The organism is Niabella hirudinis (genome assembly GCF_051201075.1).
Classification (GTDB): domain Bacteria; phylum Bacteroidota; class Bacteroidia; order Chitinophagales; family Chitinophagaceae; genus Niabella; species Niabella hirudinis.
On sequence record NZ_JBPEHJ010000006.1, the window covers coordinates 288,356 to 346,026 of the forward strand.

The window sequence follows — 57,671 nt, forward strand, 5'->3', positions numbered from 1 at the left end:
CATTACCCAGCCCCCAAACATTTTGTTTTCCTATGCCCTGGAAAAACAGATCCAGATCAAAATTTTTATAATTGCCTCCTAATCTTCCATTAAATATATACCGGGGCCGGGTATTGCCTATTATTTTTAGATCTCCGTGATCGGAAGCAGATCCCCTGCCGCCATCAATTTGCGCATCCCCATTCAAATTTTTGTATTTGATATCACCCGGGCCATATACAAAGTTCCCGGTTTGAAGGTTTTTCTGACTGGCTATGCCCGGAGCATACCCGGTAATTTTTCCATCACCATCCTTCACAAAATCAGCATCTGTAAAATACCGGTCGGTCTCAAAGCCCCATATATCACCATAGGTGGAACCCGAATAATTATTGTTGATCAATTGCGAAGGATTATACCATTTTGTTACCACGGTTTTATTGTCCGAAAAACCAAGCATTCCGTAAAGCGATAAATCATTATTCACCGGCAGATGCCCGTTGATGCTGATCTCATATCCACGGGTGCGCAGGGCTCCGTCATTCCTTTTCGGATTGAGGTCCGGCAGACCGGCGGGCCCGCCCGATGTTCCAAAAGCGCCCGGCAAAACTACTGTTGTAATCATGGCATCGGTAGTGCGCTGGTACCAGTCAAACGTTACCGAAAGGTTGTTGTTCTTAAAGAAACTAAAATCGGTTCCTATGTCGATCGACTGTACTTTTTCCCAAAGCAGGTCTTTAGGCACTGCCCGCGGAGACGAAACCCCCTGTGCCCAGTTGTTGTTGGCCATCCAGTACCCGCTTGTATTGAACATGGAGGGAACAAAGAACTGATTTCCGCCAAATTCCTGGTTTCCAACGGCTCCCCAGGAAGCGCGCACCTTCCAGTCGTTGAGTACGGGCTTCAGCGATTGCATAAACTTTTCTGAACTGATCCGGTAGGCCCCGGACAAACCGGAAAAGAATCCCCAGCGGGTTGCCAGCGGAAACGATGAAGACCCGTCATAACGCCCCATTAGCTCCAGGATATATTTTTCTTTATAATCATAATTCAACCTGCCGAAGAAGCCCGCATAAGCGCGATTGCCATGGCTGCTGCTGGCAAACTGATCGCCTGTTGCCAGGTTTAGCTCTCCTTTGTTAGGATCCAGCAAATTTCTGCGGGAAGCTGAAATGCTAAGGTTCTCAAAATCTTCTGTATTCGCTCCGCCCATTATTTTAAAATGATGATCACCGAATCCCCTCGTATAGGTCAGAAAGGCATTAAATGAATTCTGTCCAACCCTTGAAGCATTGTAGGCGGCCACATTTTGCGAAGCCAAAGAAATATCCGTCAGGGCAGAGCTAAGGTTATTGGGATCTGGAACTGCGGCCCAGTTGTTCAAAACCTTTACGGGCCCACCCACCTGGTGGCTGATCACATTATCCTTTCCTACAACATAGTTCACATTCAACTCCAGGCCTTTTAACAGCTTCATGGTTGTAGTTAACTCCACCCGGGTGTAGTTATCAATCGTAGAAGACGGATGCGCCGCATTAAGGTATCCGGGCACATTGCGGAAGTACTGCCCGTTATAGGTTCCATAGGGCCAGTAAGCGCCCCAGCGGTACATATAATAAAAATAATCCTGGTAGCCATACGGAGCGGTGTATTCAAAATTCCGATACATCGACTTGATGCCCACCGTCCACCATTTCGTAATGTCTACGTTTACCCCGCCAACGAGGTTGTATTTTTTGATATTATCCGGGTTCATTTTAAACATACCGCCCTGGTTATTATAACCTGCCGATACATAATAGGACACCCGGTCGCCGCCACCAGTAATACTGAGTGTCTGGTTAGACTGTGGCATAGTGCGGAACATGATCTTGTTCACATCCCACACTTTGTAGAAATAGAAAATTTTATCAATCACATCAAAGTCCTGGCCTTTGATCATTTCCAAACCGGTGTTGGTGCTTTTATATTTTTGCTCCCAGGTCTGAATTCCGGTCAGCAAGGTTTTGAGCTGCATTCCAAAGGACTCTGGCGATGCGGTACCCGCCCGCTGTGCCGCCGAAATGATTCCGGGAAGCTCTTTAACAGGATTTGCAAACTGGGGCAGGCTGATGGCCTTGGCCCAGGAAAAATTACTATTGAGGCTCACAAAGGGCTTCTGGTTCCGTTTTCCCTCTTTCATCTTGATCAACACCACTCCAAAAGCAGCCCGGGTTCCATAAATAGCCGCGGAAGTAGCATCTTTTAATACCGATATACTGGCAATATCATTTGGGTTAATAATGCTCAGATCCTGGGTTTCGATATTATCCACCAAAATTAATGGCCTTCCCCCGCCGGTTGAATTAATCGACCCGATGCCTCTTATATTAAAATCAGCGGTACTGGTTAAGCCCCCGTTCTTATACATAATATTCAAACCCGGAACGGCGCCTTGCAAGGCCCGCATGGGATCGGCAATAGGGCGGTTGGTAAATGTTTTTTCAACATCTACCGTGGCAACGGCATCCGAAAGGTTGCTTTTCTTCTGGCTGCCATATCCCACTACCACTATATTCTCCAGCTCCCCGGTACTTGTAGCCAATACCACATTTACAATACGGGACGCCCCTACTACAATGTTCTTATCAACAAAACCGATAGCAGAAACAGAAAGACTGTCCCCCGCATCGCCCAACAATTCAAAATGCCCCGTTGAATCCGTAGCAGTTCCCTGTCCTGTTTTTATGGCAATAACAGTAGCGCCGGGTATCGGGGCCCGCCCATCGCTTGTTACTATTCCCGTAACCTTGCCGGATTGACCAAAGGCAATCGCTGACATAAGGTTACAAAACAAAAATGCCAGCAGACGTGAATATTTATTCATTTGAAATTTGTTTTCTTATTTTTTACAAAACCGTTATCCCTGCCTTTACGTAAGGTTGCAGCAACTGATCATCCGGATCCAGCTCCGTAACCAGGTAATCGATCTTTTTAAGTGTGCACACCTGCAAGGCCTCAAAAGAGTTCAGTTTCTCTGCAATTGTTAAACATACCGTTTTAGCGGAAGCCGCAATCATGGCCTTCTTCAATTCCACTACCTCCCAGTCACTGTCGGTAATACCCCGCTTCAGGTCAATGGCATTGGTACCCAAAAAGCACAGATCAGCGTTTACCTCCCCGATCCTTGCAATGGCGCTGGCGCCTACGGTAATTTTGGACTCTTTGTTTACCTTATCCCCCACCACCACCACATTAATGTTGGGATGCGCGATATAGGCATTCAGTGCAGGAATACTTCCGGTTATAAAGGTGGCCCGTAGCTGAGGTGGCAGCCGTTTGGCCATCTCAATGATCGTCGTTCCACCACTCGTAAGCACGTACATATTTTCGCGGAGCAGCCCAATCGCCTTCTGTGCAATGACCGCTTTCTGCGTTTGAGAATATACGGGACTGCTGTTAAAATGCACTTCATTAAACGCCAGCGATAAGGCCCCGCCGTGTACTTTAATCAGCCGGCCGGCCTCCCCAAGCTCCTGCAGATCCCTGCGCACCGTGTCTTCAGATACTTTCATATCTACACAAAGCTTCGCGCTCAATACCTTGTTATGCAAATCCAACCGGTGAAGAATATATGCTTGTCGTTCTTTTTTTAACACAACCGTTAATTTATTCCTAAAGATAAATAAGAAAACAGCAAAAAGTCGCAAAACTTCAAAAAAAAAAGCAAAAAGCAGGAAAAAGCGGCACTGTTGCCACGAAGCCTCAAAGACACAAAAACACACGAAGAAATAAATTGCCTGCCCCTTTTGTGTTTCTTAGTGGCTTAGTGTTTTTGTGGCCTACTCAACCTAAAATTGTCTTATATTTGATAACAAAAGTTGCATAAACAACTATTTTTAATCGCTACTGAGCAAAGGATAAAAAGTGACGGAATTATACGGGGCAAAGGATGGTATCGGGACAAAGCATCTCCAGCAATGCAGCACAAATTTATCCGGAACGCAGTATCATAAAATCAACACTATGCAGGAAGCATATATCGTTGCCGGCTACCGTACTGCCGTAGGTAAAGCCAAAAGGGGCGGGTTCCGTTATTATCGCCCGGACGATCTGGCCATTACGGTGATCAAAGAACTGATGGCTTCGGTGCCGCAGCTGGAGCCCGGCCGGGTAGATGACGTACTGGTAGGCAATGCCGTACCGGAAGCCGAACAGGGGTTGCAGGTAGGGCGCATTATTGCGGCCCGTGCCCTGGGTATTGAAGTTCCCGGTGCCACCATCAACCGGTACTGCGCCTCAGGACTGGAAACCATTGCAATGGCCACCGCCAAGATCCGTACCGGCCAGGCCGACTGTATTATTGCCGGTGGTACAGAAAGCATGAGCATGGTGCCTGCCTCCGGGTGGAAAACCGTTCCCTCCTACTCCATCGCCAGCGATGAACCGGACTACTATCTCAATATGGGTTTAACCGCTGAAGCCGTTTCCAAAGAATTTAACATCAGCCGTGAAGATGCCGATGCCTTCAGCTACCAGTCGCACCGGAAAGCGATACACGCCATACAGAACGGGCACTTTAAAGAAGGCATCCTGCCCATAGAAGTGGAAGAGGTATATATAGACCCAAATGGAAAGCGGCAGGTAAAGAAATTTATGGTAGATACGGATGAGGGTCCCCGCGCCGATACATCGCTGGAAGCCTTGCAAAAATTAAAACCGGTTTTTGCCGCCAACGGGGTGGTTACCGCAGGCAATTCCTCACAAACCAGTGATGGTGCCGCCTTTGTGGTGGTAATGGGCGAAAAGATGATGAACGAATTGCAGCTACAACCCATCGGCCGCCTGGTAGCCAGCGCCGTTGCCGGGGTGCACCCGCGCATTATGGGCATCGGGCCGGTGGCCGCCATACCAAAAGCATTGAGCCGTGCTGGTTTTAAACTGGGCGATATCGACCTCATTGAATTAAATGAAGCTTTTGCAGCACAGTCACTGGCGGTGATCCGGCAAACAGGCCTGAACCCCGATATTGTTAATATTAATGGAGGCGCTATTGCACTGGGGCATCCCCTGGGCTGCACTGGCTGCAAGCTCACTATTCAAATACTCGGTGATCTGAAACGGCTGCACAAAAAGTATGGCATGGTTACCGCTTGTGTGGGCGGCGGGCAAGGCATTGCCGGCATCATTGAACGGCTTTGATTTTTTTTGAGTGCTTTCAAAGATCCGGTAAGCATTTTTTTGGGCCGGACGGCAATGCATCTGGCAGCGATCTTGCGACGCTCCGTTCATTTCTTCTGCAACGCTCATCCCATTCACTATCCACTTCTCACCATTGACCATTCTCTTCTCACCATTGACTATCCACTTCTCACTATTGACCATTCTCTTCTCACCATTGACCATTCACTTCTCACTATTGACCATTCTCTTCTCACCATTGACCATTCACTTCTCACTATTGACCATTCTCTTCTCACCATTGACCATTCACTCCCCCCATGTCCAAACCCTTTACAAAAACGCTCAATCTCGCCAATATTGTAAAACAGCTCTGGCCCTTTGTAAGGCCTTTCCGCGCTATGATTTTTGGCACGCTGGCGCTTACCCTGGTGGGGTCCCTTGCTGCACAGGTAAACCCGCTTATCCTGAAGTATACCGTTGATCATGTAGACCTGCTGCTTCAAAAAACCGACCCCATGCCGGAAGGGCTGCGGCTCTTACTTTATATTTCTATAATCCTGTTCACCAAAGAAATTGTAAATATCTTTATTCAGTTTGGACAAAAATTTTATGGCGAAAAGATCCGGATCAATGTAAGCAGTCTCCTTTCGGAAGCCGCCATTAAAAAAATTCTCAGTTACGGAATGGCCTTTTACGCAGCGCCGGAAAATCAGTCGGGGCGCCTGCAAACAAGGATCGACCGTGGCGTGGAAAGTCTGACCCGGCTGGTACAAAACTTTTTTATTGATATCCTGCCCCTGTTTTCCAATGCCATCCTCGCATTGGTGATCATGTACCTGGCCAATGTAAAAGTAGGACTGGTGGCAACAGTGATCCTTCCGGCCTATTTTTATGTAAGCAGCAAACAGGCAAAAAAACTGCAGGGCGTGCGCCGGCAATTAAGGCGGGGCAGGGAAAACAAGAACAACGGCCTGCTGAACCTTATTGAATCCATTACCGTCATCAAGAGCTTCGTACGGGAATCCTATGAAGAAAAAAACAGCTCGACATACAGGATCAGCTTACGCAGGACCAGCTTTATACCCGTAAGACCAATTTCCGTTATGATGGTATCAAATCCTTTATTGAACAGATCGGCGTGGTATTCATTATCATCCTAACCACCTACCTGGTGCTGGGCCACCAGATCAGCATTGGTGCCATCATGCTGCATATTATGCTTTTCAATAATGTATCGGCCCCCATCCGTCAGCTGCACCGTATCTACGATGAGGTAAATGATGCGCTTATTTATGCTGAAGCCTACTTCCAGATACAGGATGCAGAAGAAGCCACCGAACAATCCGGCTCCTATAAAGAAGAAGTGGTAAAGGGCCACTTTGAAATACAGCAGGTAAACTTTACCTACCCCAATGGCACTAAAGCCCTGCACAACATTACATTGAAAATTGAAGGAGGAAAAACCACTGCGCTGGTGGGGCTGAGCGGAGCCGGCAAAAGCACCGTGCTCAACCTGCTTAACAAATTTTATACGCCAGACAGCGGCTCCATTACCCTGGACGGGATTGATCTCAGCGCCTATAATAACCAGGTACTCAGAAGCGAAATTGGCCTGGTACTGCAAAAGAACCATATTTTCAAAGGCTCTATTGAAGATAATATCCGCTATGGAAATATGAGTGCCACAAAAGAAGCCATCATCGCCGCCGCACAAAAAGCCAGCCTGCACCAGCAGATCATGGAGTTGCCGCAGCAATATGAAAGTGATGCTCAGCTGTTAAGCGGCGGTCAGCAGCAGCGCATCGCCATTGCCCGGCTGTTCCTGAAAGATCCGCCCGTGATCTTTTTAGATGAGCCCACCGCAAGCCTGGATGCAATTGCTACTGAACAAATAAAGAACAGCCTCGATGCCATCAAGCAAAACAGAACGGTGGTCATCATCTCCCACTCCATCTCCCAGATCATTGATGCCGACAGGATCTATGTTCTCAACCAGGGACAGACGGTAGAAACCGGCACGCACGAACAACTTGTTGCTTTGAACGGTACCTACCGCCAAATATTTGATGCTTCCGCACGCAGCCTTAATATTGCCCGGATAGCACAGACATATCAATAGTCCAAAACATTTAACTTTCATTAACAGCCGTTAGCATCGCATTAGCGTCATATAGTTGAGACTTTTTTTAATCATTAACCCCTAAGTACAACTATTATGAAAGTGAAACTGATCCTATTAGCCTTCGTGCTGCTGGTAGCAGGTATTTCAAAATCTGAAGCCCAGCATTATCGCTACGAAAAAAAATACAGCAAAAAATATTACAAAAAAAACTACCGGCCCGCCACAGTGGTATATTATCCCGGTGTATATCGTACCAGGTATCACAATACAAACAGGTACTATCCATCTTATTACGGACAACAATACCGCCATCGGCATCACCGGCACATGCCCCCGGGACAGGCAAAAAAATATTACCGGCATCACAAACATCACAAACGGGTACATCATTACTAAGGACAAGCGTATGATTTATAAGGTTTAAATTGGTTTTACAGTCGCCACCTTTCCAGGTGGCTTGACTGTTGGTATAAAGTTTGATTTAAAACGGCTAAAAATCCCGAATATGAAAACTTCAGCCCTGAAACACAGTAAATATAGTTTCATCAGAGTATTAACCGTTTTGCTCGTGATAGTTGGATTAAGTTCCTGCGCAGATCCTTACTATCCGTCATACGGATATTACCGTGGCGGACAGCAATACCGGCGTATACCTCCGGGGCAGGCAAAAAAATACTATGGCTCAAAATCGGCCAGGGATTATGCGCCAGGACATAATAAACATTATTACAGGTATTAATATTTTATAACGCAACATAGACATCATGAAATTTCAATTCTTCAATAAAACCCGTCTGCTGGTTACCGGAGCCTTAATTGCCCTTGTGGTAGGGTTGAGCTCTTGCGCAGACACTTATTATCCTTCCCGGGGATACTATGATGACGGCTATTATGGCTACTACCCCGGCTATTATTATTCACCTGGTTACTATGGTTATTACGGCAATGGTTATTATAGTAACCGTTATTACCGGAATAAACGCTACGACCGGCGCTATGAAGACCGCCGGAGATATGATGACCGGCGAAAAGTATACAGCAACAGCAGAGACCGCTACCGGGTAAACAATAACCGGAGCAACACGGAGTCTTACAGGCAGCAAAGCCGGGTACCCGTTACCAGCAACCGGTCTAACAACAACAGCCGCACCAGCGAGGACCGGTCGCGGAATGCCACTCCGCAGCGCTCGTACAGTCCGCCTCCTTCCAGGAGTGTGCAGCCGGCACCAAGGAGCAATAGCCAAAGCCGCTCGGGCAGCAACAACAGCCGCTCCTCAAGCAATAACAGCCGCTCTTCCAGGAGATAAAGAGCATGCTCAAAGCCGCGGGTCATTTTTTGGAAGGCCCGCGGCTTTTGTTTTTAACAAAACGCTGTTCATAAAGCGCAATCCAGCCCGGCACCGAAAGTCTTTCGCAAAGGGCCCCGATCAGTTCAAAAGGGATCAGTTCCGGCTTACTGAAACGAATACAGCTTTTTCCCATATCCGGCTTTTTTAACGAAACTTTCCCCCATTCGCCCAGGAACCAATCCATAAGGCCCGCATCGGCATACAGCCCCATATGGTAAAGCGCAATGCCGCTTTTTTGAGAGGCAAGGTTCATAAAAGGCAACGGCAGCGCCGGGGTACAATGATATCCCGCAGGGTAAAGGCGGTGCGGAACCACATAACCGATCATACCATAACTCATCACTTCCTCATAGCCTTCCGGCAGGTGCTTCAGGATCACGGCCCGCAACTTTTGCATTGCAGACAGCCGTTCCGGGGGTATTGCTTTCAGGTAGTCTGCCACTGTTTTTGCGCTGGATTGCATTTCGTTTCTTTACAGATTTATTTTTAGCATTTTTTTTTGAGATCAGGCCTTTCCGCTGCCACCATTTCCCTGTTTTTTATCGTCCAATAAATATAATAAAAAAAGAATGAGCAAAAATTTTATAAAACTGGGAATGTTCCTGCTGGGAGCCAGCCTTTTTTTGGCCATGGACAGTTTTGCCCAGTACCGGCGTTACCCGCCGCGCCGGGTTTATTCCTACCACCGGGCGCCAAGAGTTTCGATCGGTATCGGCGGAGTTATTGGCTGGCCGGTACCCTATTACCGTTATGGCTATGGGCCAAACCTGGGTGTTTCCGTTGGCGTCGCCCTCCCTCCTATTGGTGCCACTATTTATACCCTGCCCCCTGGCGCACGAAGGGTCTATTATGGTGATGTACCCTACTATTACCGTAACAATACCTATTTTATTCAACGGGAGAAGGGCGGCTACGAGGTAGTGGCGCCTCCCCTTGGCGCTACCGCAGCACGCCTGCCCAACGGGGCCCGTATGCGTAAGATTGATGGAGATACTTACTATGAATATGACGGAACCTACTACCGGCCGGATGTAGACAAGGATGGTGAACGGGTATATGTGGTAGTTGGGCGAAACGGAACACTGGATACAGACGCAGCAAGCGCACAGCCTTATAATGACAACCGGGATTACCCAAATAACAACCGGGATGATGAGCCGGAGAGCAGCAAACCCCTTGAGCGCAACAGTGATAACACGGGAACACACGATGCGGTTTATGATACCCGGCCCCAGCCAGGAGACCAGTTTGATCAACTGCCCAAAAATTCAACACGGGTAACGGTTGATGGAAAAAGCCAGTTTCGCTCCCCGGCAGGCACTTATTACAAAGAGATTACCATTGATGGTAAAACGGTATATGAAGTAGTGCGTTCAAAATAATATTCTTAAGAACAGAAAAAGTGGCCCCGGACGCGGCCGCTTTTTTGATGCATAATCTTTTTTAATGACAAACAGGAACCGGAAGCATACCGGCAAACTCAACTATTTGCTGAAGATCAGTATACCGCTGTATCTTTTTTTTATCTGCTTTTCCCCCCGCACCTCCCTGCACGCCCAGGAAGCAAGGTCGCTGCTTTGGAAAATCAGCGGTAATCAGCTGCGGGCGCCCTCCTACCTGCTGGGCACCATGCACCTGGTTTGCGGGGAGGATTTTGAAATTCCGGCTAAATTAAAACCGGTTCTGAAAAATGTGCACACGATAACATTTGAAGCGGATATTACCGCAATGGATGGCGCCAGCCAACTGATGGAGCTGATGAAACCCGTACCCGGTATTTGGGAAAAAACACCCGAAGCACAGCGCAAAGCGCTGGACAGCCTGCTGAAAGATTACCAGCTTACACCCGAAGTGCTCAAATACATGTCGCCTTTTGGACTTACTTCGGTGCTAACGATGAAGGCCTTCAATTGCGCAGACACCTCGGAAGCAAAGATGATGGAAAAAGAACTTTATAACCTGGCGGTGGATGACTCGTTACAGATCGACCACCTGGAATCTGTAGACTTCCAGATGCAGATGATCCGGTCGATGAATACCATCGATGAGTTGCTGACCACCCTTCGAGGAATGAAAGAGGCCCCTCATTTCATTAAAGACCTGGTGCAGGTTTACAAAACAGAAGATCTGCCCCATTTAACCAGCCTGATGAGTGATCCCGCATTTATGAGCACCCTACAACAGACCCGTTTGCTTAAAGAGCGCAATGAGAACTGGATTCAGCTGCTTCCCGGAAAAATGAAAAAAGGAGCCACCCTGTTTGCGGTGGGCGCTGGTCATCTTGGGGGAAAGAGCGGACTGATCCAACTTCTAAAAGACAAAGGATATACGGTAACGCCGGTTTTTGAGTAGTAAGTTAATACGATTGATTAAAACGTACCTTTGTAGAAATGAAGCTTGAATTTCAGATAACAGATCTTTTCGATTAAGTCACTTTAACCATGTTTCGCCTTGTTGATGATGCCAATGCGGATAAAACGTACAAAGATGTGGGCGAGTTATTATATAAAAGCGCAGGGCTTTTATAGTTCCATTGTAACCATTCTATTGCAACTATGGCCGAAATAAAAATACACCCACAAAAAAAATCATATACTATGACCCGATCCGCTCTCCTGGCAAAACGGTTCAGGGAAGTACACCTGAACGGCGACTGGGTAGCCGCCACCAACTTAAAAGCGCAGCTGTCCGGCGTTACCTGGCAACAGGCCAATACCCCGGTTGGGTCCCTGAATACTATTGCCGCCCTTGCTTTTCACATCAACTATTACATAGCCGGTTTAGTAATGGTATTTGAAGGCGGCAACCTGGATATTCACGATAAGGATAGTTTTAATGCGCCTCCTGTCAAATCGCAAAAAGACTGGGAGTTGCTGTTGCAAAAGCTGTGGAGCGATGCAGAAAAGTTTGCCGGCTATGTACAGCAAATGACCGCAGAGCAGCTAGATGCCATATTTGTTGATGAAAGATACGGAACCTATCAGCGGAATATTGATGCCATGATTGAGCATGTATACTATCACCTGGGGCAAATTGTACTGCTCCGGAAGTTGGTGGCGCAAACCGCTGCACTCTAAAACACCTCCATATACCCATGCAAAGAAATTACTACATCCTTACTGCGATCCTGCTGTTCACGGCATTTTTGTCGGGCATTCTAACTTCCGGCATCTCATTGGTGGGGCGGGTTGGCGTCAACACTTTTTATAAAACTTACCGTTTTTTTAAAATATGGTGGCAGGCTGGGTTTGTTTGCCTGGTATTGCTGGCTGTAGTTGCTTTTTTGTTGTACGGAATCGATAAAAAATTTAAAGGAAGTAGACGCCTGATCCTGCTGGTTATTTTTCTTTTCGCATTCCTGGGAGGTTTGTATCTAACCTATTCCGATTTTCACAATTCCCTTTCGCACCGTTGGCTGGGCGAGCGTTTTCACCTGGGTATTTATTTATACTGGATCGGCTTTTGTATAACGAACCTGTTTTTCCTCCTTACGCAAAAGAAGACGGTACCGACCACCCTTCTGCCGGAGGCTCCAGCCGAAACGCCACCGGCCCAATAGCGTCCTTATCCGCTAAAAAATTGCCGTTAGCGAGGCCCGCCCGGTATGCACGGTTTTAGTGGTTCCGGGCTTGCGACCATCGTATTGAATATTCAGCTCCAGGTTGCTGAGCAGCCGTTTGGTCAGCGTCACATTCCATAAATAGTTTTTCCCGGGCTGTAGTCCATCCAGCATAATATAACTAACGGTGGTGGTATTGGATGAAACGGAGGTATAGTTAAGATCATCCAGTGTAAAACGCGCCGTTAGCGCAGCGCTCTGCAGGATATTGTATTTCGTTTCGGCGGTAAGCGCATTGGATACCGCTTTTTCTCCGCCATAAGCCGGCTTATTCTTTTTTACTTCGTATTTATAGCCCGCCGTTACCCGAAAGGTGGTTCCGCGAATCAGAGATAGCGCGGGCTCCAGGCTGTTCCTGACAATATCATAATTGCGGTTATCAAATTGCTCATTGTCCGAATACACCATCTGCACACCGCTGCGGGCATCCAGGTTCAGCGTCAGACTGCTGCCAAAAAACTGCCGGTACTTTAAGGACCATTCCTTTGTTTTACGGCTTTCATAGCCATGAGTCAGCAATGATTTGGCGGTATTTTGGAGATTGCTGATATCAAGTCCCCAAACGGTGCTAAGCCGGTTAAAGGAAAGCGTATTAACCAGCACGGAGCTCATGGCTATAAGACTGGTATCGTTTAATGCGTACCGGAACGGGTTGAGTTCAATAAGACCGGCTGCCTGCGCCTTGCGCGATACCTGCAGGGTGCTGATCCAGTTAAACCGCGACAAAAAACGCTGCGTTTTTCCGGCTGTTTTTTCATTCCAAAGCAATTTCGGATTCAGCCCCAGGCTATAATTTAATGTATTGTAATTTGCCTTTATATATTGGTTGGTGGGCGTATTAATTCTTATAAACTTTGCCTGATCCGGGAACGCAGCCAATTCAAATTCATTCAATTGCTGAACGCTATCCCGGTTCAGGTCAATCCAGGTATATTGCCCCGTTCCCGCAGGTACTTCAAGGTAAGCATACTCCCTTTTCTGTTCCTGGCCCGCGCCCGCTTCATACAATACATTCCCGGTAAGAAAACCTTTAAACTCATTCATATTATATTCAATCCGGGAAAGCAGGGTGTTTTCCTCCGGCTCCCTGCTTATCGCATTATCAAGCACTTTTAATTTGCGCAACGTTGTATTAAAGTATAACTGCCGGTATTTGCTGGCTAACAGCTCGGTTTTAAAATTCAGGTTATAGCTTCGGTCGCCCTTTACAAGGTCTTTGTAAACGGGGTATTGATCTTCCCGCGTATAAAAGCTGATCCCGTACCTGTTTTGTTTTGCCTCATCCGATTTGATAAAGAACGTATAGGTATCAAACGAAAATGCGTTGGCATTCAGTGTATCCGTTGCTTTGTTGCGGCTGTCATTCCGCTCCAGCGCATAGCGGGCACCAACACTCCAGTTGTTGAGCGCCGGCATTTTTTTACTGATGTCGATCACGGGGCGCAGGAAATATCCTTTGTCCCCGGCTCCGCTGTACCGGGTAATAGTAACATCATTGTTAAAGGTCCAGTTATGCCATTGGGTAAACTGGGTAAATGCATGCTGAAAACCAGTGTATTGGTCGCTGCGGTTATAATTGGTAAAATGATATTGCAGCCGGTTGCCTTTTGCGCTCTCCAATCCTGTAGCAGCACGGATAATATGCTCATCCACACGGCCGGTAACCAGCGGCAGGCCCCAGTCTCTTGTAAACTCTACGCTGCGCAGGCGCTCTACCGGCTGAAACCGGGCCTGTACCATTTCATAGTCGATCGAGGACACCAGCTGCCGTTTATTTTTTTGGCTTAGCAGCATTGTATTAGACAGGTTTACTTTTGCTGCAAAGCCCTTATCATCTCCGTTATCACGCCCCGAAAATGTATTTACATCGTAGCTACTGGCGGCTACTTCCGTCTTTAGCACGGTTTGTTTGGTAAGCGCATAGTCTGCTCCCAATGTAAGCACCTGCTGTTTTTTTGGAGTTACCAGGGCAATTACAGGTGCATAATTGCCCTGCTTCAGGCCGTTTTCGGGTGGCATATACTTAAATACTTTTCCGTTTGCATTGGTATTATCCAAAACATAATCGCCCCTTCCAAAACCCACCTCGGTAAAGGATACATTGTATTGTGCGGAATCGCGGTTGGTGGTATACCGGTAAAAAGAGTCAACAACCACCGTATCCTTCATTAAATAAGCTCTTGCATACAATACTTTCCCTGCGGCAAATGTATCGGCAACGGCCGAGGGGTAGAGGGCCTGCTGAATACTATCGCCAATCTGCGATAAAAATTGCTTCTGCCGGTTGTCCAGCACCTGGCTGATGGAAGAATTTTTGGCATCACTATTATTAAAAAATCCCACCCGCAGTTTCAGTTTATTATTGAAACTAAGCTCCTGCATTCCGTATACATTCGTGTTCAAAAAGTTCCGGTCGGCATATTCAAACTCCACCTGAATGCGGCTGTCCTTGGTAATCATCCGCCGCGGGGTAAAGCTCACCTCCGCCGTATTGTAATTGATCACATAATCCTGGTCTTCCCCCCGCTGCAGAAGTTCCCCATCGATAAAAACACGCTCCGTATTGGCCAGCACAATAAAAAACAGCTCACTATTGGCGCCCTGCAATTTATAGGGCCCCTGGTTGCCCTCAAGCCCTTGCAGCACATTGCGGGTAAACTTTCCTTTAGCCACGGAGCCGCTCACCAATGTATTTGAAGTTGTTTTTTTTGAAGGGTCGCTGGCCGTCTGAAACGACACGCCCTGCAGGCGTTTGTAAAAGTTAAGAAAATAGCTGCGGTTTTCTCTCAGATCCATGTCGCCGATATTCAATTGCCAGCGGTTCTTTTTAAAGCGGATATACACTTCATCAAATTCGTTCAGCTGCTGCGTATTTCCATCGGGCTGTATAGGAATATTATTATCGGTAATGGCGGCCTGCAGTTCGATGCTGTCTGCCAGCATCCCGCTCAGCTGTACATTCAGGTTGGAGTTCAGCACCAGGCTTTGGTTATTTCCAAACCCCATTTGCCGGCCAAAACTGCCCTGTGCATTGATATTGCCAAAATTAAACAGCGCACTGCGGCCGCCGCTTTCAATAACGGGAGGAGCGATGGGCGCTGAGTTCCGGAGCAGGCTGTCAAAATTCATGCGCTGTGCCACGGGGTTTAGTTTCCGGGAAAATACCCGGTAATGTGCCGTAACGGGTACAGCCACCGGTTTATGCACCCAATACAACAGGGCATTTACATAATCCAGCCGGTAAGCGCTGCTATCGATACCTTCTATACTGAAACTCTGCGGAATAATGCTCAAACTATCAAGCCGCACGGGGTTTTCAGGCAGGGAGATCTGCCGGGTCCTCAGGTTAGACAAAGGCCGGGGAACAGCCCCTTCCTGCCCGTATATTCCGACAGCGGTGCAAAGAAAAAAGAAAAAAAATGTTATGCTTCTCAACAGATGCAATCCGGTTGTTTTAATTCAGCAAAAATCGGCGCTTCTGCTGTAATTACCGCAATTTTTAAACAACTTCATTGCAGATCTGTTACTATAGCAATTATGAGTACAAATAAAATGCAGGTAGAAATATGGAGTGATGTTGTGTGTCCCTTTTGCTATATTGGCAAACGGCATTTTGAAACAGCACTCGCACAATTTGCCAACAGCAACCAGATAGCCATCACCTGGAAAAGCTTCCAGCTGGATCCTACCCTTCCCCAAAAGGAAGAAATGACTCATGAACAGTACCTTATTGAACGCAAGGGGTTGCCCAAAGAACAGGTTCATTCCCTGCTGGATCAGGTAACCCAATCGGCAAAACAGGCGGGGCTGGATTATCATTTTGAAAAAATAGTGACCGTAAATTCCTTCAATGCGCACCGTCTGATTCAGATGGCAAAAACAAAAGGGTTGGGCGATATGGCCGAAGAACGGCTCTTTAAAGCCTATTTTACGGAAGGTCTTGACATTGCCAGCGGGGCAACCCTGAGCCGGCTGGGTAAAGAGATGAATCTTACAGAAGATGAAATACAGGAGGCGCTTACCAACGAAGCGTATGCCGGCAAAGTAAACGGGGATATTTACGAAGCGCAGCAGATCGGTGTAAGAGGGGTTCCCTTTTTTGTTTTTAATCGTAAATACGCTGTTTCGGGAGCCCAGCCTGCCGGAGCGTTCACCCAAACACTTGACAAAGCTTTTGAAGAATGGCGTAAAGAAAACCCCGGCGCATCGCTTGAAATTACAGAGGGCGCTTCCTGTGCGCCGGACGGTAGCTGCAGTGCCGGTTAAGTAAGCCCGTTTAAATTTATATTTCGCCTCCCATAAAATGTTTTGTCCAGTATAAACCGTTATGCAGGGATGCTGATTAACGGCTCTGTATGTTCCTGAGCGGCAGTGCTGCCAAAAATCTGCAGAAAAAACCACCGCACCCGGAAATTTAATACAAAAAAAAGCCACTCCTGTTAGGGAGCAGCTTTCAGTTTCTTTAATTTTCCCGGAAATGTTAGTATTCGTCTTCGTTAAACAGGAAATCTTCCTGAGTGGGATAATCGGGCCAGATGTCCTCGATCGTTTCATAAACATCGCCTTCATCTTCCAGCTCCTGTAAATTTTCAACCACTTCAATGGGCGCTCCACTCCTGATCGCAAAATCGATCAGTTCGTCTTTGGTAGCCGGCCAGGGGGCATCTTCTAAATAAGAGGCTAACTCAAGTGTCCAAAACATACTCTATTCGGTTTTTAGATATTAACAGGATACCTGAAACAAGGTTCAGGGTATTTTCAAATTTTTGCAAAAGTAACTGTATTCCGGAATTTAAAAAATACTTATTTTTATTCGGAAACAACGAAAAATCGGTTGTTTTTTGATATAAATCGACAACACTAAACAGCACCAAAACATGCTCAAAAAAATCGTTCTGGCAGCGTTGGTCAGTTTGCCCTTTCTCGCAACCTATGCGCAGGATATTGAAACTCCATCGCCCAGGCTCCGGATCTCCGCCTCCGGTGGATACGCTTACCGGCTGGGAAAAAAGCCTTCATCAAATGACTACTATAAAAATATCTCCCGCGGCCCCGCGTTTGAAGCAGGTTTTTCCTACTTTTTCAACCGCCAGTCAGGCATCGGAATAAAGTACTCGGAATTTAGCAGTTCCGGATCCGGCAATCTCGTCACCGGGCAGTTTGCTTCCAGCAATATAAAGATCCGGTATGCAGGACCCGTTTATCAAACCCGTCTGATCAGCTATTCCGGCAATTTTCATTTTCTGTCCGGCATTTCACTCGGGTATTTGGGCTACAGGGATAACGCGGTGATTGGCCCGGCCGGCGCCAACTCAAAGGGAAGCACAATTGGTGCAATGGCAGAACTCGGGGGCGACCTGCGTATTGTGCGCAAGCTCTTTGCCGGTATCCTTATCAGTGTATATAGCGGCAAACTTTCCTCCATGCAAGTCAATGGGGCATCTGTAAAACTTAACGAACAGCAGCTTGAAAGCCTGAGCAGAATTGAGGGGAGCGTAGGGCTTCGCTATTCCTTTTTTTAATGCCCGTTGCTACCGGCACAATTGCTATATTTACGGTTATTAAGCAAGGAGCATGATTTCGGGAAAACAAATACACAAGGCCTACGGCTCCGTTCAGGTGCTGAAAGGTGTCGATATTGACATTAATAAAGGGGAAGTTGTTTCAATCGTTGGCCCCTCCGGCAGTGGTAAAAGTACGCTGCTCCATATTTTGGGTACACTGGATAAGCCCGACACTGGTTCTGTGATCATGAACAACATCCCGGTAAGCGCACTCAACGGAAAGCAACTGGCGGCCTTCCGGAATAAAAATATCGGGTTCGTGTTCCAGTTTCACCACCTGCTGCCCGAATTTTCTGCATTGGAAAATGTATGTATCCCCGCCTGGCTCGGCGGACGCCGAAAAAAAGAAGCAGCCCGCGAGGCCAGGGAACTATTGGCCATACTGGGGGTTGATCACCGGCTTGAAAATAAACCCAGCGAGCTCAGCGGTGGCGAGCAGCAGCGGGTAGCGGTGGCGCGGGCATTAATTAACCGGCCTGAAATTATTTTTGCAGACGAGCCCACCGGCAACCTCGATACCACAAACGCAAGAGAACTACATCGGTTGTTTTTTGATCTCCGCGACCGGTTTCAACAAACCTTCCTGATTGTTACACATAATGAGGAACTGGCCACCCTCAGCGACCGTACCTTGCACATGAAGGATGGAATCATTATTCAGCATTAAGCGTTTCACTTCAATTCTCAGATCTCAACCACTAACCAGATCTTCATATTAATTTAAAAATTTGAAAATGTGCTGATTTGAAAATATGGAAATGTGAAAATGAGTATCGGTTTCAACATTTATATGTATTTCGTATCTTAGTAGGTCGATCAGACATCATAAATTCCCACATTTCCATAACCTGTCCCGCCCCGCGGGATTCCAACCTTCTTACATTTTCAAATTTTCAAATTCTAATTGAGTTATCCCTGCCGTTCTCTGAAAAAGATTACAACCGCTTTTTTTGTGGTTGGATCAATAAGTGTCAGCGTTTTTGAGGAGGCTGCAAAATTTTCCTGTATTTCATATTCCACACCGTTCCAGGTCATTCTCTTGGATCCGTTGTTAAAAGCATAAGAGTCGGTCTTCACCTGTGTTCCGCCTGCTTCATAATAGTGAATCTGGTGATCGTTCTTCTTAAATTTAGCATACCCTCCAAATGGCACCAAATCTGTACCATCGGCTGTTATCACACTTTTCCACTCAATAACAGACACCAGGTTTTCAATAGAATCTGCGCCAATAGCGTCCTTTGTACGGGAACAGGCCATTAAAAATAATACGCTTGTTACCATAGTCATCAAAATGATCTTTGTAGTTGTTTTCATATTTCTGTTTTTACGGTTTAAAAGCTTGCTGTGCTTTAGGCGAACCAAGATCCATGCCAAGCCCGGATAGCCATAAAACACTATAAAAACAGAACCTTCAGCATCAGGACGATGCAGTCATGTATAGCTTTTTTATTATTATGTTAAAACAAAAATCAGGAGCTGCGCGGCCTCCAGGGAATATCGTCAATTCCGGTACAACGACCGGTATAACGGGCAAGCACAAACAGGTAGTCGCTCAGCCGGTTCAGATATCTGATCGCTCTTTCTTCCACTGGCTCCTCTTCCTGCAGCCGCACGCAGGAGCGCTCTGCCCGGCGGCAAACGCACCTGGCAAGGTGGAGATAGGAAATAGCAACACTCCCTCCCGGTAAAACAAACGATTTCATTTCCGGCAACACCGCCATCATCGTATCAATCGCATTCTCCAGCTGCAGCAGGTCTGTTTCATGCAGGTCCGGCAGTATCATTTTGGTATCTTTTGCCGGGTCCCTGGCCAGCAATGCACCAATGGTAAAAAGCCGGTCCTGCACCTCCCTTAGCAGGTCCATCGTCCCTGGGTCGGATTGTACATCCCTGCACAATCCAATGCAGGAATTGAGTTCATCTACATTCCCATAAGCCTCTATTCTCAGATGCGCTTTGGACACCCGGGTACCGCCAATCAAAGCAGTTTTTCCTTTGTCGCCAGTCTTTGTGTAGATACGAAAAGTCATGTGGAAAAATTTGAAAATGTGGAAATGTGGTGAATAGACAATAGTGAACAGAACATCAGGTATAAAAAAGACACCAACCTGAAACATTGAACGTTAAACCTGAAACAGGCGTTTAGCGTTCAGCCTTCAGCCGGTCGCTTTCGATAACCCCATCGCGTAACCTTATAATCCGGTGGGCATAACGGGCAATATCCTCCTCGTGGGTTACCAGCACCACCGTATTCCCATCTCCATGTATCCGGTTAAAAATATCCATAATTTCGTAAGAGGTCCTTGTATCCAGATTACCAGTAGGCTCATCTGCCAGGATCAGGGAGGGGTCATTTACCAGGGCGCGGGCGATGGCCACACGTTGGCACTGACCACCGCTTAATTCATTCGGCTTATGATGATAACGGTCGGTAAGATTCACGAGCTCCAGCATGCGCATCGCTTTTTCGTTCCGTTCATTCTTTCGGATGCCTGCGTAAATAAGCGGCAATGCCACGTTTTCGAGCGCCGTCAGCCGGGGCAGTAAATTGAACTGCTGAAATACAAAACCGATCTCTTTATTGCGCACTTCCGCCAGTGCATTGTCTTCCATTTTACTTACGTCTTTGCCATTTAGCACATAAGTGCCGGAAGTGGGCGTATCCAGGCAACCGAGAATATTCATTAATGTGCTTTTTCCGCTGCCGGAAGGCCCCATTAATGCCACGTATTCATTTTTGTTAATATTCAATGAAACGCCTTTTAAAACAGGTAGTTCCTGCTGGCCCATATAGTAGCTCTTTCGCAGGTCATTGATATGGATAATGGATTGCGTCACATTATTTGCGGATCACTTTGGGCACTTTAAAAAAAACACCATCCGTGGCCGGGGCATTCAATAATGCCGCTTCCCGGGAAACAGACCCCTCAACACGATCATCCCTTAGCACGTTGATCTCTTCACTCATATGCATCAATGGCGCAACATCTTTCAAATCAAGTTCGTTCAACTTTTCTACAAATCCAATCATCTTTTCAAGGTCTCCACGGAATTCCTGTTTCTCTTCCGGAGAAAAGCTGAGCTTGGAAAGATGGGCCAGTTTGTCGATCAATGCTTCATTTACTTCCATTTGTCAAAGATAGATTATACAATTTGAAAATGTGGAAATGTGGAAATGTGAAAATGTGAAAATGAAAAATATCCAATTCAGAATGAAGAAGCGGTAATTGTCTTCGAACAAAAAAATCATGGAACACAAGGAAATCCTCCACTTCCACATTCAACATTTAACATGCAACATTTTACATACAACATCTCACACTCAACATTTTACACTCAACATTTCACATACAACATTTCACATGCAACATCTCACACTCAACATCTCACATACAACATTTCACATTCGGCACTTTACATTCACCCGGAGTTTCCCAGCCACATGGCCCCGCCGGCGCTATCGCGGCTTGCCCCGGTTACCGATCCCAGCACATTGGTTTCCTCCCGCCAGCGCAACACCGCTATCAATGCCATAATCATGGCTTCCTTATACAATACCAGTTTTTCTTCCGGAACAACCAAGGTCACTTTTAATACTTCCGTTAACCGGCCTGTCAGAAAACCATTCAGCGCCCCGCCGCCCGTTATCAGCAGCTTTTCTTCTCCAACGCCATAGCTGTTATCGGTTTCCAGGGCGCGTGCCACCTGTTGCACGATATGCTCCACATAGGTGCGCAGCTGATCTGCTACCTGGCCTCCGTGGCGCTTCAGGATGGGGTAAACCATATCCGTTCCAAAACTATTAGCCAGCGATTTGGGCGCCGGCAGCTGATAAAAGTTCAATGCATTCAATTCATTCAGCAGGGCCTCATTTACAACGCCTGTAGCCGCCAGCGCGCCATCTTCGTCAAAATCCTTTCCCAGTTCTCCGGCAAGCAGATTCAACACCCGGTTTGCCGCGCATACATCAAAAGCCCGGCAACGGTCATCTTTTATCGAAAGATTGGCGATACCCCCTATATTTAGAAAATAGCGGTAGCCTTGCAGTAAGAGTTGCTCGCCAATGGGTACAATGGGCGCCCCCTGCCCCCCGAGGGCTACGTCCATGGCACGCAGGTCAGATACCACCGTTAGCCCTGTTTGTGCGGCTATAGCGGCTCCATCGCCTATTTGCCCCGTCATCCGCTGCTCCGGAACATGAAACGTGGTATGCCCGTGCGAACCGATCACCGCTATTTTATAATGCAGATCATAGCGATCTATAAATGCATTTACCTGGGCGCCTATATAATGCCCGTATGCCGTATGCAGCAGCTGGTAGTCCATTGCATTCAGCTCCGTGGCTTGTTCCAGCTTCAGCTTCCATTCAGGAGTATAAGCCAGGCAATCGGCCTGCAGGATCTCATACTGCCATTTGCCGCCGTTCTCGTGAAATTCCACAAATGCAATATCCAGCCCGTCCAGCGAACTGCCGCTCATCATTCCAATAGCCCTGTAGATCATAGTATACTTTTAGATTTGCCAAAAATAGCTGATTCAAAGCAATCGGAACAGCCATCCGCAATCCGTTTTCCCAAGGGCTGAGGGAGCGTTTCAGGTTTGAGGTTTCACGTTTGACGTTAGTTCCGGTTTTTATACTTGGTGTTCTGTGCGGACAATGGGTTTGCATTGGCTAAATACGGCTGAGTGCTGAACGCTAAATGCACAGTCGCCCCCATTCTGGATGCCCGATACTGGATGCTGATCTCTGATGGGTGCATGACATTCTTTCAAACTTCTTTTAGACTCAGGTTTTAACCGCAAGGTGCGCCAGGAATTCGCGAGGTTCGCAAGGATATTTAATAGTAACCCGCCATTGCGGGCTTTGCATATTCGCTGCGTCCTTTGCGTTAAAAAAGAATTACAAAAAATGTTGCGCACCCTCTCTGATAACGGTATTCTCAAATATTGTCTTATTTTTATTATACCGGAAACAACAACTTATAAACCGCAAGATTATGGTCATTAATTTAAGCGAGCAACATAGCCTGGTAAGCAACTGGGTAAGTGAATTGAGGAATATAGATATTCAGGATGACCGGATGCGTTTCCGCCGCAACCTGGAGCGTATTGGCGAGGTGATCGCCTATGAAATCAGCAAGGAACTGCCTTACAAAACCGAAGAAACACAAACGCCCCTGGGCATTTCAAATTCCAACGTATTAGAAAACCAGCCGGTGCTGGCAACCATTTTAAGAGCAGGACTCCCCATGCACCAGGGGCTTTTAAATTATTTTGACAAGGCCGATAATGCCTTCGTTTCTGCCTACCGCAAACATCATAAAGACGGAAGTTTTACCATCAATGTAGAGTATTTGAGCAGTCCGGTATTGGAAGACCGCATCGTCATCATATCGGATCCTATGCTGGCTACCGGCGCTTCACTGGTAAAAACCATTCAATACCTGCGGGAAATGGGCCGGCCCAGAAGTATTTATGTAGCCGCGGCCATCGCCTGCACAGAAGGTATCGAATACGTACTGCGCGAAGAACCGGCGTTAAAAATCTGGTGCGGGGACATTGACGATGAAATAACGGCAAAAGGATATATTGTACCCGGACTGGGAGATGCGGGGGATCTGGCATTTGGAGGCAAGGCCCAATACTGACCCGCCTCCATTAAAATGGACAAAAAAATGAACATTTGCTAAACTTTTTCAGCATTCTATATAAATATTTTAAAAAAACTAATGCATGTTAAAAAAATATTTTTGTACTTTTCCCCACTAAATCCATCTTAGTTATTTTTAAAATATGAATGAATCAATCAGGCCTTTTATTGAAAAGGTAAATGTAAGAAACGCCGGCGAGCCGGAATTTTTACAGGCAGTTACAGAAGTTGCAGAATCAATCATCCCCTATATTGAAACGCAGCCAAAATATAAAGACAGCAAAATCCTGGAGCGGATCGTTGAGCCGGAACGGGTGGTGATGTTCCGCGTGCCCTGGATCGATGACAAAGGTGAAGTACAGGTAAACCGTGGCTTCAGGGTGCAAATGAATAGCTCTATTGGCCCCTATAAAGGGGGACTGCGGTTTCATCCAACAGTTACGCTCAGTGTGTTAAAATTCCTGGCATTTGAGCAGGTATTTAAAAACAGCCTTACCGGCCTGCCCATGGGCGGTGGAAAAGGCGGGTCCGATTTTGACCCCAAGGGAAAATCCGACAACGAAATCATGAAATTCTGCCAGAGTTTTATGACCGAACTCTACCGGCATGTTGGCGATGATATTGATATCCCGGCAGGTGACATCGGGGTGGGCAAACGGGAAATCGGTTACCTGTTTGGCCAGTACAAACGCATCACCGGTACTTTTAACGGGGTATTGACCGGTAAGGCCTTTGAATGGGGCGGCAGCCTTATAAGACCCGAAGCCACCGGCTATGGTCTTATTTACTTTGTAGAAGAAATGCTGAAAGTACAGGAAGATACGCTGTTAGGCAAAAGAGTGCTCATTTCCGGCTCCGGCAATGTGGCACAGTTTGCAGCCGAAAAATGTATTGAAAAAGGCGCCAAGGTACTCACGATGTCCGACTCAGAAGGTTTTATTTACGATCCAGTGGGCATCGATCAGGAAAAACTTGAGTACATCAAAGACCTTAAGGATAATCAGCGCGGCCGCATAAAAGAATATGCGCAACGCTATGGCTGCGAATTTTTCCCGGGGCAGAAGCCCTGGGGCATTAAATGCGACATCGCCCTTCCCAATGCCACTCAAAATGAGCTGGATGCGGAAGATGCGGCTATACTGATACAAAACGGCTGCATTTGTGTAGCCGAGGGTGCCAATATGCCCTGTACCCCCGAAGCCGTGGTGGCCTTTCATGAAGCAAAAGTGCTGTATGCGCCCGGTAAGGCGGCGAATGCGGGAGGCGTGGCCGTTTCGGGCCTCGAAATGTCGCAAAACTCACAGCGCTACTCCTGGGGAAGAACCAAGGTAGATAATAAGCTGAAAGAAATCATGAGCGATATCCATCATATCTGTATGAAACACGGACACGAAAAAGATGGGCATATCAATTACGAAAAAGGAGCCAATATTGGCGGATTTGTGAAAGTGGCCGAAGCCATGCTTTCACAGGGAGTTGTATAAAACAAACCGTAAAAATCATGTTAAAAGGAGACCTCCCGAAATGTGAGGCCTCCTTTTTTTGTTTTATGGCCTTCTAAGAAAACGGCTTCTTTTTCTCCCGCGGTGTTTGGGATACAGATGTTATTTACTGACCGGTTGTTTATTGCTATCATTATTGTAACATTGCCTGATGACAGCAACTATTTACCTCATCCCTACGTACCTGCACGAAGACAACCTGGAGTCATTGCCGGCCTACCTGCTGGAAGCCATTGAAAAATGTACGGTGCTTTTTGTAGAAAACGAGCGCACCGCCCGGAGGTATCTGAAGCAGCTCAGAAAAGAAATCGTGATCGATGATTTTGAATGGTATGGTATTCAGAAAGCAGAGGAAAACCTATTGCAGCAGTTCAAACAAAAACTGGCAGCAGGAAAAACCATCGGCATCATCAGTGAAGCCGGCTGCCCCGGTGTGGCCGATCCGGGCCAGCTTTTGGTGGCTGCGGCGCAGGAAGCCGGCGCAAAGGTAGTACCCCTCGTAGGACCCAGCTCTATTTTGCTGGCCCTGATGGCCAGCGGGTTAAACGGTCAGCAATTTAGCTTTACCGGCTACCTCCCTATTGATAACGGGCAACGGATAAAAGCCATCAAAGAGCTGGAAAACGAATCGCAGCGCAAAAACAGCACACAGATCTTTATAGAAACCCCTTACCGGAATAACCAATTGCTTGAGACCCTGTTAAAACACGGTCACCCCCAAACAAAACTCTGTATTGCAGCAGATATTACCGGCAACCAGGAATCCATACAAACAAAAACCATTCAGCAATGGCAAAAGGAACACACCGACCTGCACAAAAGGCCTGTCATTTTTTTATTAAAACGGTGAAACACCGCCATCAGTCATCGAGATGATGCTATCTACAACATAAACCGTATTGCCCCTCCAGGGCAGCGCACCCCGGAACTCCTTATAATGCAGATCAAAACGCTTGCCGCTATGAATGGCCAGGGTATCATAAATCCGCTTATTCTCAATCGAAAAAACAAAATTATTAGACTGCGCGCCACCGCCCACAGCGCCCTTAATGCCCGCCTGGATCAGCTCGCCTTCAAAGGTTTTAAATATTTGTCCCTTGCGCACTACATTTTTCAGAATCCCCGATTTTACACCATCCCCAAACACGTTATAATAGTTCCAGTAAACATAAGCCCCCGCAATTACGACCAGCACCAGCAACCCTGTAAAAAAATAACGGCGGCAACCCGAACGTTTGTTTGCTCCCTTCTGGTTCTCAGTTGGTAAGGTTTCCATAAAAAAGGTTTAATTAAAAAAAATTTAGTGCGCAATATTCAATATTGCATTATTTTTGTGATTCGAAAGTACAATTTGTTTTTAAATGAATAACTTTTTAAAACATACAAAACACGTTGCATTTCATGCAAATATAACCACGGGGATCTACGCCGTTGGTTTTGATGTAGCCGTATGTTTTCCACGACCGATGCGCTGTCCTGATTGCTGACAGGACAAACCCCTGACCTGGGCCCTGTCAGTGAAAGATCTCCGAAAAAAACTTATCAGGACTGGTCTCCCGCAAATTTCATTTAACAATACATCGTGGACAATCTCAACCAGGAAATTATCGTAAGAGTAGCAGAAGCTGCCGATAAAAAATATTCAACAACTATTACGGACGAAATGGAATCATCGGCAAAAGCCCGTGGTACCGGTATTGCAAAAAGAAGTCCGGAATACATCGAAAAAAAGATCGATGAAGGGAAGGCCGTCATCGCCGTTACCGGCAGTGGCGACTGGGTGGGCTTTTGCTATATAGAAACCTGGAGTCATGGCGAATATGTGGCCAACTCCGGACTGATCGTTTCGCCCAATTTCCGTAAAAGCGGCGTTGCTAAAAGGATCAAGCAAACTACATTTAAACTCAGCCGTAAAATGTTCCCCGAAGCCAAAATCTTTGGGTTAACCACCGGGCTGGCGGTAATGAAGATCAACAGCGACCTGGGTTACGAGCCCGTTACTTACTCGGAGCTGACGCAGGACGAGCAGTTTTGGGCAGGCTGTAAAAGCTGCGTTAACTACGAGATCCTCATGAGCAAGGATCGCAAAAACTGCATGTGCACCGCCATGCTGTATGATCCCAAAGATCATTATGAGCCCGAGGAAACAAAAGCCTTTTTTGAAGAAAACAAAACGGGGCTGGAACGTTTACAGCGTTTTAAACAATGGAAGTTCCTGAAAGCTTTCCGGAAAAAAGATAAAACCGGCGGCGGCAGCGGCAGCGGAACATTGAAATCTTTTTTAAAGAACATGTTTCATTTATAATATCATTATTTAAATCAAATCATAATGGCTAAAAAAGTTGTATTAGGGTTTAGCGGCGGCTTAGACACCTCGTATTGTGTAAAATACCTGACCGAAGAAAAGGGATACGAGGTACATAGCATTATTGTAAATACCGGGGGCTTTAGTAATGAGGAGTTAGAGAAGATAGAAGCACATGCCAGGAACCTGGGCGTAAAATCGCACAAAACCGTAAACGCCGTTAAAAACTATTATGATTCCATTATCCGGTTCCTGGTGTACGGAAATGTATTAAAGAACAATACCTACCCCCTCAGCGTATCTGCAGAACGCCTGAGCCAGGCCCTGCATATTGCCAGCTATGCAAAAGAACTTCATGCAGATGCCATTGCGCATGGCAGCACCGGAGCAGGTAACGACCAGGTACGGTTCGATATGGTGTTTCACATCATGGCTCCGGGGATTGAAATCATTACCCCCATCCGGGATATGAACCTCAGCCGTGCATCGGAAGTAGAATACCTGAAAAGCAAAGGAGTGGATATGAACTTTGAAAAATCGGTTTATTCAATCAACAAAGGGCTTTGGGGCACCAGTGTGGGCGGTAAGGAAACCCTTACTTCCAACGGATACCTGCCCGATGAGGCCTGGCCTACGCAGGTAACCCAAACCGGTACCGAATCCGTAAAACTTTCCTTTGAAAAGGGTGAGTTGAAAAAAGTAAACGACCAGACATTTGATCATCCAACGCAAGCCATACAACATCTGCAGCAAATTGCCGGCCCCTACGGTATTGGCCGCGATATTCATGTGGGCGATACCATCATCGGCATTAAAGGGCGCGTAGGATTTGAGGCGGCAGCTCCCATACTGATCATTAAAGCACATCACGCACTGGAAAAACACGTTTTAAGCAAATGGCAGCTGCAATGGAAAGACCAGATCTCCCAGTTTTATGGCACCTGGCTGCATGAAGGCCAGATACTGGATCCCGTAATGCGCGATATTGAGGCATACCTGCAAAGCAGTCAGCATAACGTAACAGGCGATGTGTTTTTGCAACTGTATCCTTACCGCTACCAGGTATTGGGCATCGAAAGTCCTTATGACCTGATGAATAACGCCTTTGGCAGTTATGGCGAAGCCAACAGGAGCTTTACCGGAGATGATGTAAAAGGCTTTACCAGGATATTCGGTAATCAAACATCTATTTATCACATCATCAAAGAAAACGCCGGGGAAGGAAACTAAGTAGTTTTGCTTAAATTTGCGGTTCCGCAAAGCATACAATAAAACAACAGATACGCATGAAGATAAAAGCTGGAATAATCGGTGGCGCAGGATATACAGGTGGTGAGTTGATTCGTTTACTCATCCATCACCCTTTTGTAACCATCTCATTTATTCACAGCCGAAGTAATGCCGGAAAACCTATCGTAGATGTGCATGCCGATCTGGTGGGTGATACGGATCTGAAATTTACCGGCGATATTTCGCAGGATATAGATGTGCTGTTCCTTTGCCTGGGACATGGAGAATCTACAAAGTTCCTGAGAGAAACACCCATCAGCGCATCCGTTAAGATCATCGACCTGGCCAATGATTTCCGCCTAAGAAAGGACAACAGCCAGCCTGATATCAACCGGAACTTCGTTTACGGGCTGCCAGAGCTGAATCGCGAGGCAATCCGCAAGGCACATAATATTGCCAATCCCGGTTGTTTTGCCACAACCATTCAGCTGGGTTTGCTGCCGCTGGCCCAAACCGGCATTCTTAAAGAAATTTACACTACCGGTATCACCGGCTCTACAGGCGCCGGGCAAAAGCTGGCAGCAACCTCACATTTCAGCTGGAGGGCCAATAACATCCAGGCTTATAAAACCCTTACCCATCAGCACCTGGGAGAAATCGGCGAGTCGCTGGATCAACTGCAGCCGGGGACAGAGATTGACTTAAGCTTTGTGCCCTGGCGGGGTGATTTTGCCCGGGGCATCTTTGTAAGTTCCACCATCACAGCAGATCTGTCTTTGGAAGAACTCTATGTGCTGTTTGAAGATTTTTATCAGGGACACCCGTTTACCGTGGTGAGCCGCGCTCCCATCTTCCTTAAACAAATAGTAAACACTAATAAGGCTGTGATCCAGCTGGAAAAAGTAGGTACTAAACTGGTAGTCCATTCGGCGGCAGATAACCTGCTAAAAGGAGCCTGCGGACAGGCTGTGCAAAATATGAACCTGGTTTTTGGCCTTGACGAGCGGGCTGGCTTAAACCTGAAACCGGCAGCGTTCTAGAGCCGTCAACCGTTGAATTTCTGTTATCAGATTTGAGTATCAAACCCTTAAATATTTGAAGATTTTGTTATTGGCAACTTGTTTCGGCATCTAAAGATGATTGTTCGCCAATAAATTCTGAAACAAGTTCAGAATGACATCATGCTGTAAAGCGACTTTTGAAGCAGCCTTTCTCTATGAAAATCTAAAAATATGGACAGCGGCGTCCAGCGTTATAGCCGGAACTTAACCTGGAACATTATCCCGATTCTCGGGAAAACTTGAAACCCGCGCTTAGTGGCCGGTCGTTAGCTTTCAAACCTCAAATCAATACAGGGACCTTCCTATCCAAACAACCGGTTATCCAACCCATAGGGCCGGGAATCCGTAATTTTTATTTTTCTGAAATCAGGATGCTGTGGATTCAGCAACAGGTTTGATTCTTCGGGAATCACCGCAGAGGGCAACCTTAACGCAAGATGCGACTGTTGCTGCAGGAACTGGTCGCCCATGAAGCGGGTGTATTCAAAATCCTCCACCCATTTTTCCTTTAACACATTTTGCTGGATCTGCACCATCCGGCTCTCCGGTACTTTCAGTGTCAAAAGATAATACTCCGGCAGCATTTTATACAGGCTCCTGTCATAGTTAACAACAATCTCCAACACAGCAAGAGAAATATGTTCAGCTGTATATAAAGCGTATACCCCTTTTGAGTTCCAGCGCCCCCCGAACAAAAAGGCCCCAAAACCGGATATATCTTCTCTGTAGGGTGTATGCACCAGGCGATAAACAAGCATCAGGCAGAAATTCCGTGTTCCATACGATGAAGCAGATCAATTACCTCCTGAATACCGGTATGCGTAGTGAGCAACTCCTGAACCATTGCCCCGTTTAAGGAAAAGGGATGGCTGCGCAGCCATTGGCGAAAACCATCCTTTCCAAAAAATTCATTACCGATATCAATAAGCTTTGCAAGTAAAAGGATCCGCTCTATTTGCAACCCATTAAAGCCACCGTCTTCTTTTGCATAGCGATGCAGTGAACGTTCGGATATATAAAGAAGATCAGCCCACTCATTCAAACTAAAGGGTGCCCGGTCTGCTATTTTTCTGAAATGGGTATAGGTGAAGTCTTTTACTGCAGGCGCTCTTTTGGTGGCATTATCCGGCACCTGATAAATAGCTCCAAAATCTGAAACAAGTGAAAGAGGCGGGTCTTCTGCAACAGGATATCGTTTTACGTTTTTTTTCATACTACGACATTTGTCACAAAGATATGTGTTTTTTGTCGAAATCAAAAACCCTTTCCCTTATCGTTCATTTTCCGGAGTTTTGGACCATACTTCATAGATAGGATCGCCCTTGGAGCTCAATCCTGTATGTACCCAATCGGCTCCTTCCAGCCGGTCTTTAAATTCCAGCTTCATTCCAACCCTTGAGCTGTCTCTTGAGAAAAAGCCGATCGTTTCGGTATAGGTCCCATTCTTAAATGTATAAGTGCCGCCGCCGGTGCCAGAAAATTCTCCCGTTTCCACATTAATGGCTGCCCATTGAAACCGGTCGTTGGTAAGGAATTTCAAGGTACGTCTCGGAGCCAGTTTTATATCCTTAAGATCATTAGCTTCTTTACGTTTGGTGATACGCCAGATCCCCGTCATCTTACTATCAGCATCCCCCACTTTAGTCCATTGTCCGGTTTTCCCCGATAGATCACTTTGTGCCTTTCTGCCTTTTGCATTCCACGTAAAATCATCCCGGGTACCTGTCTTGCTTTTGTCTTCTGAATGAAACCGGTATTGGAGCTGCAACTTTCCGTTTTCCACCTGCTGAAATCCGCCAAAGGTTTTGAAAAAACGTTTTCCCGAAGCATCGTAATAGGTAACCATACAATAGCCATCGGCGGCCATCAGCAGCCAGGTATCATCCCCGCTGGTATGCATCCAGCTGCCGCTTACCGGGCTCTTTGCATCCTGCCCTCTAAACCCGGCGAACAGGATGAGGCAAGCCATGCTCCATAAAGCGAGTTGATATTTCAATTTCATCAGAAATGATTTTATGCTTCGCAATGTATCAAGGTATGAACCCGTGCCTTTTTACTGCTTGTCTGGCATCAACAGAACCGGCTATAATGATGTTTCTTTCAGAATACGCCCGATCCGGCTCAATTCTTCCTTACTAAAGGTACTGTTTTTTAGGCATCCTACAGAATCCAGCAACTGGGCGCTGCTGCTGGCCCCTACCAGCACAGAAGTAACCCGCCGGTCTTTTAAAAGCCAGGCCAGGGCCATCTGGGCAAGCGTTTGGCCGCGTTTAACGGCGAGCGCATTCAGCTGCTGCACCTGTTGCAGACGCTCCCTTGTGATCTGGTCTTTTTGAAGAAACCCATGTTTTTTTGCAGCCCGTGAGTTTTTAGGGATCCCCTTCAGATATTTGTTGGTCAGCAGGCCCTGGGCCAGGGGCGAAAAAGGAATGCACCCCACCCCTTCCTGTTCCAGCAGATCCAGCAAACCATCATCTTCTACCCAGCGTTCAAACATGGAGTATTTCGGCTGATGGATGAGGCATGGCGTACCCAGTCTCTTTAATAGCTTAAAGGCCTTTGCCGCCTCTTCCTTACGATAATTGGAAAGGCCCACATACAATGCTTTTCCCTGCCGTACGATCAGGTCCAGTGCCGTCATCGTTTCTTCCAGCGGTGTTTCCGGATCGGGCCGGTGATGATAAAAAATATCAACATACTCCAGCTTCATACGTTTTAAACTTTGATCCAGGCTCGAAACCAGGTATTTTTTAGACCCCCAGTCCCCATAGGGCCCATCCCACATAGTGTAACCCGCTTTTGTGGAAATGACCAGTTCATCCCGGTGGCGTTTAAAATCCGTATGAAGGAACTTTCCAAAATTAGTTTCCGCAGAACCCGGAGGAGGTCCGTAGTTATTAGCCAGATCAAAATGGGTAATGCCGGCATCAAAAGCATGGTGCAGGGTTTTACGGTATACTTTTTCATCATCTACATCGCCGAAATTATGCCATAAGCCCAGCGAAATAGCCGGCAGTTTCAAACCGGAATGACCACATCTGCGGTATTGCATATCTGCATATCTTAACGCATTAAATTTCATTTTACCAACTTTTTTATGTACAATATTACCGTTACCGTATTCACGCCACATCTCATAACCAACATCTCACCAACAACATTTCACTTCAAACATCTCACCAACAACATCTCACTAATAACATCTCACTTCCAAAACATCTCACTTCCATCACTTCAGCTCATCCAGCACCTTATACATCTTCCGTACAAGGGAAAGCGCGCTTCCATTGTAGTTATTAACCAGGAACGAAAAAATATACTCCTTCCCGTCCTTCGCCTTCTGATAGCCGGAAAAACCCTTTACCCGGTTGATGGTACCACTCTTCATCTTCATATCATTGTACAAGGGAAAGCCCTCGTAATAATCCACAAACCAGGATTGCTGCCGGGCATATTTCAGAATAGCTACCTGTGCGCCCGTGGTGATCCGGTTCTGGGGCGACAGTCCTGAACCATCATATAAATGCAATGCATCCGGTGCCACCCCTCTTGTTTTCCAATGTTCCTGTATCGCCGCAATTCCGTTATCGGTGGTAGCCATACCCTTCTCCTTCAGCCCCACTGTCCGTAACAAAGCCTCCCCATAAAGGTTGATGCTTTTCCGCAGAAACCAGTAAATGATCTTTGAAAGCTCCGGAGAACTATTGGTATACACCCATTTTACATCCTTTACTTCCTTATCTGTAGTAGCTACTTTATCATTGGAAAAACGGACCACGCCTTTAAGGCTGTTGATCACCGTTTTCGCAAACTGGTTAGCCGGGTCGTATATGGATCCGGACACCACAAAACTGGTTTGACCGGCAGGAATGGTTCCGGTCAGTACGCCCGTTTTCCGGCCCATAGAAGGATAATACAAAATACTGTTATCACCGGAGTTCTTTTCAGCGGCAGTAGCCAGCGACGTGATCGGGTAATCGTAGAGATGAGGGATTGTTTTCACCACCGAAACCGCGCTGCCCAAAGCTGCACCCGATTTCAATACCAGGTCAAATTGATTCTCGCGCCAGTTGACCGCCTGTGCACCGGCGCCATAATAGTTGCCCAGGTCCTGCCAGATCCAGCCATCAGGAATGGTCTCCGCCCCCCAATTACCGGTGTAGATCACGATGCTATTCAGCTCCTTAATACCTGCTTCCTTTATGGCGGCCTTCAATCTTGCCAGGAATGCAATGTCCTTTGTTTCCTCCCAGCGCCAGCTGGCCAGTGTGGGGTCCCCCGAGGGATCCACGTATAAGCTTTTTCCCCGCGGCGTATTAATAATTCCGAACCGGGTTTCGTACCGGTATTCCTTACCCAGTACATCAAAGGCTGTAGCGGCAGTCACAATCTTTTCAGTAGAAGCTGTGGCCATGCCGATATTACTGTTCTGATCAAAAACGGCTTTTCCCGTTTCTGCCTCTATTACATATAGGGAGCTTAAAGCATACTTTAGCTGTGCATCTGTATTAAAGGTTTCCATTGCAGCGGAAAGCCGGGAAGACAGTTGTCCTTGTGCCGTCATCCATCCCAGTGTAAACCATAAAAGAATCAAAAAACGCATAGAAAAAAAACGCATAGAAAATACCATTGAGAAGGGAAAGTACAACATTTAATACTTTTCAAGAGATGAATTATACTTCAAGCCAGGTAAAATATGCAACAAAAATATTTGCGTTCCGGCTCCTTCGCATCTTTGCGTGAAAGCCGGTACACAAATCCATGAGGCGGGAAGTAGCGTCAGTGGTATAGTCAATCCGCTCGCTTTTTATCCCCGATTTATCGGAGTCCCGCTATCAATGTAAAATATCGAATAAAGAATCTAAAATAAAAAAGGAGTATTCGTTTATGGAAGAAAACTTGCCGGACTACTCATTCAGAGCGCCAGCAGGCTGCAGCCGCGGATATCGCTGTTATCGCGCCGGCCCAACACTTCAAAGCTTCCGTCCGGATACACAGCTCCCAGGTCATCGGTTGCAATAAAACTGCAGGAATAAAGATTGGCCAGGTCTGCAATATTGAGCACACCACGTTCCGGCCCCGTAATAACGGAAAGCGGATCATCTTCCTCCCTTAACACTACGCGCATCCAGGGCGGCGTAAAGAAGCGCCCCGCCCCTTTTGAATAGGCTTGTGAAAGCAGTTCCGTCATACCATATTCAGAATGAATCACCGGTACCTCAAAACGCTGCTTCAGCAGGTCGTGCACCTCATCGCGGATCAGCTCCCGCCGCCTTCCCTTCATTCCGCCTGTTTCCATGATGGTGGTATGCTGTAACGGCATGGGGAACTGCTCCGAAAAGTCGATTAAAGCATAGGTTACACCAATAAGCAGGGTCTTCTGGCCACTTTTTTCAAGGGCTTTCAGGGTCTGAGCCAGCGCATTAAAATCATGAAGATAAAAACCGCTGCGGGGATGGCGGCTATCGCGGATCAGCTGATCCACCATAAAAACCAGTGAGGAATGCCCCCGCTCCAGGTAAGATGGCAGCAAACCCAGGATGCAATAATCCTGCGCACTCCCATAAAAAAGCTCAAATGCTTTTGTAAAGCTACGCACATACAACCCGGCGTCTTTTACCAGGTGCCGGCTATTTACGGCTCCCGTTGTACCGCTGCTTTCAAAAAAAACATCGGGTTCAAAGGATGTAGCCGCAACTGTATGAGTTTTAAAAAAACGGATGGGCAAAAAGGGAATATCGGACAAACCGGCCACTTCAGACACTTTGCAGCCAATAGCATCCGCATAATTCCTGTAAATACGATTTTGCTGATACTGAAACAAAAACACCTCCATTGCAAGGGATTCAAAACCGGCTGCCCCGTCTGCAAATATCGCGTCTCTCAATACTTCCACTTCCATAAGATAAGCAGCAAAAATACAAAAGGATTAAGTTTGCAGCAGAAATTGGTTTCAGATGGCTATAAGAGGCAAGGTTTTTTTTGATTTTATCATTTTCAGCAACCTGTTTATTGCATGTTGTGCCGTTGCCATGTGCCTGAATACCGTTGCTTTTTTTAACCTCGGCAAATTGCCGGCCGATTACGCAGCTTTTGTTTTTTTTTCCACACTTTCCAGTTACAGCATTCACTGGTATCTCACCAACGAGGAGGTAGAAACCACTGCAAGCCGTACCGACTGGCTTCGGCAACATAAAAAAGTGCATGCCGTTTTTTTCCTGGTCAGCGCCATCGGCACACTGATCTTCCTGCTACGGTTAAGTGCATCCTGGCTCTATATCCTGCCCGCCGTGGGGCTTACCCTTTTATACACAGCCCCTAAATTCCCACACCGGTTTTTCCGGTCCCTGCAACGGTATATATTGGGCAAAACTTTTTTGCTGGCTGCCATGTGGACCTATGTAACCACGGCGCTTACATTCTTTGTTCAGGGTGTCAGCTGGCACGCCCCCCATTTTATTTATGTTGCCGACCGGTTTGCCCTCATCTTTGCCATCTGCATCCTCTTTGATTTAAGGGATAAACAGTTTGACCGGCAAACGGGCATTAAAAGCCTGGTTACCATCCTGCCCCTGGAAAAAATAAAAATAATTTTCTCCCTTTTTATTTTGATGAATATTGCGGGCTCCTACATACTATATACTTATACTCAAAGTATTATACATTTCATCTTTCTTTCGCTGCCGGCACTGCTTACCTACCTTCTATACCCCTTTGCAATAAAATCTAAAAATGATTACCTTTTTTATTTTATTTTAGACGGCCTGATGGCCCTAACATCCGTATTGTACTTTGTAAAAACTGTTTTTGACCTGTACATACAATAAGTTAGCACAAAAATTGATAGATATAACTTATGCATACTTCATTTAATAAAATTGTACACTTCACCCGCCTGATAAAAATCAACGGCAGATTAAGAGAATTCAATTACCGGAAAAATAACAATGCCGGCAACTATGTTTTTGATGTAGACACCGCAGATGATCGTGGCAACCGCTTATTCTTCAGATTGATTAAAGAAAACAATGAATGGGAACTCACCTCCAAAATGTCAATACCGGAATGGGTTACAGACAACCAGGAATTGTTGATTACCGAGCTCGAAGAAGGTGTACTGAGTAATTAACGGCCCAACCTTTTGCTATGACAAAGTTGTCAGTTAACATCAATAAGATTGCAACCCTTCGCAATGCCCGGGGCAGCAATAATCCGGACCTGGTTAAAATGGCGCTGGACGCGGAAAGTTTCGGAGCCGATGGTATCACCGTACATCCCCGGCCGGATGAACGGCATATCCGCTACCAGGATGTTTATGACCTGAAGCCCATTCTTACTACCGAATTCAATATTGAGGGAAACTGCCGGGAGCAAAAATTTGTAACCCTGGTATTGGATGTAAATCCGCACCAGGTAACCCTGGTGCCGGATGCAACAGGGCAGCTTACATCGGACCACGGGTGGAACACCATTGAGCACAAGGATTACCTTAAAGATATCATCAGCGTATTTAAAACCGCGGGCATCCGGGTCTCTATTTTTGTAGACCCGGACATCCGGATGATAGAAGGCGCCGCAGCGGTGGGAACCGACCGGATCGAATTGTATACAGAAGCATACGCACGCAATTTTTCCGCCAATAAAGAAATGGCCGTAACCCCCTATTTAAAAGCTGCTGAAAAAGCCCGCGAACTGGGCCTGGGCCTGAATGCCGGGCATGATCTGGACCTGCAAAACCTCAATTATTTCAGTCAGCAAATTCCGTGGCTGGACGAGGTCAGTATTGGTCATGCGCTTATTTGTGATGCGCTCTATCTTGGTTTTGAAAATACCGTTCAGCTATATAAACGGCAGCTCATCATGAGGAGCAGCCTATAAAAGAGAACTGTAAAATATTGAATGAAGAATGTAAATGTAAAAAGAACATTTTTTATAAAAGAGAATTTATCAGTTTTAGCCGTACCTGTTTCTCATGTTACATGGGATAATTAACATTCTGCGTTTCCCCGGATTCTTACTTAAAGAACAAGTTCTTATACCCGGCCCATTCACTTTTTTATCCCCGATTTTATCGGGGCGAAGCATCCCGCTCTCCGGATATTGTATTTGTTTGTTGTAATGGTGTGCTTTCCAGTATAAAACCGTTTTCTGCGGCAAAACGCATTTGTGTATCCTGCAGGCGGAGGATCACTTCATCCTGGGCAACCAGTACCTGATTCATCCGGTTACTGGCCGTTATACGGGCCGCTTCATCCGGAGCATCGCCAATTTCCCTGTACGCCTGGTACAGGCTTTGAAAATATTCAAAGTAGCGTACAGCAACAGTCTTAAAATCTTCTCCTCCTGTAAACTTTGAAACATCAATATCTTCAACCTTGTCGATTTTTTCCTGGATCAGTGCCTCCATTTTTGCGGCGGCCACCGCAACGTTTTTATAATCAGCACTGTCGGCGTATAATTTGATCGCATTTTCTGTTTGCCGGATGGGTTCGGCCAGGCTTTGCTCCATTTTGGCAATTTCATCGCTGTACTGCTTCGCAGTCATCATGACTTTGTCTCTACAGGCGGTCAAAAAAAGCAGGACCGTTATATATAATAAAAAGTTCCTTCGCATTCTTTGAATCTTCTTTTTAGGAACAGGGTCGTTATGCGGCTATGCCCCGTTTGCTGCATCCCCGGCGCCCCCGTTTTTTCGGGCATAGTAATAATAGATGGGCACTCCAATAATAACAATAACCAGGCCTAATAATGAAGTGGCTGTTTTTGCATATAATAAACCGATTCCCAGGGTGCCGGCCATCAGCAGGTAGATAATAGGGATTACGGGGTAGCCAAATGCTTTATAGGGGCGGTCTGCATCCGGCCGGCTGCGCCGCAACCGGAATACGCCTACAATTGTCAGAATATAGAATACCACCGTGATAAATACAACATAATCCAGCAGTACGCCGTATTGCCCGCTAAGACACAGGGCGCTTGCCCAAACGCACTGGGCCCAAAGCGCCCACTGGGGTACCGCATTTTTATTAAGAGTGCCGGCCTGGGGAAGAAACAGGTTGTCTTTGGCCATAGTATAATACACCCTTGCACCCGACAGGATCAACCCATTATTGCATCCGAAGGTGGAAATCATAATCATCACCGCGATGATGGCAGCACCATAATTGCCAAATATAGAAGACGCAGCAGCGGTAGCCACCCGGTCCTGAACCGCAAAAGCAATATTTGGAGCCGCAACCTCGGGAGCATAGGCCAGTTCCGTACCTGAAGCCGGCGGAAGCATGGGTAAAACAGCCAGGTACATCAGGTTGGCCAGCAGGTACACAACCGTTACCACCAGGGTACCTAAAAAAAGGCTCATTCCCACATTGCGCTTGGGGTTCTTTATTTCGCCGGCTATAAATGTAACATTTTCCCAGGCCACACTGCTAAAAACGGATCCCACCATCGCTCCGCTGATCAGCCCCAGGGCTACCATCATACCACCGGGAGATTGAAATACGGACCAGCCCAGTTTGCTGCCGGCCGCATCATTCACCGGCGTTGTAAATTTCATATCAAAGCCGGTAGCCCAGTTGGCGTTCCAGATATCAGCCTTTGCTGCAATCAGCAATCCAAAAACGATCAAACCAAAAAGGGAAAACAGCTTTATGATCGTAAAGATCGTCTGGATCATTTTGCCATCTTTTATACCCCGGGTATTTACGTAGGTGAGAAATATGATCAGCGCTATCGACACAAGCTGTGCCGGGAAGATCCGTAGCCAACCCAGTTCAAAAAGAAGGTTCTTTTCATCCATGGTTAGCGCCGGGATAAAATAGCCGGCAAACTTACTGAAGGCAACCCCTACCGCTGCAATGGTACCGGTTTGAATAACAGAAAAAAAACTCCACCCATACAAAAAGCCCAGCATGGGATTGTAGGCTTCCTTTAAATAAACATACTGCCCGCCCGCCTTGGGAAACATGGAAGACAGTTCTCCATAGGTAATAGCAGCAAAAACGGTCATTAAGCCCGTTATGACCCACAGGGCTATCAGCCAGCCGGCCGACCCTACCTGCCGCGTCATATCTGAAGCTACTATAAAAATACCGGAACCGATCATAGATCCCGCTACAATCATGGTTCCATCAAATAAACTGAGCGACTGTTTAAATGCAACTTTCTCGGCCATCGTTATAATTTAATGACCCAAAATAAGCTATTATTGGAAATAAACGGCTACTAAGGCTCAGAACCGTATTTTTTTTTGAAAAAGCTGTTTATTTCTTTTCCTTTGCATACTGCTCATTCAACCCCTTCACCACCTGGGGAGTAATATCATAGGTTGTATCCTTATAGTAGAACAGTCCGGGGTCATCCGCAAAAATGAAAGAGAAGTTTTTATCGGCATTGAAGGTTTTCAGAAATTCTTCAATCTTCTTTTTAACGCTCATATTCCTGCTCGCTAAAAAATTATTATATTCTTCCATCAGGCTCTGGCGTTTTTCCATTATCTGGGCCTGGTTTGCCTCTACATCCCGCTGGGCCGACAGTGCCTGTTCTTCGGTCATAGAGTTGCTCTGCTGCTGATATCCTCCAACTTTGGCTTTAAACGCCTTATCCATTCGATCCAGCTCCGCGGTAATAGCACTTTTTTTTCGCTCTACTTCCCGTTCTACATTCTTTGCCAGCTCATAATGCTGCTGAATAGAGTCCATATCAATATAGGCAAATATGGCATCATGACGCATTGTCGAATCGTTTCCCTTTGAAAGCATCGTTCCGGTATGCGGGGTCTTGGTATTTCCATTCAACTGTTTGTACAACAAAAAAGCTACGGCTATTACCAATAATACATTAATAGCAAGGAGCACATTCTTCATTTCCCAGATTTTTACAATAAATATAGAACAACCTGCAATATACCAATGAATAAAACAAAAAAAATATTCGCAAGCTATCTTATGAAAGCGTTAACAGGATAAAAAAAAACGCCCCAACTGGATTGGGACGGCCTGTAAAAGCTGGCAGGTTGTTGCATTCAGACAATCTTCTCAACCTGCATATAATTTAGTTCTACCGGCGTTGATCTTCCAAAGATCTTCACCGTTACTTTCAGTTTTTTCTTTTCATCGTTCACCTCTTCAATAACTCCATTAAAATCATTAAACGGCCCTTCTACAATCTTGATGGTTTCACCAACAATGAACGGCTCTATCATGCTCACACCGCCAGCTTCGGCCATTTCATCCATCCGCCCCAGCATCTTGTTCACTTCTGCTTTACGCAGCGCAATGGGATTATCTTTACCCAGGAAATGGATCACACTATTGGTATTTACCACCAGGTCTCTCAGGTCATCGCTCATCTTACCATCCAGCACTTCTACCATTACATAGCCCGGGTAATAGTTACGTTCACGCATTACTTTTTTCCCGTTCTGAACCTTATATACTTTCTCTACGGGAAGGAACACCTGCTTCACCACCTTCTCAAACTCGCTTCTCGAAATTTCTTTATCCAGATACTCTTTCACCTTCCGCTCTTTACCGCTCACCACCCGCAAAACATACCATTTGGTATCCTGCTGGGGCGCATCCGGGGTGGCATTATCTGTTATATTTACCTCTTCCATTATTTAACTATAAAGGATTTTGTATAAAAAATTCAGCCCTCCGCCGGCGATAAAATCCATCAGCCAAATCATAACTGTAATCAGCACCGTTGCTCCCAATACAATCATGGTAGACTGTTGCAGTTCGCTCCAGGTAGGCCAGGTTACTTTTTCTGCCAACTCTTTATAGCTGTTTTTTACATAATCTCCAAACTTGCCCATTCTCAAGGTTTGAGGTCCGAGGCTCAAAGTCTGAGGTTCTGGAACATCACACTTTAAACATCAAACATGAAACAAAAAATTTGCACGGGCACAAGGATTCGAACCCTGATCAAAGGTTTTGGAGACCTCTATTCTACCATTGAACTATGCCCGTAAGATAAAATTAGCTAATCAGCGAATTGGCTAATTAGCTAATTTATAAAGAACTTATTGATCAAAATTATTTGATGATCTCAGTTACCTGACCTGCACCTACTGTACGGCCACCTTCGCGGATCGCAAACTTCAGACCTTTTTCCATCGCGATGGGGGTAATCAGTTTTACAGTCAGGGAAGTGTTATCACCAGGCATGATCATTTCAGTGCCTTCAGCCAGTGTACACTCACCCGTTACATCCGTTGTACGGAAATAGAACTGAGGACGGTATTTGTTAAAGAATGGAGTGTGACGACCACCTTCATCTTTGCTTAATACGTATACTTCACATTTGAATTCAGTATGCGGAGTGATGGATCCGGGTTTGCAGATTACCATACCACGACGGATCTGGGTTTTCTCAATACCACGTAACAGCAGACCTGCGTTGTCACCAGCTTCACCTTCGTCCAGGATTTTGCGGAACATTTCCACACCTGTTACAGTAGAAGTCAGGGGTTTTTCCATCAGACCTACGATTTCCACCGGCTCACCGGTTTTAACCTTACCTCTTTCGATACGGCCTGTAGCAACAGTACCGCGACCTGTGATTGAGAACACGTCCTCAACGCTCATCAGGAACGGAAGATCGATCGGACGGGGAGGCAGCGGAATGTAGCTGTCAACAGCATCCATCAGTTCAGTGATGGCACCCACCCATTTTTCGTCACCAGCCAATGCGCCGGTTGCAGAACCTTTGATGATTGGTGTGTTATCACCATCGAAACCACGCTTTGTCAGCTCATCGCGTACTTCCATTTCAACCAGGTCTAACAGTTCAGGATCGTCAACCAGGTCAACTTTATTTAAGAAAACCACCATTTTAGGTACACCAACCTGTGCAGCCAAAAGGATGTGCTCTTTTGTTTGAGGCATCGGACCATCAGTAGCAGCTACCACCAGGATGGCTCCATCCATCTGGGCAGCACCAGTGATCATATTTTTAACGTAGTCAGCGTGACCGGGACAATCTACGTGCGCATAGTGACGGGTTGCAGTTTCATATTCTACGTGAGCGGTATTAATTGTAATACCTCTTTCTTTTTCCTCTGGTGCACCATCAATATCGTCATATTTTTTTGCCTGAGCTAAACCTTGCTTAGCAAGAATTTCGGTAATAGCGGCAGTCAAAGTGGTCTTACCATGGTCAACGTGGCCAATGGTACCAATGTTTACGTGGGGTTTCTCCCGCTTAAAGGTCTCTTTTGACATTGTTATCTTTTTTAATTGTTTTTACTAAATTTTTACTATCCAGAAATCCAGCCAGGGCTGGATCGTAATGCTTTAGCTGAATCGCCATCAGGAGCGCAACCCATCTAAAATACCAAAAGAAGCGCCCGGTATCCCGGTTAAACCGGAAGGGTTGCTTCTGCAAAGAGCCGTTGATGAGAATTGAACTCACGACCTCTTCCTTACCAAGGAAGTGCTCTACCCCTGAGCTACAACGGCGATCTCAGTTGATAGCTCCGGGTTTTATGATATACAAACCCTGCCTGCACAACACAGGCTCACTACAAACGAAACGGAGCGGGAGACGAGGCTCGAACTCGCCACCTATAGCTTGGAAGGCTATCGCTCTACCAAATGAGCTACTCCCGCTTAATTAATTTGAAAATTTGAGAATGAATTAATTTGAAAATTAAATCTTCTGCAAACATTCAAAACCCAAAGAACTCCTGCATTTGAAAGGTGCTATTTTCATATCTTCAAATTTACACATTTTCAAATTGCACTGTGGGCAGTGAAGGATTCGAACCTCCGTACTCCGAAGAGAACAGATTTACAGTCTGTCGCCTTTAACCACTCGGCCAACTACCCAAACCAAAGCCACTCCCTAAGAAATGCTTTTGAGCCGAAGAAGGGAGTCGAACCCGCGACCTGCTGATTACAAATCAGCTGCTCTACCAACTGAGCTACTTCGGCTTATTAAAAGAACTAATTTTTTGATTTTCAGGTACTCTATGTATCACTCAACCGCCCTAAAAATTTGGAAAGCAAAGGTAAGGCTTTTTATACAATTCAGTAAACTTTATTGGATACTTTTTTTTATTCTCAAATAAAAACAAAAAACCGGCCCTGCTTCATATTTCATAAAGCTAAAATTTGCGGTGATCTTCTTTGATCTTTGTCCGGAAAAAGCCGTTTGTCTTTTGATGAATTGCAATACGATGATAAACACAGCCACCGCTCTTTGTCGCTTTTACAGCCCTCACAGGCCGCCAGGCAACCAGAGAAAGACGATTTATTTCTGAATCACCAAACGTCCTTACAGGAAACGGGCTATTGCTGCTACGCGCCTGTTGCCCTTACAGGGCAAACAACTTCACCGACCGGCGCTCCCCTGCCGCGCTCAGCTTCTCTTGTAAAAGGAGCCTACGACTGTAATTTTCAAAAAAAGAAGGATCATCGTATTTATTCTGTTGCATAACGCAAAATCACCAATCTCTTTTTTTAATTACGGTTCTGAAAAAACCATTGGCCTTATAACCAAAAGCGCTTCCGCCCACGTCATAATATGTAGCGCCAAAAGATATATAGCCATATAGGCTATCCCCTAATGAATAGGATTGTTTACTTAATACCAGTCGCTGCCAAAGCGGAGCAAAAAGCGGCACCAAAGCATCTTCGGTTATTACACAGTATGAACGATAGGGCATCGTTGTAAAACGCCCCTGAACCATATAGATACGAAACCCACTATCACCAAATCCTACTTTTGTACCTATAGAAATACAAAGTGTATCATTCTTTAAATATCCGCGGCATACGTCAAAATCCCCGGCATTCGCTGATGCGTAATGGTCTTGCCCTTCAAAAAAATCCCGGGTTGTTATATAATAATCTACGCCATTGGACCGCTTTGCTGTGGTATCCTCCTTATTTCTAAAAGGCAACGATATTTCTGGTATGCTATCCAGCTCTTTATATCTGCTGTTTCCAGGAAGCAAGTCATCGATTTCAAATGACTGCCAGTATCGGGTACTATAAACAGGCGCAGCAAGCTGCTGCAGGCTATCTGTATCCCATTTAAATACGCTATCTACAATCATTTCAGCTGTTCTTCGAAAAACCGCACGATGGGGATCTTCCATCTTGCCAGGACCACATCCTTGCACCAGCATAACGTAAAAAAGAAAAGCGGTTATTTTTCTCATATAGTCTTTCCTAAATGATGCGCACCCCATTTAATTCCATAAAAAAAGAGCGGCTTTGCAGCCGCTCTTGAAACTTATAAAGATTTAAAATTTATAGATCTGTTTATTCTTCTTCGTCAAAAGACATCGCTTCCCTTGCGGTCTGTAACAGTTCGTACTCTTCCTTGCTTCCTACGATCATGTTTTCAAATTCACGCAAACCGGTACCGGCAGGAATGTGGTGACCAGTGATCACGTTCTCCTTCAGACCCATCATTTCATCCGCTTTACCGTGTATAGCTGCAGAAGACAGTACCTTGGTGGTTTCCTGGAAGGAAGCCGCAGAGATCCAGCTTTGTACACCCAGTGAAGCCTTCGTGATCCCTAACAGTGTGGGGGCCGAAGTAGCCGGCTGCGCATCGCGGAATTCCACCGTTCTCTTATCGTTACGGCGCAGCAGGGAGTTTTCCTCACGTAACTCCCGCAGGCTAATGATCTGACCCGCACGCAGTTTAGTAGAATCGCCGGGCTCGGTGATTACTTTTTTCTCGTATACAAAGTCATTTTCATCTACAAATTCAAATTTATCCACCAGGTCATCTTCCAGGAAGCGGGTATCACCCGGATCCATGATGCTTACTTTACGCATCATCTGGCGAACGATTACCTCAATGTGCTTGTCGTTGATCCGTACACCCTGTAAGCGGTATACCTCCTGGATCTCATTCACCACATACTGCTGTACGGCAAACGGTCCCTGGATCGACAGGATATCCTGCGGAGAGATCTGGCCATCACTTAACGGACTGCCGGCTTTTACAAAGTCGCCATCCTGTGCCAGGATCTGCCTTGTCAGCGGAACCAGGTATTTACGGGTTACTCCATCCTTGGCTTCGATGATGATCTCACGGTTGCCGCGTTTAACAGCACCCATGGAAACCACTCCGTCAATTTCCGATACAACGGCCGGGTTGCTGGGGTTCCGTGCTTCAAACAGCTCGGTTACACGCGGCAGACCTCCGGTGATATCTTTCAGTTTACCCAGGATACGCGGTATTTTTACCAGTACCCGACCGGCTTTCACATCATCGCCGTCATCCAGCATCAGGTGGCTACCCGTAGGTAAGTTATAGGATTTATTCTCTTTACCTTCTACAACAATAGAAGGGATCTTTGTTTTATCGCGGGTTTCAATTACCACTTTTTCACGGTGACCGGTTTGTTCATCGGCCTCTTCACGGTATGTGATCCCTTCAATTACGTTTTCAAACCTCAGCTGACCATCTACCTCCGCAATGATAACGTTGTTATAAGGATCCCAGGAGCAGATCGCTTCACCTTTGGAAACCTTCTGACCATCTTTTACCAACAGGGTAGATCCGTAAGGAATGTTATTGGTGATCAACAGCCGGTCATTTTTGGTATCAATGATACGGGCTTCGCCGGTACGGCCGATCACAACACGAACATCATCCCCCTCCGCATTAGTCGTTATAACGGAGCGTACCCCATCAAACTGGATATTACCATCAAACTTAGCGATCAAAGTGGATTCTACAGAAGCAGAACCAGCCACACCACCCACGTGGAAGGTACGCAGGGTTAACTGTGTACCCGGCTCACCAATGGACTGGGCTGCGATGATACCCACGGCATCTCCTTTTTGAGCGAGAATGCCGGATGCCAGGTTCTTGCCATAACACTTTACGCAACAGCCGCGTTTGCTTTCGCAGGTGAGCACAGAACGGATCTCGATGGATTCGATACCGGCCGCTTCAATATTGCGTGCTTTTTCCGCGGAGATCTCTGTACCGGCTTCCAGTAACAACTCATCGGTTTGCGGATCGTAAATGTCATGCAATGAAGTACGGCCTTCGATACGATCTGCCAGCGGCTCAATTACATCTTCGTTGTCTTTTAATGCTGCAATGGAAATACCTCTTAATGTGCCACAATCTTCTTCAGTAATCACCACATCCTGTGCCACATCCACCAAACGACGGGTCAGGTAACCGGCATCCGCCGTTTTAAGCGCCGTATCCGCAAGACCTTTACGCGCACCGTGGGTAGAGATGAAGTAATCCAATACGTTCAATCCGCCCTTAAAGTTGGACAGGATCGGGTTTTCAATGATCTCAGATCCGGTTGAACCTGATTTTCTCGGCTTGGCCATCAGTCCCCTGATACCGGCCAGCTGCTTGATCTGCTGCTTGCTACCCCGGGCTCCGGAATCCAGCATCATGTATACGGAGTTGAACCCTTGTTTATCGGCACTCAGTTCACGGATCAGTGTTTCTGTAAGACGTGTATCCACACGGCTCCAGATATCCACGATCTGGTTATAACGCTCGTTATTGGTGATCAATCCCATGTTGTAGTTATCCCACACTTCATCCACCTCGCCTTTGGCGTTATCCAGCAGTTCCTGCTTGATATCCGGAATGATCAGGTCATTGATGCTGAAGGATAATCCACCCTGGAAGGCCGTACGGAATCCTAATTGCTTGATATCATCCAGGAACTTCGCGGTTTTTGGAACATCGGTGATTTCAATGATATCCCCAATGATCTCCCGCAGGTTCTTTTTGGTTAATAAGGCATTTACAAAACCTACTTCTTCCGGTACATTCTGGTTGAAAATAACGCGACCAACCGTGGTTTCGATCAATTTCTTTTCCAGTTCACCCGTCTTCTCATTCCGAACAATACCTTTTACTTTGATCCATGCATGAAGGTCGATCTGCTTTTCATTATAAGCGATGATCACTTCTTCTGCAGAATAAAAAGCCTTACCCTCTCCACGTACTTTTTCGGCGTCTGTAGATTTCTTTCCTTTTGTAATATAGTACAGTCCCAGTACCATGTCCTGTGAAGGCAGGGTGATGGGAGTACCATTCTGCGGGTTCAGGATGTTGTGCGAAGCCAGCATCAGCAGCTGGGCTTCCAGGATCGCTGCGTTGCTCAGGGGCACGTGTACCGCCATCTGGTCACCATCAAAGTCGGCGTTGAAGGCCGCAGTAACCAGCGGGTGTAATTGGATCGCCTTTCCTTCAATCAGCTTGGGCTGAAATGCCTGAATCGACAAGCGGTGCAGCGTTGGGGCACGGTTCAACATTACCGGGTGCCCTTTTAATATATTTTCAAGGATATCCCAAACCACCGCTTCTTTTTTATCAACCAGTTTACGGGCCGATTTTACGGTTTTTACGATACCTCTTTCAATTAATTTGCGAATGATAAATGGTTTGAACAGCTCTGCCGCCATATCTTTTGGCAGACCGCACTCATGCATTTTCATTTCAGGACCTACCACAATTACAGAACGGCCGGAATAGTCCACACGTTTACCCAGCAGGTTCTGACGGAAACGTCCCTGTTTTCCCTTCAGCACATCGCTCAAGGATTTCAATGCACGTCCGCCTTCTGCTTTAACGGCATTGGATTTTCTGGAGTTATCAAACAGGGAGTCGATCGCTTCCTGCAGCATCCGCTTTTCGTTACGCAGGATCACTTCAGGTGCTTTGATCTCCATCAAACGCTTTAAACGGTTGTTCCGGATGATCACCCGGCGGTACAGGTCGTTCAGATCCGAAGATGCAAAACGGCCGCCATCCAGGGGAACCAGCGGACGCAGTTCCGGCGGAATTACCGGGATGTACTGCATGATCATCCACTCCGGACGGTTGGTGATCCTTGTATTGGCGTCACGGAAGGCTTCGACTACGCTCAGCCTTTTCAAGGCATCAGCTTTACGCTGCTGAGAGGTTTCTGTAGCCGCAGAGTTTCTTAAATCGAAGGATAACTGATCCAGGTCGATGCGCTGCAACAGGTCGTGCACCGCTTCTGCACCCATCTTTGCAATGAACTTTTGCGGATCGTCATCCGGCAGGTACTGGTTATCTTTCGGAAGCGTATCCAGGATATCCAGGTACTCTTCTTCTGTTAAAAGATCACCATAGTTCTGTCCTTTATCTTCACGTACACCCGCCTGGATCACCACATATCTTTCGTAGTAGATGATGGTTTCCAGTTTCTTGGAGCTCATACCCAACAGGTAACCAATTTTATTGGGCAGGGATTTAAAATACCAGATATGTACCACCGGTACTACCAGTTTGATATGCCCCATGCGCTCGCGACGTACTTTCTTCTCGGTAACTTCCACACCACAACGATCGCACACGATGCCTTTATAACGGATACGCTTGTATTTTCCGCAGGCACATTCATAATCCTTTACAGGACCAAAGATTCTTTCGCAAAACAAACCGTCACGCTCCGGTTTGTAAGTACGGTAGTTAATAGTTTCCGGCTTTAATACCTCGCCATGACTTTTCTCCAGGATGGTATCCGGGGAAGCAAGGCCGATGGTAATTTTTGAAAACGCTGCCTTTGGGCGATTGTCTTTTTTAGTAGCCATAAATCAATTTATGATTTGAGATTTGAGACCCTCAAAATCCTGATCTCTATTTTAATTCTGTTTTTTGCTTTGTTATTGATCCCGATCTGATGATTCATAGTGAAAGCCAACGGCGAGTTTCACCATTGACTTTTCACTATTCACTGTCTTTATTCAAAGGTCAGGTCTAATCCCAAACCTCTTAACTCGTGTATCAATACATTGAAGGATTCGGGTACGCCTGCTCTTGGAATGTTATCCCCTTTTACAATGCTCTCATAGGTTTTTGCACGGCCTATGATATCATCCGATTTAATGGTTAACAATTCCTGCAGGATGCTGGACGCTCCGTAGGCTTCCAGTGCCCATACCTCCATCTCACCAAAACGCTGACCACCAAACTGAGCTTTACCACCCAAAGGTTGTTGTGTAATTAAGCTGTATGGCCCGATGGAACGTGCGTGCATCTTGTCATCCACCATGTGGTGCAGTTTGATCATATAGATCACACCCACAGTTGCTTTCTGGTGGAAGCGTTCCCCGGTTTCACCATCGTACAGGTACGTGTGGCCAAACTTGGGAATGGTGGCATCGGCACAATATTTCTCAATCTCTTCCGGCTCGGCGCCATCAAAGATCGGGGTTGCAAATTTTACACCCAGTTCTTTACCAGCCCATCCCAGTACGGTTTCGTAAATCTGTCCCAGGTTCATACGGGAAGGTACCCCCAGCGGATTCAGTACAATATCTACCGGGCTTCCATCTTCCAGGAACGGCATATCTTCCTGGCGAACGATCTTGGCAACGATACCCTTGTTACCATGGCGTCCCGCCATTTTATCCCCTACTTTCAGCTTACGTTTTACAGCCAGGTATACTTTTGCCAGTTTTAATACGCCTGCGGGTAATTCATCCCCAATGGAGATATTGAATTTCTCGCGTTTGTATCTTCCCAGCTCTTCGTTGAACTTAATGTTGTAGTTGTGGAGCAGGGTGTTGATCTGATCATTGATCTTATCATCATTGGTCCAGCCCAGGGGGTTGATGTTGGCATAATCCAGTGAGCCCAGGTTCTTGGCATGGAATTTTGATCCCTTACCAATTACGATCTCATCAAAGCTGTTCATTACACCGGTAGAAACCTGGTTTTCCAGGATGGTACCCAATTTTTCGAGCAGCACATTCAGCAGATCTTGTTCGTTCTTCTCGTGTGCTTTATCCAGCTTTTCGATCGCTGCTTTCTCGCGCACTTTGGCGTTCTTATCTTTCTTGGCGCGCTGAAACAGTTTTTTACCAATCACCACACCTTCTACCCCGTTTGGCGCTTTTAAAGAAGCGTCTTTTGCATCGCCGGCTTTGTCACCAAAGATGGCGCGGAGCAGTTTTTCCTCCGGAGTTGGGTCACTTTCTCCTTTCGGAGTAATCTTGCCAATCAGGATATCGCCCTCTTTTACCTGGGCGCCGATGCGGATGATACCGTTTTCATCGAGGTCCTTGGTGGCTTCTTCAGAAACGTTCGGGATATCTGAGGTCAGTTCTTCTTCACCCAGTTTTGTATCGCGTACTTCCAGTTCATATTCAGAAATATGGATGGAAGTGAACATATCTTCTTTTACAACGCGTTCGCTGATCACGATGGCATCCTCAAAGTTGTAGCCTTTCCAGGGCATGAAAGCCACTTTCAGGTTTTTACCCAGGGCCAGCTCCCCGTTCCGGGTGGCATAACCGTTGGTAAGGAAATCACCCGTTTTTACCTTCTGCCCTTTCTTTACAGCGGGGTTCAGGTTCATACAGGTTTCGTGGTTGGTTTTGATAAACTTGGTTAATTTATACACTTTCAGGTCTTCCTCAAAGCTTACCAGTTTTTCATTCACATTGCGGTCATAACGCACGTGGATCTCGTTGGCATCTACAAATTCAACCACACCGTTCCCTTCTGCATGGATCTGGATCCGGGAATCTCTTGCAGCTTTGCCTTCCAGGCCGGTACCAACGATGGGCTCATCGGGACGCAGCAGCGGAACTGCCTGGCGTTGCATGTTGGATCCCATCAGTGCCCGGTTGGCATCATCGTGCTCCAGGAAGGGAATCAGTGAGGCGCTCAGGCCCACAATCTGGTTGGGCGCCACATCCATATATTCTACTTCGCTCTTATCCAGGATCGGGAAGTCGCCGGTTTCACGGCTTTCCACGCGCTCGTTCACAAAATTGCCCTGCTCATCCAGCTTGGCGCTTGCCTGTGCAATTTTTGCGCTGTCCTCTTCTTCGGCGCTCAGCAGTTCCAGCTCTTTCATATTTACCTTACCGTCAACAACTTTCCGGTATGGCGTTTCGATAAAGCCCATTTCATTGATCTTGGCGTGTACGCAAAGCGTAGAGATCAGACCAATGTTTGGACCTTCCGGTGTTTCAATGGTACAAAGACGGCCGTAATGGCTGTAGTGTACGTCACGCACCTCAAACCCGGCACGCTCCCGGCTTAAACCGCCTGGCCCCAGCGCAGAAATACGGCGTTTGTGCGTAATCTCCGATAAGGGGTTGGTCTGATCCAGGAATTGCGATAACTGCGAAGTTCCAAAGAACGAGTTGATCACAGAAGACAGGGTACGGGCATTAATCAGGTCAACCGGCGTAAACACCTCGTTGTCCCTTACGTTCATCCGCTCACGGATGGTACGGGCCATACGGGCCAGACCCACACCGAACTGTGCATATAATTGTTCCCCTACGGTACGTACACGACGGTTGCTCAGGTGATCGATATCATCGATCTCCGCTTTACCATTAGTTAAACGCACCAGGTACTTAATAATTTCTATAATATCTTCCTTGGTAAGGGTCTTTTGTGTTACAGGCGCATCAATGTTCAGCTTGCGGTTGATCTTGTAACGTCCCACTTCACCCAGGTCGTAGCGTTTGTCGCTGAAGAACAATTTGTCAATGATACCGCGGGCAGTTTCATTATCGGGTGCATCGGCACCTCTCAGCTGACGGTAAATAAACTGAACAGCTTCCAGCTCGCTGTTAGAAGTATCTTTATTTAAGGTATTGTAGATGATGGCATAGTCGCCGCCTACATCTTCGCGCTGTACAAAAACGCTCTTTACGTCCATGTCTGCAATGATATCGATGGCTTCCTCATCTAATACCACATCGCGTTCCATCACAATTTCATTCCGCTCGATAGAAACTACTTCGCCGGTATCCTCATCCACAAAATCTTCCACCCATGTGCGGAGAACGCGGGCCGCCAGGCGTTTACCTAATTGCTTTTCCAATGATTTACGATCACCGGGTACTTCATCGGCCATACCAAAAAGCTCCAGGATATCTTTATCGGTTTCATAACCGATGGAACGCAGCAATGTCGTAACCGGGAATTTCTTCTTCCGGTCGATATAAGCATACATTACATTGTTGATGTCCGTAGCAAACTCCATCCAGGATCCTTTAAAGGGGATTACACGGGCGGAGTAGATCTTTGTTCCATTGGGGTGTACAGACTGGCCAAAGAATACACCCGGAGAACGGTGCAGCTGGGAAACCACCACGCGTTCGGCCCCGTTGATCACAAAAGTACCACGGGGGGTCATGTAGGGGATATTACCCAGGAATACGTCCTGCACAATGGTCTGAAAATCCACGTGTTCTTCGTCATTACAGCTCAGCCGAAGCTTTGCTTTCAAGGGTACAGCGTAGGTCAGACCCCGCTCCATACACTCATCAATTGAGTAACGGGGCGGATCGATAAAATAGTCCAGAAACTCCAGTACAAAAATATTGCGGGTATCGGTGATCGGGAAATTATCCTTAAATACCCGGAACAGGCCCTCAATATTGCGTTTGTCTGGTGTGGTTTCTAATTGGAAAAACTCCTTAAAGGATTGAATCTGAACTTCCAGAAGATCCGGTGTTTCCGCTAAATGCTTGATCTTTCCGAAATTTACTCTTGAATTCACTTTTGTAGATGACATATGTTATAAACCCGGTTTTTTAATGATTGATCTGGTACAAAACAAGAACAGGATTACTTTTATTACTAAAAGAAATCCATTGAAATTCAATTACATGAACCTGTTTTGTTTAATCAATTTTTTATTGGCCAAAATAAAAGGAAGGCAAAGTTAAGGAAAACTTTGAAAAGAAGGAAACTTCTCACAAGAATATTGCCAGAGTTTTTCGTTTTTGAAAATTTCTCTAAAAAAAGGAGCCCGGAACCTAATCGGATCCGGGTTCCTGCGCCGGGGCCTTCCCCGGCTATCCATAATGCAACTTATTGGCGTACGGCTACAGCGATTTTGGAATAGGCATGCCCTCCCTCCTTATCTACCTGTACCACTCTTACTAATTGACGGTCAGGCATGCGGTTTTCTTTGTCTTCCGATTGTTTACGGCAGGAGATGGCAGACGTGCCAAGCCCGCATACGATCAGAAGGGTATACAGCCATTTATTTTTGCGGTTAAACAGCAACAGGATAAAGCCCGCCGCAAAAAGGGCAATCCCCATAACCGCCTGGGTGCCAGTGCTGAGGTCCTTTTCAAAACTGTATTCAAGCGCGGTGGTGGAGGTTCCGTTTTCGGCCTTGCTGGCTACATGGCCCACCGTTTTAAAGGTAGAATCTGCCCCCATTACCTGAATATTGAAAAAATCGTTATTGGTTTCTGAAGCGGTAGTCCAGTTTACCACCAGTTTGTTACCCACCAGTTTGGCATCATAGGACTGGAAGGTAACGGGAAGGGCAGGGTCTACACTGTATGTTGCAATTACTACACTATTGTCATCGGGGCTATCTGCTGTAGCGTTTGTCGGACTTGTAAATACACCTGCTATTCTGATATCAGTTTCTGCTTGTGAAGCTGCCAATGTTACGGGAACATCGGCAAAGGTTATTTTATACTTGGCATCCGGAGGGGAGGATTGCATGGCAATATCCTTGCTTTTCCCCGTCAATGTATATACCAGCGAAGCGCCCGTACCCCCGTTATTTGTCAGCGTCCAATTAAAAAGCGTAGCTCCGGTTCCCGTAGGCTGAATACCTGTTGGGTCCATTTTTGTAAAACTGAACACAATTTTACCATAGGAGTTTGAAGCATCATTGCTACTAAATGTGTACGGTTGTGTGACATAAAAATCAAAAGTAATCGTTTCCTTCCCACCAGGAAAAACAGCCGGATTAGGGGTTATCGAAGGGTTATTCAGGACAAAGTTTTGCGCCGAGACCGATTTTGAAAAAATGGCTAAAATGGCCAATAAAATAACAATAGATGTTCTTTTCATTTTAATAAGTTTTAAAATAGTTACGGGGTTGGAGTATAAGAAAAAGTAATGGTAGTCCGGCTGCTGTTATTAGCGCTATTTAAGTCACCCCCGGAGCCATTGCCAATAAGAACGTTTACGGTACTTGTGCCTTTTGTAGATCCCGGGGTCGCTTTTACTTTAAACATGACCCTGCTACCGCCGTCATTTAACACGGTACTTGTTGTGATCACATAATAGTCAGGATTACTGGTGGCGTCAATTGCAAATACGCTGTTTTGTAATTGTTCCCCAGCAGCATTGGCTGTAGCCGCAGCTTCGAACGAGAAATCGCTGAACATACTTAATTTATCAACATACAAAGTGATCTGTCCGCTTGATGCCGCCTTAGCTATTTCACTTACCTGAACAGTCACCTCTATATCACTCGTTCCTATAATATTGTTGGGAGCCAGACTAATCCTCGGCACCAAATCCGCCGAAGCGACTTTCACAGTCACATATAAACTAGCCATCGCACAAGATCCCGAGATACAGGTTGTATAAGGGAATACTGCTGTACCTGTAAAGTTGGCAGCTGGCGTAAATTCAAAGGTTCCATCGGCGTTGAGCAAAAAGGTACCCTTGGTATCTGTAGCTGACGGCTGTGCGGTTACTAATTGTCCGGCTCCATCATTGCTGCTTACATTTCCGGTAGCTTTAATACCTGAAGCTGCCGTTGCATAATCATCGGCGGCACTGGCGTTTGTTGTACCCGCAGGTTTTACGGTTACCACCACTTCCGCTATACTGCATTTACCTCCCGGCGTTTCACAGCTTTCGTAGGTAAACACATCCCGGCCTGTAAAACCTGCATCTGTGAGTGTATAGGTTACAGAGCTATCTGCCGGGTTCACCACTACGCTACCGTGAGTGGGACTGGCTTTAATTTCCGGGGGGCTCAGCTTGCCGCCGGTATTACCGGGTTTATCGTTGTCATTTACCTGGATCGCAACGGGATTTGTTCCGGTAGTTATTGCTACATCATTCATCACCACCGGGGGGTTGGTATTAACTGCCGGATCCAGTATCGTAATGGTGAGCAGCTCGTTAACAGTAATACCATCGTTTGTTACAGGTACGTTGTATTTGTACACGCCTATTGTGCCGCTCTTGAACGTATATACCCCATTCGTATTCATGCTAAAAGTAGTGGGCGTTCCTGGCAGTGTTCCTATTGCTACAGGGGTGCCATAGGTGGTACCCGATGGCACATTATCATTGGTGCTTACATTACCCTGTATATCCAGATCTTTAAACCCAACATTGTTATCGGGCAGGGTATTAAGTCCGTTGGGAGCTACATATACGTAGAGCGTGGCTGACGCTGATGCAACGGGGGTACCAATATCCGTAGCGGTATAAACCATTTGCGCGGTGCCGGTGAAACCAGCAGCCGGCATAAACGAAAATCCGCCGCCTGCCGAAGGTGTAAGTACTCCAACGCTTGCCGGTACCGAAGCCCAGGCAACTGTTTGAGCGTTTCCTTCAGGATCTATATCGTTCGCACTTACATTTCCGGTTACCGCAGTAGCGCTACCCTGTTTTGTTACCGCAAAATCATCCGAGGCGCTGGTGGAATTGGCCACGCCGGCCGGCTTTACCTCAATGATCACATAAGCTTTCGCGTCTTTTCCGTTCTCGGTAATTTTGTACACCACCGTGTCTTTTCCTGCAAAACCTTCACCAGGCGTATACTGTACTTTTCCGCTGCTGACTACCGCATGCCCGTTTGCCCCATCCTTATCAATAGCCGGCCCCGTGAGTGTTCCGCCGGGATTACCGACATGATCATTAGCCAGCACATCAATCGTAACAGGATTGGGCGACACCGTTGCCGCAATATCCGTATTGGCAATCGGAGGGTTAGTTGTTACGCCGGGATCGGTTACGGTAATCGTCAGGTTCTGTGGTTCGCATAGCCCATTTCCTCCGGCCGGAGGGCATACATTTACGGTATAGCTGTACACACCCGGGGTTGTAGCCGTAAACGTGTATTCCCCGGTTTGCTGATTCCAGCTGTTAAAGGTACCGCCGCCGGGTTGCTGACCATTGGCACCGGGCACCTGCTGCGGTGTACCGTAAGTGGAGCCATTCTCAACCATATCATTGGTCTTTACGTTGCCCGTTACCGGTGTATTGACGGTGGTATAGTTGATATCAGGATTTGTTTTGTATAACGGGCAGGTTAATGAACTCAAAGAATGATCTACAATTCTTGTATCAATAGCGGCGCCAAACACATCAATGGTACGCGTGGTTCCCACATCTGCTACACCAGCAAAAGAGATCTGTATTTCATCATAGTCCAGCGTAGGAATAAAGCCGACCGTCCGGATGCCATGATCATTTCCCAGCAGCGGCAATAGTGCCGTAAGCCCCAGCAACTGCCCGCCTGTTTTCGATTCCTGTGGCTGAGGGATCCCCTGGGCGTCCCGCTTGTAAGTTGTTATGGTTACCAGTTTCAATAAATTAAGCAGCACTAATGGATTTGCAGAATTTTCTCTTATAAGGAAGCCGGCAAATACTCCTTTGGGAAATACTGACTTGCCTGCCATTACAGCTATGGAATTAGCAGCCGCTACATTGGCTACCACCTGCACTTGTGCATAGTCGCTCAATGATGAAGTAATGACATTTGCAGGATTCAGGATGGCATTCCCCACGGAAATAAGTCCCCCGGATCCTGTTTTTGCCCCATCAATCATCACATCAAAACCGGGCGATGTTAATACCGTGGTACCTTGTGAATTACAGGTGATCGTGGTAGCACAATTCTTTTGCATAACCAGATCTGCAATCTCGATACTGCCAAATACGTTTACATCAACAGGATTGGTTATTAACAACTTTATTTCATCAAACTGCTGATTGGCAATAACCCCAACGGGTATTTTTGATGGATCGGTTAAAAGGTTGGTGGGCACACCCGCCAACAATGCCTGACCGGTTACGGTTTGCTTAACAGCTCCGGCATCTAACAGCTGTATCGTCATATTGCCAAGTACAGATGCATTTACCAGCTTATTAAACAATATGTCGAAGCCGGCATAGGTTCCTGCAGGATACTTGTCAAGCGCACTCTTGATAGCCACGGTTTGCGTGGTAAGGGCATTTACACCAACAGGAAAACTTAATACTGCAGTGGTGGCGGGATTGCCATCGATGATCCGGTTATAATCGGTAGTAGTGCCCAACACCCGCAGCGATGTGGCACCAAAAGCCCCCGTATTTGCAGCATCAATATACAAAGGATAATCAGTGGAATTCAGCGTTACCATCGT

At 46.5% G+C, this 57,671-nt stretch carries 50 protein-coding genes and 5 tRNA genes (2 of these 55 running past the window's edge); 22 read left to right on the forward strand and 33 right to left on the reverse strand.

The window, feature by feature from the left end; translation table 11 throughout:
- Both GGU45_RS13960 and GGU45_RS13965 read right to left on the reverse strand, forming a co-directional pair.
- Nucleotides 1-2,845, reverse strand: the 5' portion of a protein-coding gene (locus tag GGU45_RS13960) for a SusC/RagA family TonB-linked outer membrane protein (protein WP_435225681.1). The gene continues 422 nt to the left of window position 1, outside the view; the window shows 2,845 of its 3,267 coding nt (coding positions 1-2,845); the start codon lies at nt 2,843-2,845; the stop codon falls past the left edge of the window.
- 22 nt (nt 2,846-2,867) lie between these two features.
- Nucleotides 2,868-3,617: a DeoR/GlpR family DNA-binding transcription regulator gene (locus tag GGU45_RS13965; RefSeq protein WP_435225683.1), complete on the reverse strand. Its 750-nt coding sequence runs from the start codon at nt 3,615-3,617 to the stop codon at nt 2,868-2,870.
- Between the two features lie 268 nt (nt 3,618-3,885).
- On the opposite strand from GGU45_RS13965, the gene GGU45_RS13970 reads away from it, so the two are divergent.
- From GGU45_RS13970 to GGU45_RS13995, 6 genes are all read left to right on the forward strand, one after another.
- Nucleotides 3,886-5,160 carry an acetyl-CoA C-acyltransferase gene (locus GGU45_RS13970; protein ID WP_435225685.1) on the forward strand — a complete coding sequence of 425 codons (1,275 nt, stop codon included), beginning with the start codon at nt 3,886-3,888 and terminating at the stop codon, nt 5,158-5,160.
- 299 nt (nt 5,161-5,459) lie between these two features.
- Complete coding sequence (locus GGU45_RS13975; protein WP_435225687.1) at nt 5,460-6,302, forward strand: ABC transporter transmembrane domain-containing protein; 843 nt, start codon at nt 5,460-5,462, stop codon at nt 6,300-6,302.
- Nucleotides 6,281-7,261 (forward strand): ABC transporter ATP-binding protein, encoded by a 981-nt coding sequence (locus tag GGU45_RS13980; protein WP_435225689.1) that lies wholly within the window; start codon nt 6,281-6,283, stop codon nt 7,259-7,261. Before GGU45_RS13975 ends, GGU45_RS13980 begins: the two co-directional genes overlap by 22 nt.
- A 96-nt stretch (nt 7,262-7,357) precedes the next feature.
- Complete coding sequence (locus GGU45_RS13985; RefSeq protein WP_435225691.1) at nt 7,358-7,660, forward strand: hypothetical protein; 303 nt, start codon at nt 7,358-7,360, stop codon at nt 7,658-7,660.
- Nucleotides 7,661-7,769: 109 nt separating this feature from the next.
- Complete coding sequence (locus GGU45_RS13990; RefSeq protein ID WP_435225693.1) at nt 7,770-8,003, forward strand: hypothetical protein; 234 nt, start codon at nt 7,770-7,772, stop codon at nt 8,001-8,003.
- A gap of 25 nt (nt 8,004-8,028) precedes the next feature.
- Complete coding sequence (locus GGU45_RS13995) at nt 8,029-8,571, forward strand: hypothetical protein (RefSeq protein WP_435225695.1); 543 nt, start codon at nt 8,029-8,031, stop codon at nt 8,569-8,571.
- Nucleotides 8,572-8,593: 22 nt separating this feature from the next.
- Here GGU45_RS13995 and GGU45_RS14000 read toward each other — a convergent pair whose 3' ends face one another.
- Nucleotides 8,594-9,076 carry a DUF1801 domain-containing protein gene (locus tag GGU45_RS14000; RefSeq protein WP_435225697.1) on the reverse strand — a complete coding sequence of 161 codons (483 nt, stop codon included), beginning with the start codon at nt 9,074-9,076 and terminating at the stop codon, nt 8,594-8,596.
- 106 nt (nt 9,077-9,182) lie between these two features.
- On the opposite strand from GGU45_RS14000, the gene GGU45_RS14005 reads away from it, so the two are divergent.
- From GGU45_RS14005 to GGU45_RS14020, 4 genes are all read left to right on the forward strand, one after another.
- Nucleotides 9,183-9,995 (forward strand): DUF6515 family protein, encoded by an 813-nt coding sequence (locus tag GGU45_RS14005; RefSeq protein ID WP_435225699.1) that lies wholly within the window; start codon nt 9,183-9,185, stop codon nt 9,993-9,995.
- 64 nt (nt 9,996-10,059) lie between these two features.
- Nucleotides 10,060-10,965, forward strand: coding sequence for a TraB/GumN family protein (locus GGU45_RS14010; protein WP_435225701.1), 906 nt, complete (start codon nt 10,060-10,062; stop codon nt 10,963-10,965).
- A gap of 245 nt (nt 10,966-11,210) precedes the next feature.
- On the forward strand, nt 11,211-11,690 hold the full coding sequence (locus tag GGU45_RS14015; RefSeq protein ID WP_435225703.1) for a DinB family protein: 480 nt from the start codon (nt 11,211-11,213) through the stop codon (nt 11,688-11,690).
- Between the two features lie 17 nt (nt 11,691-11,707).
- A complete protein-coding gene (locus GGU45_RS14020; RefSeq protein WP_435225705.1) occupies nt 11,708-12,172 on the forward strand; it encodes a cytochrome d ubiquinol oxidase subunit II in 465 nt (154 codons plus the stop codon).
- 12 nt (nt 12,173-12,184) lie between these two features.
- Here GGU45_RS14020 and GGU45_RS14025 read toward each other — a convergent pair whose 3' ends face one another.
- Nucleotides 12,185-15,676, reverse strand: coding sequence for a DUF8818 domain-containing protein (locus GGU45_RS14025; protein WP_435225707.1), 3,492 nt, complete (start codon nt 15,674-15,676; stop codon nt 12,185-12,187).
- Between the two features lie 93 nt (nt 15,677-15,769).
- On the opposite strand from GGU45_RS14025, the gene GGU45_RS14030 reads away from it, so the two are divergent.
- Complete coding sequence (locus GGU45_RS14030) at nt 15,770-16,498, forward strand: DsbA family oxidoreductase (RefSeq protein ID WP_435225709.1); 729 nt, start codon at nt 15,770-15,772, stop codon at nt 16,496-16,498.
- A gap of 214 nt (nt 16,499-16,712) precedes the next feature.
- On the opposite strand, the gene GGU45_RS14035 is transcribed toward GGU45_RS14030, so the two are convergent.
- The gene (locus GGU45_RS14035; protein WP_018627833.1) at nt 16,713-16,934 is read right to left on the reverse strand and encodes a DUF2795 domain-containing protein; all 222 of its coding nucleotides are present in this window, start codon (nt 16,932-16,934) and stop codon (nt 16,713-16,715) included.
- 175 nt (nt 16,935-17,109) lie between these two features.
- Here GGU45_RS14035 and GGU45_RS14040 point away from each other — a divergent pair, with 175 nt between their 5' ends.
- Nucleotides 17,110-17,754 (forward strand): hypothetical protein, encoded by a 645-nt coding sequence (locus GGU45_RS14040; RefSeq protein WP_435225711.1) that lies wholly within the window; start codon nt 17,110-17,112, stop codon nt 17,752-17,754.
- A gap of 52 nt (nt 17,755-17,806) precedes the next feature.
- Complete coding sequence (locus tag GGU45_RS14045; RefSeq protein WP_435225713.1) at nt 17,807-18,463, forward strand: ABC transporter ATP-binding protein; 657 nt, start codon at nt 17,807-17,809, stop codon at nt 18,461-18,463.
- A 242-nt stretch (nt 18,464-18,705) separates the two neighbouring features.
- Here the strand turns inward: GGU45_RS14045 and GGU45_RS14050 are convergent, their stop codons facing one another.
- The 5 genes from GGU45_RS14050 to GGU45_RS14070 all read right to left on the reverse strand — a co-directional run bounded on the left by GGU45_RS14050 (nt 18,706) and on the right by GGU45_RS14070 (nt 22,299).
- Complete coding sequence (locus tag GGU45_RS14050) at nt 18,706-19,110, reverse strand: hypothetical protein (RefSeq protein ID WP_435225715.1); 405 nt, start codon at nt 19,108-19,110, stop codon at nt 18,706-18,708.
- Nucleotides 19,111-19,265: 155 nt separating this feature from the next.
- Nucleotides 19,266-19,826: a cob(I)yrinic acid a,c-diamide adenosyltransferase gene (locus GGU45_RS14055; RefSeq protein ID WP_435225717.1), complete on the reverse strand. Its 561-nt coding sequence runs from the start codon at nt 19,824-19,826 to the stop codon at nt 19,266-19,268.
- Nucleotides 19,827-19,938: 112 nt separating this feature from the next.
- On the reverse strand, nt 19,939-20,634 hold the full coding sequence (locus GGU45_RS14060) for an ABC transporter ATP-binding protein (protein ID WP_435225719.1): 696 nt from the start codon (nt 20,632-20,634) through the stop codon (nt 19,939-19,941).
- Nucleotide 20,635: 1 nt separating this feature from the next.
- Nucleotides 20,636-20,926, reverse strand: coding sequence for an Asp-tRNA(Asn)/Glu-tRNA(Gln) amidotransferase subunit GatC (gene gatC / locus GGU45_RS14065; protein WP_435225721.1), 291 nt, complete (start codon nt 20,924-20,926; stop codon nt 20,636-20,638).
- A 290-nt stretch (nt 20,927-21,216) separates the two neighbouring features.
- On the reverse strand, nt 21,217-22,299 hold the full coding sequence (locus tag GGU45_RS14070; protein ID WP_435225723.1) for an anhydro-N-acetylmuramic acid kinase: 1,083 nt from the start codon (nt 22,297-22,299) through the stop codon (nt 21,217-21,219).
- 494 nt (nt 22,300-22,793) lie between these two features.
- On the opposite strand from GGU45_RS14070, the gene upp reads away from it, so the two are divergent.
- The 3 genes from upp to GGU45_RS14085 all read left to right on the forward strand — a co-directional run bounded on the left by upp (nt 22,794) and on the right by GGU45_RS14085 (nt 25,798).
- Complete coding sequence (upp, locus tag GGU45_RS14075; protein ID WP_435225725.1) at nt 22,794-23,444, forward strand: uracil phosphoribosyltransferase; 651 nt, start codon at nt 22,794-22,796, stop codon at nt 23,442-23,444.
- Nucleotides 23,445-23,589: 145 nt separating this feature from the next.
- Nucleotides 23,590-24,930 (forward strand): NADP-specific glutamate dehydrogenase, encoded by a 1,341-nt coding sequence (gene gdhA, locus GGU45_RS14080; protein ID WP_435225727.1) that lies wholly within the window; start codon nt 23,590-23,592, stop codon nt 24,928-24,930.
- Nucleotides 24,931-25,099: 169 nt separating this feature from the next.
- Nucleotides 25,100-25,798 carry an SAM-dependent methyltransferase gene (locus tag GGU45_RS14085; RefSeq protein WP_435225729.1) on the forward strand — a complete coding sequence of 233 codons (699 nt, stop codon included), beginning with the start codon at nt 25,100-25,102 and terminating at the stop codon, nt 25,796-25,798.
- Here the strand turns inward: GGU45_RS14085 and GGU45_RS14090 are convergent.
- Nucleotides 25,787-26,224: a hypothetical protein gene (locus tag GGU45_RS14090; RefSeq protein WP_435225730.1), complete on the reverse strand. Its 438-nt coding sequence runs from the start codon at nt 26,222-26,224 to the stop codon at nt 25,787-25,789. The two genes, GGU45_RS14085 and GGU45_RS14090, sit on opposite strands and share 12 nt — an antisense overlap.
- Nucleotides 26,225-26,530: 306 nt before the next feature.
- Between GGU45_RS14090 and GGU45_RS14095 the strand changes: the two genes are divergently transcribed.
- The 3 genes from GGU45_RS14095 to argC are packed head-to-tail and all read left to right on the forward strand — an operon-like array spanning nt 26,531 to nt 29,523.
- Nucleotides 26,531-27,253 (forward strand): GNAT family N-acetyltransferase, encoded by a 723-nt coding sequence (locus tag GGU45_RS14095; protein WP_435225731.1) that lies wholly within the window; start codon nt 26,531-26,533, stop codon nt 27,251-27,253.
- A gap of 24 nt (nt 27,254-27,277) precedes the next feature.
- Nucleotides 27,278-28,483, forward strand: a complete 1,206-nt coding sequence (gene argG / locus GGU45_RS14100) for an argininosuccinate synthase (RefSeq protein WP_435225733.1) — start codon at nt 27,278-27,280, stop codon at nt 28,481-28,483.
- 56 nt (nt 28,484-28,539) lie between these two features.
- A complete protein-coding gene (gene argC / locus GGU45_RS14105; protein ID WP_435225735.1) occupies nt 28,540-29,523 on the forward strand; it encodes an N-acetyl-gamma-glutamyl-phosphate reductase in 984 nt (327 codons plus the stop codon).
- Nucleotides 29,524-29,846: 323 nt separating this feature from the next.
- On the opposite strand, the gene GGU45_RS14110 is transcribed toward argC, so the two are convergent.
- The 6 genes from GGU45_RS14110 to GGU45_RS14135 all read right to left on the reverse strand — a co-directional run bounded on the left by GGU45_RS14110 (nt 29,847) and on the right by GGU45_RS14135 (nt 35,446).
- Nucleotides 29,847-30,302, reverse strand: a complete 456-nt coding sequence (locus GGU45_RS14110) for an RES family NAD+ phosphorylase (RefSeq protein WP_435225737.1) — start codon at nt 30,300-30,302, stop codon at nt 29,847-29,849.
- Nucleotides 30,302-30,757 (reverse strand): Xre family toxin-antitoxin system antitoxin, encoded by a 456-nt coding sequence (locus GGU45_RS14115; protein ID WP_435225739.1) that lies wholly within the window; start codon nt 30,755-30,757, stop codon nt 30,302-30,304. The genes GGU45_RS14110 and GGU45_RS14115 overlap by 1 nt, the downstream gene beginning before the upstream one ends.
- Before the next feature lie 57 nt (nt 30,758-30,814).
- On the reverse strand, nt 30,815-31,546 hold the full coding sequence (locus GGU45_RS14120) for a DUF4488 domain-containing protein (protein WP_435225741.1): 732 nt from the start codon (nt 31,544-31,546) through the stop codon (nt 30,815-30,817).
- An 81-nt stretch (nt 31,547-31,627) separates the two neighbouring features.
- On the reverse strand, nt 31,628-32,626 hold the full coding sequence (gene mgrA, locus GGU45_RS14125; protein ID WP_435225743.1) for an L-glyceraldehyde 3-phosphate reductase: 999 nt from the start codon (nt 32,624-32,626) through the stop codon (nt 31,628-31,630).
- Nucleotides 32,627-32,773: 147 nt separating this feature from the next.
- A complete protein-coding gene (gene dacB / locus GGU45_RS14130; protein WP_435225745.1) occupies nt 32,774-34,162 on the reverse strand; it encodes a D-alanyl-D-alanine carboxypeptidase/D-alanyl-D-alanine endopeptidase in 1,389 nt (462 codons plus the stop codon).
- A gap of 297 nt (nt 34,163-34,459) precedes the next feature.
- Nucleotides 34,460-35,446, reverse strand: a complete 987-nt coding sequence (locus GGU45_RS14135) for a long-chain-fatty-acid--protein ligase (protein WP_435225747.1) — start codon at nt 35,444-35,446, stop codon at nt 34,460-34,462.
- A 55-nt stretch (nt 35,447-35,501) separates the two neighbouring features.
- Between GGU45_RS14135 and GGU45_RS14140 the strand changes: the two genes are divergently transcribed.
- The 3 genes from GGU45_RS14140 to GGU45_RS14150 are packed head-to-tail and all read left to right on the forward strand — an operon-like array spanning nt 35,502 to nt 37,422.
- Nucleotides 35,502-36,371 (forward strand): UbiA prenyltransferase family protein, encoded by an 870-nt coding sequence (locus tag GGU45_RS14140; protein WP_435225749.1) that lies wholly within the window; start codon nt 35,502-35,504, stop codon nt 36,369-36,371.
- Nucleotides 36,372-36,400: 29 nt separating this feature from the next.
- Complete coding sequence (locus GGU45_RS14145; RefSeq protein ID WP_435225751.1) at nt 36,401-36,673, forward strand: hypothetical protein; 273 nt, start codon at nt 36,401-36,403, stop codon at nt 36,671-36,673.
- Between the two features lie 17 nt (nt 36,674-36,690).
- Nucleotides 36,691-37,422, forward strand: coding sequence for a pyridoxine 5'-phosphate synthase (locus tag GGU45_RS14150; protein WP_435225753.1), 732 nt, complete (start codon nt 36,691-36,693; stop codon nt 37,420-37,422).
- Between the two features lie 190 nt (nt 37,423-37,612).
- Here GGU45_RS14150 and GGU45_RS14155 read toward each other — a convergent pair whose 3' ends face one another.
- From GGU45_RS14155 to GGU45_RS14230, 16 genes are all read right to left on the reverse strand, one after another.
- Nucleotides 37,613-38,092: a hypothetical protein gene (locus GGU45_RS14155; protein ID WP_435225755.1), complete on the reverse strand. Its 480-nt coding sequence runs from the start codon at nt 38,090-38,092 to the stop codon at nt 37,613-37,615.
- Nucleotides 38,093-38,197: 105 nt separating this feature from the next.
- Nucleotides 38,198-39,718, reverse strand: a complete 1,521-nt coding sequence (locus GGU45_RS14160; RefSeq protein WP_435225757.1) for an APC family permease — start codon at nt 39,716-39,718, stop codon at nt 38,198-38,200.
- Between the two features lie 88 nt (nt 39,719-39,806).
- Complete coding sequence (locus GGU45_RS14165; RefSeq protein ID WP_435225759.1) at nt 39,807-40,409, reverse strand: OmpH/Skp family outer membrane protein; 603 nt, start codon at nt 40,407-40,409, stop codon at nt 39,807-39,809.
- Between the two features lie 158 nt (nt 40,410-40,567).
- Nucleotides 40,568-41,161: a transcription termination/antitermination protein NusG gene (gene nusG, locus GGU45_RS14170; protein ID WP_435225761.1), complete on the reverse strand. Its 594-nt coding sequence runs from the start codon at nt 41,159-41,161 to the stop codon at nt 40,568-40,570.
- 3 nt (nt 41,162-41,164) lie between these two features.
- The gene (secE, locus tag GGU45_RS14175) at nt 41,165-41,362 is read right to left on the reverse strand and encodes a preprotein translocase subunit SecE (RefSeq protein WP_435225763.1); all 198 of its coding nucleotides are present in this window, start codon (nt 41,360-41,362) and stop codon (nt 41,165-41,167) included.
- Between the two features lie 83 nt (nt 41,363-41,445).
- Nucleotides 41,446-41,516, reverse strand: a tRNA-Trp gene (locus GGU45_RS14180).
- A 66-nt stretch (nt 41,517-41,582) separates the two neighbouring features.
- Nucleotides 41,583-42,770, reverse strand: a complete 1,188-nt coding sequence (gene tuf / locus GGU45_RS14185; protein ID WP_435225765.1) for an elongation factor Tu — start codon at nt 42,768-42,770, stop codon at nt 41,583-41,585.
- A gap of 165 nt (nt 42,771-42,935) precedes the next feature.
- Nucleotides 42,936-43,007: transfer RNA gene (locus tag GGU45_RS14190), tRNA-Thr, on the reverse strand.
- Between the two features lie 77 nt (nt 43,008-43,084).
- Nucleotides 43,085-43,157 (reverse strand) — tRNA-Gly (locus GGU45_RS14195).
- Between the two features lie 136 nt (nt 43,158-43,293).
- Nucleotides 43,294-43,376, reverse strand: a tRNA-Tyr gene (locus GGU45_RS14200).
- Nucleotides 43,377-43,408: 32 nt separating this feature from the next.
- Nucleotides 43,409-43,481: transfer RNA gene (locus tag GGU45_RS14205), tRNA-Thr, on the reverse strand.
- A gap of 512 nt (nt 43,482-43,993) precedes the next feature.
- Nucleotides 43,994-44,608, reverse strand: coding sequence for a hypothetical protein (locus GGU45_RS14210; RefSeq protein ID WP_435225767.1), 615 nt, complete (start codon nt 44,606-44,608; stop codon nt 43,994-43,996).
- A gap of 208 nt (nt 44,609-44,816) precedes the next feature.
- Complete coding sequence (rpoC, locus tag GGU45_RS14215) at nt 44,817-49,112, reverse strand: DNA-directed RNA polymerase subunit beta' (protein WP_435225769.1); 4,296 nt, start codon at nt 49,110-49,112, stop codon at nt 44,817-44,819.
- A gap of 149 nt (nt 49,113-49,261) precedes the next feature.
- Nucleotides 49,262-53,065 (reverse strand): DNA-directed RNA polymerase subunit beta, encoded by a 3,804-nt coding sequence (gene rpoB, locus GGU45_RS14220; RefSeq protein ID WP_435225771.1) that lies wholly within the window; start codon nt 53,063-53,065, stop codon nt 49,262-49,264.
- 299 nt (nt 53,066-53,364) lie between these two features.
- Nucleotides 53,365-54,369, reverse strand: coding sequence for a hypothetical protein (locus GGU45_RS14225; RefSeq protein ID WP_435225773.1), 1,005 nt, complete (start codon nt 54,367-54,369; stop codon nt 53,365-53,367).
- A gap of 20 nt (nt 54,370-54,389) precedes the next feature.
- Nucleotides 54,390-57,671, reverse strand: partial view of an Ig-like domain-containing protein gene (locus GGU45_RS14230; RefSeq protein ID WP_435225775.1) — the 3' portion only. The gene runs 1,191 nt beyond the window's last position; 3,282 of the gene's 4,473 nt are visible here — the last part of the coding sequence; its start codon lies beyond the right edge, outside the window; its stop codon occupies nt 54,390-54,392.

Excerpts from the sequence above, each read along its gene's own strand:
- GGU45_RS14045 (WP_435225713.1), top strand. The coding sequence starts at position 17,807 with ATGATTTCGGGAAAACAAATACACAAGGCCTACGGCTCCGTTCAGGTG.
- GGU45_RS14090 (WP_435225730.1), bottom strand. The coding sequence starts at position 26,224 with ATGGAAACCTTACCAACTGAGAACCAGAAGGGAGCAAACAAACGTTCG.
- GGU45_RS14120 (WP_435225741.1), bottom strand. The coding sequence starts at position 31,546 with ATGAAATTGAAATATCAACTCGCTTTATGGAGCATGGCTTGCCTCATC.
- gatC (WP_435225721.1), bottom strand. The coding sequence starts at position 20,926 with ATGGAAGTAAATGAAGCATTGATCGACAAACTGGCCCATCTTTCCAAG.
- GGU45_RS14030 (WP_435225709.1), top strand. The coding sequence starts at position 15,770 with ATGAGTACAAATAAAATGCAGGTAGAAATATGGAGTGATGTTGTGTGT.
- GGU45_RS14115 (WP_435225739.1), bottom strand. The coding sequence starts at position 30,757 with ATGAAAAAAAACGTAAAACGATATCCTGTTGCAGAAGACCCGCCTCTT.
- GGU45_RS13985 (WP_435225691.1), top strand. The coding sequence starts at position 7,358 with ATGAAAGTGAAACTGATCCTATTAGCCTTCGTGCTGCTGGTAGCAGGT.
- tuf (WP_435225765.1), bottom strand. The coding sequence starts at position 42,770 with ATGTCAAAAGAGACCTTTAAGCGGGAGAAACCCCACGTAAACATTGGT.
- dacB (WP_435225745.1), bottom strand. The coding sequence starts at position 34,162 with ATGCGTTTTTTTTCTATGCGTTTTTTGATTCTTTTATGGTTTACACTG.
- GGU45_RS14040 (WP_435225711.1), top strand. The coding sequence starts at position 17,110 with ATGCTCAAAAAAATCGTTCTGGCAGCGTTGGTCAGTTTGCCCTTTCTC.
- GGU45_RS14145 (WP_435225751.1), top strand. The coding sequence starts at position 36,401 with ATGCATACTTCATTTAATAAAATTGTACACTTCACCCGCCTGATAAAA.
- GGU45_RS14210 (WP_435225767.1), bottom strand. The coding sequence starts at position 44,608 with ATGATTGTAGATAGCGTATTTAAATGGGATACAGATAGCCTGCAGCAG.
- GGU45_RS14050 (WP_435225715.1), bottom strand. The coding sequence starts at position 19,110 with ATGAAAACAACTACAAAGATCATTTTGATGACTATGGTAACAAGCGTA.
- rpoB (WP_435225771.1), bottom strand. The coding sequence starts at position 53,065 with ATGTCATCTACAAAAGTGAATTCAAGAGTAAATTTCGGAAAGATCAAG.
- GGU45_RS14160 (WP_435225757.1), bottom strand. The coding sequence starts at position 39,718 with ATGGCCGAGAAAGTTGCATTTAAACAGTCGCTCAGTTTATTTGATGGA.
- upp (WP_435225725.1), top strand. The coding sequence starts at position 22,794 with ATGGTCATTAATTTAAGCGAGCAACATAGCCTGGTAAGCAACTGGGTA.
- GGU45_RS14000 (WP_435225697.1), bottom strand. The coding sequence starts at position 9,076 with ATGCAATCCAGCGCAAAAACAGTGGCAGACTACCTGAAAGCAATACCC.
- GGU45_RS14135 (WP_435225747.1), bottom strand. The coding sequence starts at position 35,446 with ATGGAAGTGGAAGTATTGAGAGACGCGATATTTGCAGACGGGGCAGCC.
- GGU45_RS14015 (WP_435225703.1), top strand. The coding sequence starts at position 11,211 with ATGACCCGATCCGCTCTCCTGGCAAAACGGTTCAGGGAAGTACACCTG.
- GGU45_RS14225 (WP_435225773.1), bottom strand. The coding sequence starts at position 54,369 with ATGAAAAGAACATCTATTGTTATTTTATTGGCCATTTTAGCCATTTTT.
- GGU45_RS14140 (WP_435225749.1), top strand. The coding sequence starts at position 35,502 with ATGGCTATAAGAGGCAAGGTTTTTTTTGATTTTATCATTTTCAGCAAC.
- GGU45_RS14085 (WP_435225729.1), top strand. The coding sequence starts at position 25,100 with ATGACAGCAACTATTTACCTCATCCCTACGTACCTGCACGAAGACAAC.
- GGU45_RS14155 (WP_435225755.1), bottom strand. The coding sequence starts at position 38,092 with ATGATGACTGCGAAGCAGTACAGCGATGAAATTGCCAAAATGGAGCAA.
- rpoC (WP_435225769.1), bottom strand. The coding sequence starts at position 49,112 with ATGGCTACTAAAAAAGACAATCGCCCAAAGGCAGCGTTTTCAAAAATT.
- gdhA (WP_435225727.1), top strand. The coding sequence starts at position 23,590 with ATGAATGAATCAATCAGGCCTTTTATTGAAAAGGTAAATGTAAGAAAC.
- GGU45_RS13990 (WP_435225693.1), top strand. The coding sequence starts at position 7,770 with ATGAAAACTTCAGCCCTGAAACACAGTAAATATAGTTTCATCAGAGTA.
- GGU45_RS14150 (WP_435225753.1), top strand. The coding sequence starts at position 36,691 with ATGACAAAGTTGTCAGTTAACATCAATAAGATTGCAACCCTTCGCAAT.
- nusG (WP_435225761.1), bottom strand. The coding sequence starts at position 41,161 with ATGGAAGAGGTAAATATAACAGATAATGCCACCCCGGATGCGCCCCAG.
- GGU45_RS14020 (WP_435225705.1), top strand. The coding sequence starts at position 11,708 with ATGCAAAGAAATTACTACATCCTTACTGCGATCCTGCTGTTCACGGCA.
- mgrA (WP_435225743.1), bottom strand. The coding sequence starts at position 32,626 with ATGAAATTTAATGCGTTAAGATATGCAGATATGCAATACCGCAGATGT.
- GGU45_RS14035 (WP_018627833.1), bottom strand. The coding sequence starts at position 16,934 with ATGTTTTGGACACTTGAGTTAGCCTCTTATTTAGAAGATGCCCCCTGG.
- GGU45_RS14070 (WP_435225723.1), bottom strand. The coding sequence starts at position 22,299 with ATGATCTACAGGGCTATTGGAATGATGAGCGGCAGTTCGCTGGACGGG.
- argG (WP_435225733.1), top strand. The coding sequence starts at position 27,278 with ATGGCTAAAAAAGTTGTATTAGGGTTTAGCGGCGGCTTAGACACCTCG.
- GGU45_RS13975 (WP_435225687.1), top strand. The coding sequence starts at position 5,460 with ATGTCCAAACCCTTTACAAAAACGCTCAATCTCGCCAATATTGTAAAA.
- argC (WP_435225735.1), top strand. The coding sequence starts at position 28,540 with ATGAAGATAAAAGCTGGAATAATCGGTGGCGCAGGATATACAGGTGGT.
- GGU45_RS14165 (WP_435225759.1), bottom strand. The coding sequence starts at position 40,409 with ATGAAGAATGTGCTCCTTGCTATTAATGTATTATTGGTAATAGCCGTA.
- GGU45_RS14055 (WP_435225717.1), bottom strand. The coding sequence starts at position 19,826 with ATGACTTTTCGTATCTACACAAAGACTGGCGACAAAGGAAAAACTGCT.
- GGU45_RS14010 (WP_435225701.1), top strand. The coding sequence starts at position 10,060 with ATGACAAACAGGAACCGGAAGCATACCGGCAAACTCAACTATTTGCTG.
- GGU45_RS14005 (WP_435225699.1), top strand. The coding sequence starts at position 9,183 with ATGAGCAAAAATTTTATAAAACTGGGAATGTTCCTGCTGGGAGCCAGC.
- secE (WP_435225763.1), bottom strand. The coding sequence starts at position 41,362 with ATGGGCAAGTTTGGAGATTATGTAAAAAACAGCTATAAAGAGTTGGCA.
- GGU45_RS14110 (WP_435225737.1), bottom strand. The coding sequence starts at position 30,302 with ATGCTTGTTTATCGCCTGGTGCATACACCCTACAGAGAAGATATATCC.
- GGU45_RS13995 (WP_435225695.1), top strand. The coding sequence starts at position 8,029 with ATGAAATTTCAATTCTTCAATAAAACCCGTCTGCTGGTTACCGGAGCC.